We start from the raw sequence: 41,162 nt of genomic DNA, 5'->3' as shown, positions 1-41,162 counted from the left end.
GACAGTGTTCTCCGAAAAGTATGGCGTCAAATACCCAAAGGGTGTTGCTTGCCTGACCAAAGACCAAAACGCGATGCTCGCATTCTTCGACTTCCCGGCGGAACCATTGGGGCCACCTGCGCACGTCAAACCCCATTGAAAGCGTCTTCGCGACTGTTCGGCACAGAACAGGTCGCACCAAAGGCGCGCTGTCACAAAAGACCGAAAAGCTGATGGTCTTTACCCTCATTCAGGCTGCATCGAAAAAATGGCTGCGCCTCAAGGGCAGAAATCAGTTGCCAAAAGTCATCGAAGGAATCAAATTCAATAACGGTCTCGAAGTGACCAACGACGCCGAAAACCGCGCCGCCTGATGATGCGCGTCACCCAAATTCAACCATAGCTCGGCAGTGATCCACGTCCGACACCTGACCGCATTCGCAACCTGAGAGATCTGCTTGACGCAGGATGAGGTGTATATCGTGAGATCAAGTCATTTCAACGCGCTCCGAAAGTCCCTCATCATATGGTGAGGGAAAGGCGGTCCTGCTGATGTCATGGAGGTCCTGCTCGTATTTCTCGAGATCGGAGATTCTCCAACGCGTGCAGTTCGGGCCAACCTTGAGAGGTGCTGGAAAATGCTTGACCTTCTTGCGCCAACGCCAGATCGAGGCTTTGGACGTTCCATAACGTTCTCCGACCTGATCGACGGTCAAAAATTGGGGTTTTGCTTCTTGTTCAGGCTGCAATTTGAGGCTCCTATCTCAGTTAACTTTTTGATGCTTAGTCATACTGAGGAGCTTCGATAGTGTCGCACGGGAAGACCGAATATTTTTTGGGAGCAAGCAACGGTGCGCTGAACGCTCTGAGGAATATTCTCCTACGGATGCGATTATGTAGCCTAGAAAACATCATGCAAAATGTGCAGAATTCTCTGTCGGAAATAAACTGTTTATTTTTAAAAGTTTAAATGGTGCCCAGGGGCGGAATCGAACCACCGACACGAGGATTTTCAATTTTCCTTTGATGCTATGCAGAGTAGAGCACGCCGTTGCTTTCTGAACGATTTACCCAATGACATCAGACTGCTGGGTCCCGCATATCATTTCAGGACGAAGCGAAGTATATCGTTTCAACCCATGATTTCTTGCACCCATACGGCACCCCGCTGACCCCTTCACTAGTTTAATTTGTTGAAGAACGCATGGCCTTGGGCATAGTTCGACCGAAGTACATATTGGAGCATCAGACATGTTCACTGACTATCGGGCATATTGGAATTTCTCCAATAGAGTAAGGAATTCCAACCGCTATACACTTGATGATTCCAGTCTCGAGTTTGTGAGGGTATTTCGTGAAAGCGTCCATGAACGAGAGGAGACAATCCGTGGTGGATCAAAACTTGTTAGGGCCGTTCGAGACTATCAGGAAACTTATGGTGAATATGGAGAAGTCACAAACATCACCGGTGCAAGCGAAGAAAGGATTCTCCCCAAAAGGCAGTTCGCGTTTGATGGGCGCGCCAATCCAAGCGGCGTAGTTACCTTGTATTTGGCTTCCTCAAAGAAGACCGCAGTGTCTGAAGTCAGGCCTTGGGTTGGGGAAACGATCTCTATTGCATGGCTTGCTATCGTAAGAGACCTCCGCATCGTCAACCTCTCCATTGGCCACGGCAAAAACATATTTTCTGAACTGACCATGAGCGAGTTGACGGGAGACGCACCGATCTCACATGAAAAAGCGAACAGGTGCGTTTGGAACGATATCGATAGTGCGTTTTCCAAACCAACCACACGAACAGACACAGGTGCAGAGTACGCCCCGACACAGATTTTGGCCGAAGCAGTTAAATGCGAAGGCTTCGACGGCATTGTTTACAAAAGCTCATTTGGAGGAGAGCACGGCTACAACGTCGCTCTGTTCAACGTGGATGATGCAAAGGTCGAAAGGTGCAACGCGTTTTCAATCGACGACATTGAGATCAGCTTTAGCCAAGCAGGAAATCCGTGGGCAAAAAGGCAGGTGTGAGGTTTTTACGCCAATTTTTCTCTACGTCTTCGAGACTTACGTTTCGACTCAGGCGTTTTTTTGTACCATATGCGGAAAGCCCACTTGATGCGCTCGACGGATTTGACGTCACCCAGAGAGTCAAGAAAAGTCAGATCTTCACTACATTCAGTTTCGACCATCTTTTCAAGTTTCGCGACCACATCCTTCGGTAGAAAGTTGGCTATCGTTTCGTACTGCGCCTCGGTGCGGTGTTTCGGAATGGTCAATAAGATCAGCGATACGAACACTTGCCTGTCTGGGTTGGTGGCTAGAGTCTTTGTGGCTTGCATCAAGCGGTCCTCAGGTGCGACCAACGCTGTCAGCATGCAAAGCCAGATGCAGACTTCGGGGCCAACCGAAGCAAGCTTGTCGTCGTCGACCAGATCCAAATTTCCACTGTCGAAGCTGTCAGACTCGAAAAATAAGGCACGTGCAACCAACTCTTGAAATGTCGGTCGGCCTTCACCAATCGCAATTTTTACAAGCTTCGCCTGACGTGCCACTGCTCCATGCCGTGCCATGGTACGAAGCAATTGCAAACGAACATCATAGTTCTTTGTTGCTCGTAGGGACTTCACTAGCTCTTGATACACTTCGTCTGAAAGAGACGGTTGTTCGCGAAGCAACTCGATTGCGCTTTCTGCAATTGGAAAGGAAACGTTTTCCTCGTAATGCTGGTGATGATCTGGCGTCCACGTGTCATATGAGAGCTGGATGAGCGTTGGAATATGAGAGCGATCTTGCTTTTCCGTGAGCATTTCGACAAGACGTCTTCGCACCAGGCTGCTTGCGTCACGATGAGTTTCGAGAAGGAGAGCGGGCAACGCATCGGTTGACGAAGCAAAGACCGCATTCATTGCCTCTATACGAACTCTGGCAAAGTCGTGCTGCAATCCAAGGTCGACCAAACTGTTGGCTGCAATCGTCGTGGCCAGCTGCATCGCTTGGGTTGCGATGTCGATGTTTCCTTCGTCCACCTCTAGCGTTGCAGAAAGTATGTTCGTCAATCTGCCTTCAACGTTTTGTCCACATTGGGTCAAAGTCCGAGAAACAGCTAGGTTGAGGCTGTGATGTGTGTCTTCGGGGATTGATGCCAGCAATTCACGGCATGGTGCCGAAATGCCGATACCGTTGTCTTCGAGCAATGCTGAAATGGCGTCTTTTTTGTTTTGCTCAAGCTCGCTTGTGAGCTTGCTGAAGTCTAAGTCCGAAACCTCGCCCTCTCTTTTTTCATCGTCCAAACAAGTTTGCACATCGAGGGCCAATTCAAGTAGCCGTTGTGGCTTCAAATCCGATGATGCTGAGAATGCCCCTTCTATCAACAAAGGCGCGTGCCTTAGGGCAGCACGAGAAGCACTCACACGCGCATCGTCGTTTTCAGAACCGGTGATAACTCGTTCTTGCAACAAGCTCTCTAGAGCTGGGTCATAGTGTTTCTCGAGAAGCTCCCAGAAATCGCTTTCGTATCGACCGCACTTGGTAAGTTCATAGAGGGCTAATAACTCTGCTGCACAAGGAGGATGGTCGCTTTTCTGCGCTACGTGGACCCATTCCCAGATAAACCCCCGAATGTTTTGGTGATCCTTCAAAAGCGACCATTCATCACGCTCTCGAAGTAACACTATGTAGGCGCGTAGTATCTCACTCGCAGTGTAACCGTCCTCACCCATGCTTTCCCAATAGTGGTCAATCGCTTCATCATCGTAGTCGCGATTGAAAAGCGGGAGCAGCTTTTCCCTGTTTTGACTAGTTCGCTGCTCGTCGAAAAACTGCGCCGCTTCGGTGAAGACTTGAGCGAACGCCTCAGCGTCTACCAGCGCACCATCAATCAGGACATCTGCGTTGGGATTGTAGCCATGGCCGATAATTTTTTGGAGCGCTCGCAAAAATGATGGGGTCAAATTTAATGATAGCTTTCCGATTGCTTCGTGGAAGCTTCCTTGAAATGAACCATTTCTGAAAGGTGCAATCCTAGTAATAAAGGCGTCGCAAATGGCATGCGTATGAGGTTCTCCAGACACCCACTCATACCAGTCATCCGACTTCTTGGGTTCTTTCCATGAAGTCATGTTGAACCATTGCTTGTCGATGGGGCTCTCCTCGAGCCAACGAGCAAGCTCAGCTACAGCACATTTCTGAGACCCAGCTTTGGCCGCAGTAGAGAGGTCATCGCCAAATGTGCTATCTAGGGCGGCGAGACGGATCGTGAGCCAATCATCAATGCGCTGCTGGGTCGGGGGCGTTATTTTGGAATTTGTCAACTTGGTTGAACGAAGCGCGGCAACAATCTGGGCTGCCGTTTCTGTGCCCCAATCCGTTTGACTATGTTCGTCGATCCCGACCAATGCATTGAGAAGGAAACTCAGAGTACGTGAGGCCGCAATCGGCTTGTTCAGCATTGCTTGTTCGAGGCCAGCTTCCACGCGAGGGTGCGCAACAGTAAATTCTGTCTTGTCTTGGCGAAAGTTCCCCCCTGCAACTAGAAAGCTCGCGAGGCCAGATAGTCGATCTTCCAATTTTGGGACCGTCTGACTGAGATAATACTCGATTTCCCCAAGGGCATTAAACGTCAGTTTTTTTCTCACCTTCAGCAATGCCCAGAGTACTGCGGCCCCTTCCCAAATCTCTTGTCCGTCAATAGCAAGAACTAGTGCGCTTTCGATGGACTGCTTTCGCGCATCATCAATGCACCGATGCATGTAGGTGGCTTCACTTTCGTTTTCGTCAGGCCCGAGGCCCAATGCACCGAAGAAGCGATCCAGTTCGAGCGGGAGAGTTAGGTTTTTGATAACTGTTGATCGATACTTGAGTGCCGATACCTGTTCCGATCTAGGTAACCCCCCAAGCCTCAAGTCGAATAGCCTGCCTCTTTCGTTGGCTCGGTAATGCCCTGCAAGAAGTTCACCCACAAAACGCTGATCAAGCGACGTCAAGTTTGCGCTTTTTATCACGTCGCTGCGGCTGGTAATCACGAACATTCGGTCAGGTGACGCAGACCCAAGGAATTCATTTAGGGCGTCATTCCAAGGTAGGCTGCCTGGCTCGGCCCGGTACCTTCCCCAAGGGTCTTCGATTTCAAAGACAACTGACCCTATGGTTTTGTCATCTCTAAGACGTTCTGGACCACCTTCAATTTTTACATGTGTAATTCCCGCATTTTCTTCACGAAGTGTCGCGATTAAAGCCTTCGCAGCTGTGGTTTTGCCCGTTCCTGACGGTCCTGTGAGGACAATCGCATTCCTTTCTTTCAGTTGGGCCAGAAGGTCGTCCCAATTGGCAGGGTGCACAAACTGACTAAGGTCTTTTGAGACACCATCATAACCCCCATGTGCTTCGACGATGCCAATGATCTCTTGCCGCGTCCAAACACCGGCCTGAGCACCTTTCATGCGTATTAATGCGCCCTCTTCCAACTGTTTAATGCATGCTTGGACGCCACTGCGCGGCACACGGAACCGCTCTGTTAGCCGGTCGACTATGCGATGCTCCACCTTTTCCTGATCGAGACTGTTCCAGACGGCGACGCGACCATCGGCTCCATTGGGTAAAGCGCCCCTGAGCGTCGGGGGCATCGGCTTCAGTTGGCTCCACTGCGTCGGGCCACTTACTGACAGTTTTCGGGCGACGCCATCGAGGTCCGCTGATGTCACGAGCAAGTAGTGTGCATCAGCGTCTTTTAGCATTTCTTTCGCCGGTTTCCGCCTTTTGCCGTGAGCAAGCAAAGATTTTATTTCATTGATTTTCCAAGGCCCGGTGCTTCGTAGTTTGCACTGCACAATCAATTTTTTTGTTCTCACCTTGAAGCCTTGCGTCAGTGCGCAGACTTCACCAGTCAATTCTGTGTAGAGATCTTCTTCGCTCGCAGGTTCAAGAGTGATTTGATCCGTTTGCTGCTTGTTCGCCAAAAGGTCTAACGCGAAAAGAACGGATACTTTTAGCTGATACCAATACCCATCAAGTGAAGATTGCGCGCTGGTCGTTGTTTCTGTTTCTGTTTCTGTTTCTGTTTCTGGTTCGCAATTCGACATGGAGGAACTCTCTTTGAGGGCACGTGCAAGTTGACCGATCTTGCTGGTATCAGCAATGACATCATCACACCCAGCTGTCGTACTTGGCCGGTTTTCTGTGCGACCACAGAGCAGCCAAAGCGAGGCCCGCCTCTCTACCTAACGCACGCATTCTGCCAAACTCTATCTCAGTTTGTTGCTGTTCCTACCAAACCATACCCTGACACGCGGATTCTGGGTGTCTTACGATGTCTGCATGAAACAGATGCTGACAACCAAATCGCTCGACGCGATGCCCCCCGCGACCATCAAACGGTACGAGGTCCGCGACCAGAAAGTAAACGGCCTGCATGTGCGTGTGTCGACCACAGGTGCCAAGGTGTTCTACACGTTGGTCCGACCGAACGGTTCGCGCAGACGCGTTAAAATCGGCCCCTATCCTGTGGTCTCCCTAGCCGACGCCAGACGCCGCGCGATGGAAATCGCCCGTGATGTCGAGTTGGGCGAGTTCGAAAAGGCCCCTGAGGTTTCAGAGGTATCGACCGAAACACTGGGTGAGATGATCCCCAAGTTCATCGAGCTTCATGCCAAGCCCAACACCAAGGACTGGAAGCGCACCGAAAGTGTTCTGCACAAGTTCGATGGTTTGAAGGATCGGCCCATCGACCAGATCAAGCGGCAGGATGTCAGCAAAGTGCTGGACGGCATCATCGCCAACGGCACGCCGACACGGGCAAATCGGGCGCTCTCAGCGATCAAAAAGCTCATGAACTGGTGCATCATGCGCGGCGACATCGAAACGTCGCCTGTGGCTCTCCTCAGACCGCCTACGCGTGAGGTTCAGCGTGATCGCGTGCTGAGCGATGCCGAAATTCGCGCGATATGGCAGCACAGCGATGCGGAGGGCTACCCATTCGGCCCCTTCCTCAAGCTCCTACTGATAACCGGGCAGCGCCGGAGCGAAGTCGCGGGGATGCGGTGGTCCGAACTCAACCTTGATGAGGGTATCTGGGAACTCCCAGCCAACCGTGTGAAAAACGCTCGCCTACACATAGTACCGTTGCCCGATCAGGCCTTGGACATCCTCCGTGGACTGCACAGGTTCCTCGACAGCGACTTCGTGTTCACGACGACTGGGCGTTCTGCGATATCTGGGTTCGGACGCCTAAAGGAACGCCTCGATACCGCTCTGCCAGAGGGAACGCTTGACTGGCGCTTCCACGACTTCCGTCGCACGGCCTCGACAGGCATGGCGAAGCTTGGCGTGATGCCCCATGTGATCGACGCCGTGACCAACCACAAATCAGGAGTCGTCTCAGGCGTCGGCGCAACCTACAATCGCTACACGTATTTCAACGAGAAGCGTGAGGCGCTGGCACAGTGGGCAGCGCACATCGGCGAAATTTTGAGAGGGTGACGACTTGCCAGTAAACGATTTCGACAAGAGCCCATTCGTCGGCCTCCGTGAAGCTTTTGAAATCGTGGGAAAGGCTTCGCTGGGAGACGCTTGGCACAAAAGCGTTTTTGAGAAGGATGCCCCAAATCACAAGGTCGTGCTAACACGTTTACGCAACATTCTCAGGTCTGGCGATGTCGCCGCGCATTGGCACACGTCTGACCACGAGGTTTCTGGCCAACTTCAGCCCGTCGAGGTCGATCACGAATACTTTTCGATCCGTCTGCATGAAGACACCAAGTTCCATGCTGGCGTCAACGAGCCCGTGCTATGCAGAGTCCACGCTAAACAACTCCAAAGCTGCTTGCTTGATCTGGATGACTCTCAGCCAAGCTTCACATCTGCCGCTGAGAAAAAATGCCATGAGTGGTTCGTCGATTTGATTTCCAAGACTGAACAAGCGCGGCTGAGTGTCAACGAAACCGAAAAGGTGGCCAGAGAAAAGTTTCAGAACGTTTCAGGTGCTGGCATCAAGCGCGCGCGCCTTGCTGCCGTCAAGCAGACCGGGAAGCACGATATTTTCCGCTCGGGCCGACCCAAAATAAATCAATGACCTAACTGGTTTTCGCCGTCTATTTCGCGATCTGCGCCACTGCTATTTCACTCTCAGACGTCACTTAGAGAATGCGCATTCTCCTTCCCCCAACCGAGAAGGAGCCACAAATGGCAAAGTTCGCCACAAGCACCAACAAGATTCTCTTGTCGAGAGATGATCTGAAAGAACTAGGAATTTGGCAGTCGAATTCCACACTGATCCGACTTGAACAAGCTGGCCGTTTTCCCGTGCGCATTCGCCTTTCGGGTGCTTGCGTGTGCTGGGATCGCGAAGAGGTTTTGTCTTGGATTGAAGCTCGCAAGGCTGAACGCGCCTCGTGGACTTATGCGGATGCGAGGTAAGCCCTTATGGAACCTACCCACACGCGTACGTATTGCTCACGTTGCCTGAGAGTTTTGGGCATCAAGAATAGTCCGGAACACCTGAAGCGCCTTGAGGCTAGAGGCATATTTCCCCCTCGGATTGGCCCGTCCACATGGGACGCTGACGCAGTCGACCGGTGGTATTTGCTCACTACAGGTATGCATCCTCCTATCCTCATCTGCAGAAGCTGACACCAGCGACGGTGGGGCGGTAATCGCCCCTCCACCCCCGAACACAACGCAGACGAACGTGCCGCGCATTTTGCACGCGCCATAGAGCTGCGTGCACAGAAAGAGAAGAATATGACAACTCCCATAGATGACTACTTGACGCCCACGCTTTGGCAAGACGGGTGGCCGGACCGCTCGACCATGAAGGAGCAGGATGAGTTCCTGTTCGCGATCTGGGGACCACAGGTGCAGGATTACACTGAGACCTTTGGCTCCCTTTGCTTTCGCAAGAAGGGGTCGTCCAGAATGGTTCAAGAGTTCGTCCAACTTGCCGATGACATGAACTTTGTCGGCATCTTGCGAAAATACAACCGGCACAACTGGGATCAGTTTTTCAGCCCCAACACCTTCATCGAGAAAAACCGCCTCCTCAGCAGCGTGTCTCAAACGTGTTGGTGGGGGTGGTGTGACGTTGATGCTGCTGACCCCTTTTCATTCAGGCCTGCCCCCTCAGTCGTTTGGCAGACATCGCCGGGACACACGCAGGCTCTATGGTTCTGGGATAACCCCCACACGCCCGATGAGGCTGCGGCATTTTCGATGGCTCTCACGAAGCGGCACGGGGGAGACAGCGGCGGCAGTGCGGCCAACAAACTTCTTAGGTTGCCCGGCTCATTCAACCACAAGCCCAAATATGCCAAGCCGTTCATTCCGCTCTTAAAATGCGACCTCACGCCGATAAAGGCGCGGCCAAAACTTCTTCGCGGCCAAAAAAGAAAGAAAACAGCCAAAGTCGAGGAGCGCGGGCTAAACCCGTATGCACATGACAGAATGGACGTATGGAGACGATACCGTCGAAAGCTGGATGCGTCGGCAAGCTCGTTGATCAGGCACAACTCAGTTCGTGCCTCTGATCGGTCAGGTCGAGTTTTCGCGATGGCGGCTGGCCTCTTCGAGGCCGGTGCATCGTTGGACGAAATTGCCAGCGTCATTTGGACCAGTCCATATTTTCGTGAGAAGCACGGCGACAACGTGAAGCGCCTAGAGCGCGAGATTTACACGATCATCGCGAAGGTGGAGGACGCCGAATGACTTCTAAGAAAAAAGAACTCTTCATCGATCTGGACACCATTGACCCAAAAGAGGTGGTCTGGCTCTGGGAGCCGTTCATCCCGTTCAGCATGATCACCATCATGGAGGGCGACCCCGGCGTGGGTAAATCCTTCCTCGCCATGCAACTCGCGGTTCAGGTCAGCATCGGCGGCGAACTCCCAGATGGACAAAAGGTCGGGCGTGGTCGCGTGCTTTACCTGAGCGCCGAGGATGATGCAGCCTACACGATCCGGCCGCGCATCGATGCGATGGGGGGCGACCCGTCGCGAATTCGCGTGCAGGGTGATTTCCTGTCGCTCGACGAGAAGGGGCTGAATGCCCTAATGCGCGAAGTGAAGCGCAAGCCACCGGACCTTCTGATCCTTGACCCCTTGTTCGCCTACATTCCGGCAGGGCAGGATATCTACAAGCCCAATGTGATCCGGCAGCTTTTGTCTTTCCTAAAAGACATAGCGGAGGCTGGTGAAACGGCCGTGGTGATCATTCGGCACCTGACGAAGGCCAAGCACAGCAAGGCCATATATCAGGGGGGTGGTTCCATGGATGTGATCGGCGCGGCGAGATCGGCGTTTCTGGTGTGCGAACACCCCAACGACAGTTCGACCAAGCTGATTGTGCACATCAAGCACAATATTGCCGTTCGCGGGCAAACGCAGAGCTATGAAATCGTCGGAGAAGATGGCGGCTGGGCATCCCTCAATTGGCTGGGGCCGTCAGACATCACGATTGACGACTTGATTTCTTCCGAAGGCGCTCCGCGAATGTCGGCGCTGGACGAAGCGACCCAGTTTCTGCGCGTGTTTCTCAAGAACGGGTCAGAGCCATCTACCAAGGTCGAAAAGGAGGCTGCCACACGGGACATCTCCCCCAAGACCTTGGAGCGGGCTTACAAAGCTTTGGGCGTTTTGTCGAAGAAGAAGGGAAAGAGCTGGTTTCGCGCATTACCCGACGAAGAATGACCACAGGTAGGATATGAAGTGCGCCAAGAACGCCAACATCGCCATCGATGATTTTGGCGCATTTCACTCTTCAAGTTCGCCCCGATGACGCGTGACGCCCTTGACGTTCTTGACGTTCTTGAAATCGGCTAGGGGCCGAAAACCTCGGAAGTATGCATGACCCCTTGTCAGCCCAAAGGGCCTGCGCCAATAAAAAAAGCGCCTTCCCCCATGCCCAGTGGTCACATCTTGCCTTGGCCTCGTCGGGATCGCGCAGACACACCCGAGACCGACACGCGGACTATTGATCAGGCTGTTGGAGGTGAGGCGGAACCAAATATCTGAGTCTTTTCAAGTGGCTCGTGTTGGCGACCGTCTGCAATCACTGATTTGGGTGCCGTGGGGGTGGGTTTACTCATCGGCTGGAGTGTCCACGGCGTCATTCTTGCACCCATCCCTTGCGATGGTAGTGGCGCAGCACGATGGCGCGATTGAACAGGGGGAAGCCGACCCACAGGCCGTTCGCCGTGATCAGCGACAAGATGGCCCACAGGAATATGCCCTTGAACGCATAGTAGAATGGGCCGAACAGCAGGCACCAAAGGCGATGCCAATTGCCGAGGATTGTTTTCTCCTGTCCGTTGAAGCTCCAAGTTGCGCGAATGACCATTTCGATCTCCTTTCACTGATTGCAGTCGCAACAGCGCAATAAGATTGGGCGTGGGCAGTCGTCAGGGTATTTCCCGGTGCGGAAGCCGTCTGCGCAGCGTGCAGGGGCCAGCGTCAAGCTTGGTATGGCGTCGGGCTGGATATGTCGCGAATGCCGGTCAAACGTCCTGCTGGCTCAATACAACGCGGCCACGCGCGCCTATCGCTGCATATGCCGGAGCTTGGTTAGGGTTCCTTGAAAGCGCTGCGAGGGTCCCATACATCGACAAAAGCAGCTTCTCCGGCTCTGGTCGAAGACCAAACATCAGGGCGTGTCGGGAACAACGGTGTTGGCTGCAACCGCCTGACATAAGGCCGACGGCTAACCTGTATCCGCATCCTGTTGAGGAGGTCACCTCCGCCCTCAGGAGCGGATCCATGAGGAGAAGTACTGAACGCATTTTGCTTTGGGCAGTAGCTGTCGCCGGAAACATTGACAGCGTCTGGAGCCTTACGGAGAGGATCATTCAGATCCTTTCTGCCTTAATGTAAATGCACCAAAGGTCGCCGGGCTTCTTTCATGAGGTCCGGCGATTTTTGTTGGATGGCTAGAGGCAATGTCTGGCTGTCAACAACCAAGCCCCGAACTCCGTGATTGAGAACCTTTGATGGCACGGCCACGGGAGCGCTTGGCCGGGCCTAGGGTTGTCCCTGACATGGCTGCTCATCTCGTCTTATCGATCTGCATCAGCAACTTAGGAGATCGAAAATGGCTGACATCATCACCCTGAAGACGCTCTGTGAAGAACTGAAGATTGACCCGCGCGAGGCCCGCGAACGCCTGCGCGCAGCGGCCAGCGACGCCAAGGCGAGCCCCGAACTGGCGAAAGCGAGGAAGCCGCGCACCCCGTGGCAATGGGTGAAGGGGTCAGCTGCCGAGAAGGAGGCACGCAAAACCCTCAGCGCTATGAAGTAACTGACGACTTGCACAACATGTGGTATCTGCGCATTGTCAGACTGAACGAAATCAACCTGCGCAGGTACTACTTGTCAGTTTTTCAATTAAATGAAATTTACACTCCTCCGAACGGCCAGCCTACCGTAGATGTCGTATTTATGCATGGTTTAGGAGATGCTTTCGAAAGCTGTTGGGAAAACCCATCCGGTAGTTCTGGCGATGTCTGGCCCGTGTGGTTGTCAGAGGCCTTTCCGGGAATTTCGATTTGGGGTTTGGACTACCCGACATCAAAATATAGCGCACTTCTGAACGGACCCGACCTTTCTCTCCTTACTGTGGCGGCGAGCCTGTCCGAACTATTGCGTGCAAAGAAGATTGGCAGAAGGCCACTGGTTCTAGTTTGTCACAGCCTCGGTGGTGTGATCGCTAAGGCGATGCTCCGCGCTTGCGAAAGCTCAACCACCCCCCCAAAGAAAGCAATCTTCGACAACTGCAAGGGGGTAGTCTTCCTTGCTAGTCCACACTCTGGATCGCCATTGGCGTCAATCTTGTCACTGATCCCTGGTGTCGCGTCAAAACAGACGAAGGAACTTGAGAAGGCCGGCGCCTTGTTGGTGGACTTGAACACATGGTACAAAAATAAAGCGCCCACGGCAGGAGTAAGATCCTGCGCTTTCTATGAAACGATGAACACTAACGGCGCTATGGTCGTCGATGCAGGCTCTGCCAACCCGGGCGTTCCGGATTGTGACCCCATCCCAATTGATGCAAACCATCGCGACATTTGCAAATTTGGTCATAAGGATGAATTTGGCTACTTGTGCATCAGAAATTTTCTTGAGGAGCTCTTTGATTTGGAGAGTTTGGACGTTGATGGCCAAGTCTCTGTCGATGACCTTGAATACTACATAGGTACCGTGAAGGGTGATCGGCTTTCGCTAGCTGAAAAGCTCGAAAAGGGTGGAAAGTGCGATCAAGAAATTGACGAGGCCGAGGCTGAGAAAGAACGAATCCATAAAATGGTAAGGCGAAATGCTATTTCCGGCAGCGCTCGCCAAAAATACCGGCAGTTTCTGAGCGAAGTTCTCACGCTTTTCCGGGTACACATAGCGCCTCTCATTCGTTCGGGTGCAGACGAAGTCATGGTGAACACGGCCATTCACTCGAAGGTACTAGCGCCGCTCAGTGAAAAGCAGGCATCGAATGACTTGTTCAATATCGCTGACATTCACAGCGCAATCTACTATTTGACCGGCAACTGTCACATAAATTGGACCAAGCCAAATGATTAGAATTTGGCATCCAATGAGAGATCCTCACCATTGCAGTTTTCGAATGATGGCGTTGCGCTTGGCGACTACGAGGCAATTATCTGTTCCGAGAGCATCTCTTCTCGATACGTTCCTACTGTTCCCAGAGTACTTGCATGAAATTCAGTACAAAGGCTTTGGGTCACTTCGGTCATCGCTACGAGACCTTGAGATTCCGAAGCCGAGTGATAGTTTTGTTAGTCTTCCAGATATTCGAACGGTGTTTCGCGAGTTGCAAGTATTCCAAAAAGCAGCGCTACGCCAATTGGTGGCAAAGAACATACTATCAGCGGACGCATTCAAGGAGGGGAAGCTCACGTTGTCTTCAAAAGGTATTCCCGACGAGTTGAAACAAGTTTTGCAAGCGTTTGTATCCGAAAACTCGCGCCAACTCTGGTTTATCACTGACGAGCTGAGTGAAATACCCTTGGATGGCCCAACCGGTTTGCTCCGGCGCGCAAATTTGGAGTTGGGAGGGAGGTTTAGATAATGTCGTCTATCCTCAAACTTAATCGCTTGATTGTAATGAAAGGCGGTCAGCGAGCCTATGATCAGAAGTTTCACGCTGGCTTGAACATCATTCACGGGTCTAATGGATCGGGCAAATCGTCGATCTTAGATTTCATATTCTTTGCCTTGGGCGGAAACTTGACCAAGTGGAAACCCGTGGCCCAAAGGTGTGACACCGTATTCGCTGAGGTTTCAGCCAACGGAACCAAACTCTCCCTTCGAAGAGACGTATCAACCGACAGCAATCGGCCCATGTTCGTCTATTTCGGAGAATTGCAGGATGGTCTTGAAGCCGCAGCAGACGGTTGGCAGAGGTATCCCTACGCACGGAACGATCATTCCAAGACGTTCAGTCAGGTCTTGTTCAAGGCCCTTGGTCTTCCGGAGATACCGGGAGACGAGGGTTCGAACATCACGATGCATCAGATTCTAAGACTGATGTACGTAGATCAGAACACACCATTCCAACGCATTTTCCGAAGCGAAGACTTTGATCCCCGTGACACCAGGGAAGCTGTATCCGAGCTGCTTTGTGGGATCGGTAATAACGAGCTTTACTCGAAGCGCATTGCTTTTCGGGAGAGCAGAAAGACAGAAAGTGACCTCAGCACAAAGCTCACAAATTTACTGCGAGCCACGGCGCATCTAGGCGAGAATTTTAATGATGGCGCATTTGAAGTCGAGAGGAAAAATCTATCACAGCGAAGAGAGATGCTACAAAAGGAGATTGAAGACCTCCATAGTGCAGACGTTGACAGTTCGCAAATGGCAAGATCGGCTGAGATTGAGCGTAGAAAGCTCTATGAGAACATCACCAAAGTGCGTGATAGGTTGGTGGGTGTAGAGCGTGAAATTGCGTCTTTGGAATTCGAAATCTCGGATAGCAATCATTTTGTTGGGCACCTTGAGCAACTCCTAAAAGAATTCGATAGAACCGCAGCAACATACATGGCGATTGGAGAAGTTCCCTTTGAGCTTTGCCCTGCGTGCCTACAACCGCTGACCGATACGTCCGACCACCAATGCCACCTATGCAAAGAAGAGCTTCCAAAAGAGGAAAAAGACACGAAGCTTTTTGAACTCAGAATGGACATCGAAGGACAAATCTCTGAGAGCTTACGCCTACAAGAAAGGCGTATGGACAAGTTAAACACTCTCAAAAAGGAAGCTACCCGCCTAAAGACAAGTATGTCGCGCCAGATGAAGCAATTCGATGAAGTCAGAAATGCTTCCATCGACGGGCGAACCGCGCTGATTTCAGAAAAGAGCCGGGAAGTTGGAAGGACAGATTCCCGATTGGATGAGTTGAGCAAGCTGTCTGACCTCAGGCAACAGATCAACGAGGTCAAAGAAGCAAAAGAGGCCGCATCTAACGCGGTAGAAAAGCTAAGAAACGAAATTGAGGCACTGGGGCTGGCTCGAGACAAGCGCCGGCGGCAGGTGAAGACCCGAATTTCTGAACAAACAAAGCGCGTTCTGGAGATGGACCTCGAAGAACACAATGATTTTGAAGAGCTCGAAAATTTTGACTTCAGCTTCGAGGACGACTGGTTTGCGATCAACGGTGATCCAAACATCACGACAAGCGCGAGTGGTATGGTTGTAGTAAAAAATAGCCTTTTCATAGGCTTGCTCCTGTCGTCACTACAGGATCAGCAAATGAGATATCCGAGAATGCTCTTGCTCGACAACGTGGAAGACAAGGGTATGGTCGGCGACCGAGTTCGAAACTTCCAAAAGGTCATTGCGGATCTCATGGATGACGAAAGCCAACCACACCAGATCATTTTAACGACCTCGACGCTCAATCCCGAACTGGAGCGCGAGGACTACATCGTTGGACCTGAGTACACCAAAGAAAATAGAACTCTCAATATTCAGACTGGCGCCTTCCGGTCCTGACCTACGGAGCAGGGAACGTTTGCCCTTCGCTTGGTCTTGCCTGATGCCTTCTCATAACCACATCCGAGCGCCATTCCGCAGTGACAGCTTATGGACATCCCCCAATGTGTCGCAGACACCCAATCAGCACCCAGCAGCGTGGTAAGCAAACGGGAAGTCACCCGAGCACAGTTCGAGACATTGAATTTGTTTGTTTAAATGGTGCCCAGGGGCGGAATCGAACCACCGACACGAGGATTTTCAATCCACTGCTCTACCCCTGAGCTACCCGGGCACCGGAGAACGACATGTCGTTCGGGTAGCGGGTTTCTAGTCGGAGGGGGCGGGACTGTCCAGAGGGAAAGTGAAGTTTCTAAAGCGTCTCTTTAAAAAACTGACTCTCGGATTTTGCTCTCTGTGCGTGCCACGGGGATCAGCGACTCAGACCGCACCATATCCCTGCCTTAGCGCAAAGATGGCAGGCATTAGTGAGGCTTTTTGGCCTCATCCGCCTCAGAGCTCCGCAGCATCTCTTCCAAGGCTTCGGCAATTTCTTCCGGGTCTTCTTCGCGTCCTGAGGGCACGGCATATGTGCCATTCATCCAGCGGCCAAGGTCGATATCGGCGCAGCGTTTGGAACAAAAGGGGCGGTATTTGGCGACCGCCTCGGCTTTGCAGACCGGGCAGCTCATGAAAGCACCTGTGTCAGCGGCACGCGGGTGCGCTTTTTTTGGATTTCGAAATGGCCCAGCGGCGTCCATCCGGCCAAAACCGTGTCATTGCCATCGGATTTGAACGCGGCTTTGAGCGCCTGCTCGAACGGAAGGCGGTCTTTTTTGGCCATCGGGGCCAAATCAATGGTGATTTGCCCGGCCAGCCCGCGCAGACGAAGCTGTCGCGGCAGGTCGCGCGCAAGGGCGATATTGGCTTTCGTGCCCGCCGCCGGAGAAAAATCGCCGCCGGTGTTCACGTCAATCGCGACCAGCGCACGGGTCGGTTCGATATAGGCCGACGCGCCGGATTTGAGCGGCACGCGCGGGTCAAGCGCCGCGTCGATCAATTCGTGCACGCCGTGGTTGTTGAACGCCTGTTCACTGTCGTCAAACACATCAACCTCGGGCCAATCACGCCAGGCGACCTCCCAGGCATCCGGGCCATCGACCAGCAATTCGGGAGCGCCGGGCAGATCGGCCAGAACGGCTTCGGCCAGCGCCCGCATGGCGGCGATGTCGTCGGCCACGGACTCGTCCGTCGCGCCTTCACAGGCGGAGCGCAGGATCAGGCCGAGCGTCTCATCCGCACCGTCCATGCCCTCAAAGGCCAGTTCATGCAGGCGGATCAGCGCGTCGTCATCCGCAATCTGACGCGAGATGTTCAGGCCGGGGGCCTCTGGGGTGATGATCGCATATTTCGATTTGAACAACAGCCGGGTCAGCACTGGCACGGCCTTGCCGGGTTCTGCAATGTGGCTGACCTGAACCAACATCGGCGCGCCGGGTTTGAGGCCCTTGTTGCCGCGCAGATAGGCCTGTTCGCCATTCGGCAGGTCCAACAACGCGCCGCCCATGCCCTTTAAAGACCGCCCGCCTTTGGCGCGAAAAATTGCACCGGGGGCAGGGGGGGCATCTTCGCCCGCATCGACAATCAGGTCTTCCAACCGACCGTCCACAATCCATGCGGCGGCCTTTTGTCCGTTGATCTCGCCAAGCGCAATCACACTGCCAATCATCGCGGGTCTCCATAAACGGGATAGCCCGCCGTCATCAAAAGGGTTGCGGTTTCCGCCACGGGCAGGCCCATCACGGCCGAATAGCTGCCTTGAATCCACGGGATAAACGCGCCCGCAGGCCCCTGAATGGCATAGCCGCCCGCTTTGCCGCGCCAATCACCACTATTGAGGTAGCTGTTCAACTCGACATCGGACAGGCGCTTCATTTTCACGGTGGTGACCACATCGGCCTCCCACACGCGATCGCCATAGGCCACAGCCACAGCGGTGATCACCTTGTGGCGTCGCCCGGACATGGCCAAAAGAAATTCGGCGCATTGTTTCTCATCAACGGGTTTGCCCATGATCCGCCGCCCAAGGGCCACGGTGGTGTCGGCGCAAAGCACGATCTCGTCCTCGGCACGCGGCACCGCCATTGCCTTTTCCCGGGCCATGCGCGCGCAATAGGGGCGCGGCAATTCGGCCTTGTGTGGGTCTTCGTCAATGTCGGGGGAGCGCACGTCAAAGGGGACAAGCCCCAGCTGCGCCAGAAGCTCTTTCCGGCGCGGGCTGGCTGAACCGAGGATCAGTTTCATAGGGGACCCGTTGAACCCGCGTTCAACGGAAACGGTAATTGATCCGACCTTTGGTCAGATCGTAGGGGGTCATTTCGACCTGAACTTTGTCGCCTGCGAGAACGCGGATGCGGTTCTTGCGCATTTTGCCTGCCGTGTGAGCGATGATCGTATGGCCGTTTTCCAGCTCGACCAGGAATGTCGCGTTCGGCAGGAGTTCCTTAACGACACCGGGAAATTCGAGCATTTCTTCCTTGGCCATGTTCACTCCATAGTTGTTCCACCCGTCAGTATACGGGCGACGCAGTAAATGCGCCTTTAACCGCCGCTTTTCAAGGTGGATTTCGCGTTATTTCAGCACAAGGGGGGCACAATCCCACGTCAAAGCGATGGATTCGCTCTCTGGCCAGTGTTCTGGGACACTGACATGTGTCACTTTGCGCCCCGCACCGAGTCGGTGCTCCAGCCCGTCCAAAATGGCAAACCCCGGTGCATTGCGCGGACCATGGGCCAAAACGCCATCATCGGGTGCGCCGACATCGGGGGCACAAAACACCCGCGCCTGACCCAGATTGACGTCGATCACCTCGCAGTGTTTGATTTCACCGACCAAAGGTGCCATCGCCACCAGACATTGTCCCTCAAGCGCACGGGCACGGCAACCGATTTCAACCCGGCTTGCTCCCTGTTCGGTGTCGGTACAGGACGGGACCAAAAGGATCTCTGCCCCCGCCTCGACATATCTGTGCGCCAAGAGCGGGAATTCACTGTCATAACAAATCAACACGGCGATTTTGCCAAAGCGTGTGTCGATCACCGGACCGGGGCGACCTGCGGCCATGTTGAGGGCGCGTTCATAGGGGGTGGGCATGTGTTTTTCGATGAAAACTTCGCCTTCGGGGGCGCAAAACAGCGCGCGATTGACAAAGCTGTCGTGTGAGGCGGCAAAGCCCGATCCACCCAAAATTGTCGTCCCGGTCTCTGCGACCAACGCCCTGATACCGTCGCAATAGTGCGCGAAATGATCCGCCCCCCGGCGCATCCAGCCCCGTGCGTTCAATGACACATCGCCGTAAAACGCCGCTTCCAACGCGGCATATTCGGGGAAGATCACCAATGTGTCGCGGTCTGCCTTGATCTCTTTCAGAGCCGCGCGATACCGCGCCAGCCAAAGGTCCGGGGTGTCATGCCATGCGGGCGCCCAAGTCGCAGCGATCAATCTCATAGGGCTTTTCCCCAAAATTGTAGCCGCTTTTGTGTCGATTGCGCCTGATCCACATCTTTCCAGTCAAACTGCGCCACGACGCCGGGCAGGGGCGCATAGCCGCGTCCACGCCAAAACGCATCATGGCTGCGCGCGCCTTTGGGACGTAGCGGGTGATCGTCTGGGCGGATCACCGAGCAAAAGGCCGAAGTGGCAAAGCCCAGATCGCGGGCATGGGATTCTCGCGCATCAAAGAATCTGTGCCCCGCACCTTGGCCACGGTAGGCGTCCAAAAGCACAGATTCGGCGCAATAAAACACCTGATCCAAGGGCAGATCGGTGGGTGCAAAGGCATTTGCGAAATCATCGGCGTGATCCATCAAAGGCGACCCGGTGGAGGCCCCGACCAGACGATCGCCGTCAAACGCCGCAACCAAAATGGCGCGCGGATTGCCGACATAGCTGGCCATGTAGCTGCGCTCATAGGCCAGAGAGCCGTCATAAAGATAGGGCCAGTCGCGAAACACCGTGATCCGCAGCCGCGCCAAATCGTCCAAAGCCGCCGTCACATCCGGTCCGCGCAGGGTGCGGTAAGTGAGGCTCATGACACTTGCTCGACCCAATCGGCGGCGTTGTAATAGACGGAAATTCGGGCGATTTTACCGTTTTTGAGGCTGAAGAACGCGCCCGCAGGCAGCTCATAGGTCTGACCATGCGCCTCCGGGCAGCCCTCTGCGGTTTTGAGATATGTGCCCAAAACCCGGAATTCTGCGGCGGCGCGTGTGCCATCCTCAGAGGCAAAGAGCACCATGTCGGTGAGACGCTCGCAATAGGCGGTGTCCATCACGTCAAGAAATGCCGCAAAGGCCGCTTTGCCCGTCTCCGTGCCCCCTTGGTTGATGTGATGAGCCACATCGTCGGTGAGGCAATCAAGCATTCCGGCGTGATCCTGCGTGGCGAAAGCGGCGTAATAGCGGGTCAACAGCGCAAGGGTGGCGTCTTGTGCGGCAGTCATGGGAGAGGTCCTTTAGGAGGTTTGGGCTGGGCCAAATCGGGCCAGCATCCGAGCGATGATTTGATCGCGGGCTTGGCGGTAGGCGTCAAGTTTGGCCTCGCGGGTTTCGCCGATGCCCGTGGGGTCCATGATCGGCCAATATTCGACGTCCAGGTGGTAAAACCGGGTCAGTTCAAGCGCTTGTCTTTGGGAGGCGGGAGAGAGCGCGATCACCAGATCATAGGAGGAAATGTCATCGCCCCAGTCTTTGAGGTCATCAAAGGAGCGCGCCCGATGGCGGTGCAATTCGACCCCGATTTCATCACAGACCGCAACGGAAAACCCGTCAACCTCAAGATCGGAATGCACCCCCGCCGATTGAACATAGACGGCACCGGGATAAAATTTCTTCATCAAGCCCTCCGCCATAGGCGAACGGACCGCGTTGTGATCGCAACAGAACAAAACCGAATGAGGGAGGTCTGTCACCATGCTGCCTATCCCCAGTGCAAAACGCAAATCAGGGTGAACAGGCGTCGCGCCGTGTCGATATCGACCTCGGCCTTGCCCTCAAGTCGCTCTTGCAACACCCGCGCGCCTTCGTTGTGAATGCCGCGCCGGGCCATGTCGATGGCCTCGATTTGGCTGGGGGGCATTTTCTTGACTGCGTCGAAATAGCTTTCGCAAATCTGGAAATAATCTTTGACCACCTGCCGAAACGGGCCAAGCGAGAGGTGAAATTCGGCCGCCTTATCGCCGCTCTGTGAGGTCAGATCAAACACCAGACGGCGTTCGCGAATGGCCAAAAGCAAGTTGAACGGGCCTGTGGGCACCGTCCGGTCTTCGCGGGCGGGCAGGGCAAAGCTGTTGTCTTCCAACAAATCGAAAATCGCGACTTTGCGTTCTTGTTCGATCTCGGGTGTCGGTGGGGCGAGCCCGGCCTCGTCGATCTCCACAGATAAAAGTTTACTCATTGCCACCCTCATTCAACCGATCAAGCCGCGCTTGCACCGACAATCCGTGTGCCTCAAGGCTCTCAGACGTTGCCAACCGCACCGCCGCCGGGCCAATCGCCGCCAAAGCCGCCGGGGACATCTTGGCCAAGGTTGTGCGTTTGAGAAAGTCCAAAACAGATAAGCCCGACGAAAACCGCGCCGAACGCGCCGTGGGCAGGACGTGATTTGGCCCGCCAACATAGTCGCCGATGGCCTCAGGCGTGAATGCGCCCAAGAAAATCGCACCCGCATGGGTGACTTTGGCGGACAAAGCATCCGGGTCTTCGACGCAGAGTTCGAGGTGTTCGGGGGCAAAGCGGTCGGAGAGCTGAGCTGCCTCATCCAAATCGCGCGTGGTGATCACCACGCCAAAATCCTCCCATGATTTGCCCGCAATTTTGCGCCGCGCCAGAGTCTCAAGCCGCTTTTCAACGGCGTCAGTGACGGACTGGGCGAATTTGGCATCATCAGTGATCAGGATCGCTTGCGCGCTTTCATCATGTTCGGCCTGTGACAGCAGATCGACCGCGATCCAGTCGGGGTCGTTGTGTTTGTCGGCGATGACAAGGATCTCGGACGGTCCGGCGATCATGTCGATGCCGACCTTGCCAAACACCCGGCGTTTGGCGGCGGCGACAAAGGCATTGCCCGGTCCGGTGATTTTGTCGACGGGCGGGATGGTTTTGGTGCCATAGGCCAGCGCTGCAATCGCCTGTGCGCCGCCAATGCGGTAAATCTCGTCAACACCGGCGATGCGCGCGGCCATCAGGACCAAAGGATTCACCACGCCATCCGGGGTTGGCACGGTGATGCACAGACGTGGCACGCCCGCGACCTTGGCAGGGATCGCGTTCATCAAGACCGAAGACGGGTAAGAGGCCACGCCGCCCGGCACGTAAAGCCCCGCCGCTGACACGGCCGACCAGCGCCAGCCCAAAGTGGCCCCGTCCGGGTCGGTCCAAAGCGCATTGTCGGGCATTTGACGGACGTGATAGGCGCGGATGCGCTCGGCGGCGAGTTCCAAAGCGGTCTTGTCCGCAGGGGAGACCTGCGCACAATAGCGCGCGATCTCATCGTCAGAAAAGCGCATTGTCTCTGGCGTCAGATCGAGTCGATCAAACTTGGCCGTCAGCTCCAACACCGCCGCATCGCCGCGCGCGCGCACATCGGCAATGATCCCGGCCACGATGTCATCCACATCGGGGCTGTCCTCGCGCTTCATCGTCAAAACGGCGGCAAAGCGGGTCTCAAAGTCGGGGTCCGTGGTGGACAGGAACTGGGGCATGTCGGTCTCCTTCGAAACACGGCATACCCCGGCTTGCTCGGCGGCTCAAGCGGCTCTGGCAGAGCCAGCGTGTGTTGCAGGGCGGCCTATGCGCAAGTGGCTGCCCCGCGCTCACTGTCAATAGCGGTAGGTGTCTTTCACAAAGTAGAGCTCGAACTCCGCTTTGCCTTTCGGGGAAGGCACATCGGTGACAATGCAATTGGCCGGATCTCCGACATGCTCAACCTTTTGTTTCTGATTTTTCAGTTTGGAGAAGAAAGTCAAATTTCTGGCGATCACCTCGCCGTTGAGTTTGATCCGAGCGTCCTTCATGGCCATTTCCGTCAGTTCATAGGCAAGACTTCCGCCTGAGCTGGAATAGCCACCGCAAATGGCGATGAGACCATCATTGTTGTAAACTTCCCAACGCACCAACGTCGTGCCGCGTGGGTCCCATGTGATGGTGTACATGCCGAAATCTTTGTCGATGGCGACCGAACCGCCGCTACCAGCAGACTGAGCGGGGAGTGTTGTTGCCATGAGAGAAAGCGCACAGCTGCAGGCCAAAAGAAACTGTTTCATGAAAGATCTTTCTATAGTTGGTATGAAATAAGGGTCGCTAAACCGGTTTTAAAATGCGTGATCGTCGTAATTGAGATCAGCTGTCGTGGGTCGGAACCTTATGTGAGGGTGCGATATAGGGGCGTGTGACGTCTTTAAGTGTGACGTCAATCGTTTCGATGTCCAGCGCAATTTGACCGTCGCCGGCGAGTGTGACCTCAACGCAACCCGTGCCGTCCGGGCCGGCGATAAAGGCGATGTTCAGGAGCGACAGAACCATGTCTTTGTCCGTCGTCGAGATGCCAGAGGACCGCGCCGTCATCACATCGTCAAACACCAAAACAGCTTGGACTCGTTCCACCGGGCGACCGCGTTTGGCGGCCGTCTCGACGTCTTCCCAGCGAAAGCGGTTGATCAACATGGCAAAGCGGCGCTGGGTCGCGTCATAGGAAATCTCGCCCATCGGCACGATGGCATCCTGTGCCAGCGCTGAAATCACGGTCAGGTCTTCTGCATCTAGGGCCTTGAGATAAATCGGCTCTTCGCCGCCGTCTTCAAACCGGGCGTCTTCGACCATGGGATTTCCTTTACGCTTTGATCCGCTCGATATGAGCACCAATGCCGGACAGTTTTTTCTCAACGAATTCATAGCCACGGTCCAAGTGATAGACCCGGCTGACCACGGTTTCGCCCTCGGCGGCCAGACCCGCCAAGATCAGAGAAACCGAGGCGCGCAGGTCGGTCGCCATCACTTGTGCGCCTTTGAGGCGTTCAACCCCGTGCACCGTGGCATGACCGCCGTGGACCTCGATCTGTGCGCCCATACGGATCAATTCGGGGGCGTGCATAAAGCGGTTTTCAAAGATGGTTTCTTCCAACACCGATGTGCCCGTTGCGGTGCACAACAGTGCCATCATTTGCGCCTGAAGGTCGGTCGGAAAGCCGGGGAAGGGTTCGGTTGTCACATTGACGGCCTTGACCCGGTCGCCTGTGCGTTTGACGGTCAGGCCGCGTGGGGTTTCTGTCACCTCGATGCCTGCTTCGTTCAATTTGGTGACAAAGCTTTCGACCAAGGACAGTTTGCCACCCAAACAGGTCACTTCACCACCACAGATCGCGGGTGCCAACATAAACGTGCCCAATTCGATCCGGTCGGTCACCACCGGATGGGTCGCACCATGCAAACGATCCACACCCTGAATTTCGATCCGGTCCGTGCCTTCGCCTTCAATCTGCGCGCCCATTTTTTTCAGACAGGCAACAAGATCGACGATCTCCGGTTCACGCGCGGCATTTTCCAACACGGATGTGCCCTTGGCCAAAGTGGCGGCCATGACGAAATTCTCGGTCGCGCCCACGGAGGGAAAGCGCATTTTATGCACCGCGCCCTTTAAGCCGCCTCGGGTTTTGGCATGGAGATAGCCGTCTTTTAATTCGATCTCTGCGCCAAGCGCTTCAAGTGCCGTGGTGTGCAAATCCATCGGGCGCGCACCAATCGCGCAGCCGCCGGGGAGCGACACAATCGCATGACCCAGACGCGCCAAGAGTGGGCCCAGAACCAAATTGGAGGCGCGCATTTTGCGTACGATTTCGTAATCCGCCACCGGGTTGGGTGTGGCGTGCGACGACATGGTCAACACCTTGCCCTCTTGCAGGCCGCTGATTTCGACCCCTAGGGAGGTCAAAAGCGCGGTCATGGTTTTGATGTCCGACAGGCGCGGCGCATTGGTCAGCGTCAGCGGCTCCTCAGACAAAAGAGTGGCGGGCATGAGGGTCAGACAGGCGTTTTTCGCCCCCGCAATCTCAATATCCCCAGTCACCGGCCCATTGCCGCGCACCAAAATCGAATCCATGCCGCCTCACTCGTCTTTATTGTCCGTACCCTCGGAAGTGCTGCGCGCGCGGCTTTGGGCCTTGCGCCGGGCAAGGTTCGCCTTCAGCGCCGCCTTGAGGCGCTCTTCGCGGCCTTTGGGCGCGGGTTTGCCGCTTTTCCGGGTGGGATCGGATTTGTTTTCCATGGGGTTTCATGTAGCCAAAGCGCGCTGTCACGTCCAGCCTTTGCACGCCCTTGCGTCCTTTGTGGTCTGTTTCCCGCGCACGCCGTTTTGCATGCGGCATCAGAAACTTCGCCCAAGGTCAAATTTTTCACGAAATTGCGCTTGCGCCGCCGCGCGATCACGTCTAATTAGCCGCCCACGGTGAGGGGCTTTTGCCCAGCCGATCGGCGCTGCTGTAGCTCAGAGGTAGAGCACTCCCTTGGTAAGGGAGAGGTCGAGAGTTCAATTCTCTCCAGCAGCACCATTTTCAAAAGATTGTCTGAGTTGAGTGAGATCGCTTTGGTTCAAAAGGCCTCTTCGCATACAGATCAACCAGGATGTGCGTTTAAGCGCTGATTGGTTCTATTGATGGACTGTAGGCGATGTGCGAGGAACTGCGGGCTTTGTCCGGCATAAGGGGCCTTGCTGACAACGTAGACTTGGCCCAAAACGGATGTTTGGGCGACCTTGCGGTGAGGTGACATCAACATTTGTCAGTGTGTGGTTCGAGGCACCGTGACGCAGCTTCTAACTGTGACGCAACAAACTGTGGCGCAACTCTAAGGGTGTTGAGCCAGCCTTAAAGGCGCTCACGTAATTATTCTCTGAAACAGCGATTCAGGCGGTGGCGAGATCTTTGTGGTGGTCGCAGTCCTGATTTGATGTCGCTGGCGCGCGGGCATAGAGAACGGCCGCGGCGCAAAGCAATGTGAGCGATCCGACCACGGCATAGGTGATCAGTGCTGCCCAAATGGGCATCCCAAACGCCAAGCCCAGCCCCGTCATGAGGGCTGCAACTAAGGATGAGAAAAGGATAAGTCCAACAACCATGGGTTTGCCTTTCATGAGGCCCTTTTGTTCGGGCTTTGATCGCAATGAGATCACGCTAATCAGCGATCTGGGCACAATCATGGCGTATAAAGGGTTGAAATTCGGTTAACTCGATATGATTTGACTCAAATTTTTAGGGTTTTCAGGCGTTTCGTGCCGTCGCCCTGTGAATAACACGCAAAAAAGCCCGGCACTGGCCGGGCTTTTGAGGTTTGGAGTTTACTCGGCCCATTCCCACGGGTTGGTGAAGCGCCCCAAGACTTGTGACACCGTTGCCTCCTCGGATTTGGCTTTCGGATCAACCTGCGCCACAAGGCCACGCTTTTTGTCATCGACCACATGGATCACCCGAGCCGAAAGTCCTGCCGCCTCAAGCGCGCCATTGTAAATCCGCGTGATTGCACGTTTGCGCAGGTCCGGTTTGAATACTTTGCCAACAGCGGTTTTCGGCAACTCGTCCAGAATTTCGATGTGTTTCGGGATCGCGGCGCGTTCGTGGATATGGACCTTGGCATAGGCCATCAAGGCCTCGGGCGTCACATTCGCACCATCGACCAGTTCGACATAGGCACAAGGAATTTCGCCCGCATGTGCGTCGGGTTGGCCAATCGCGCCAACAAAGCCGACCGCCTCATGCCCGGCCAAGGCTTCTTCGATTTCGGCGGGGTCAATGTTGTGGCCGCCGCGGATGATCAAATCCTTGGCACGCCCGGTGATCCAGATATAGCCATCGGCATCGATCCGGCCCAAATCGCCCGTGCGCAGATAGACGTCATGGTGGAACAGGTCGTGGTTCTTGTCTTGCTCTGTATAGGTCGACCCGGGGAACACGCCGGGGCTGTCGATACAAATCTCGCCCACCTCGTCGACATCGCATTCCACCGGGCCTTCGGCGGTATGGCGCAGGATTTTGACATCTGTGTGCGGGAAAGGAATGCCGACAGAGCCGATTTTCTTTCTCCCGCCGATCGGGTTTACGGCCACAAGACAGGTTGCTTCGGTCAGGCCATAGCCCTCGATGATCTCGACACCCGCCGCCGCTTCAAACCGTTTGTACAGTTCAACCGGCAAAGGCGCGGAACCTGAAAAGGCGATTTTGACGGTGGAAATATCGGCATCGACTTTGCGCTGCATCATCGCCGAAATCGCGGTCGGGACGGTGATGATAAACGAGATTTTCCAGCGTTCGCAGAGTTTCCAGAAATTGTCGAACACGCCTTCGCCGCGATAGCCCGCAGGGGTTGGATAGACCCCATGCGCGCCAGATGTGATCTGGGACATCACGATCACCTGACAGGCGAAGACGTGAAACAGGGGCAGGGGGCACATGATGTTGTCTTGTTCGGTGAACAACAAACGGCTGCCGAGCCAACCATTGTAGATCATGCCCGAGTATTTGTGTTGCGCGACTTTTGGCATCCCTGTGGTGCCGCCGGTGTGGAAATAGGCCGCCACGCGGTCGGCTTTGCTGTCCTCAAAGGTCAACCGATCGGCTGGATATTTGGCCAACTCCGCAGTGAAATCCAAGAGATCGGCGTGATGCGCCACGGCGGTTGGATTTTTGGGGCGAATAAAGGGGACGATCCATTTTTTCGGCGGCGTGAGATAATGCAAAAGATCGACTTCAAGCACCGTGTTCACATTGGGGGCATGGCGCACCGCCTCGGCCACTTTTTGGGCCACGTCGGTCTTTGGAAAGGCCTTGAGCGTCACCACAATTTTGGCGTTGGTTTCGCGCAAAATCGCGGCGATCTGTTCCGGTTCCAACAACGGGTTGATCGGGTTCACGATCCCGGCCACCATCCCGCCCAAAAAGGTGACGACGGTTTCGTTGGCGTTGGGTAGAATATACGCCACAACATCGGTTTCGCCGATGCCAAGGGCGCGGAACATATTGGCGGCCTGAACCATCTTTTGCTGGGTTTCGCGCCAACTCATCGTCTCCGCCTTGTCTTTTGGACCGGAGGTGATTTGATAGGAAAACGCGGGACGGTCGGCGAATTTCTCGGCCGTTTTCGTCACCCGCTCATAGATGGTCACGGGCTCGCCACGGGCCTCCCATTCCATCTCGGCCTCAATTGCATTGCGCGCCTCAAGCGAACTAAAGTCCTGCGGCATCGTCTCCTCCCCTTCTCCTCCGGGTCCAAGCCCGGATGTCTTCCTCGACGGCCATGATGCGGGGAAACAGGAGCGTGCGCAAGACGCCGCCCATGGCCTGCAACGCAGCGTCATCGTTTATTCATCAGACCTTGCGCAGGCTCGACGCAACGTCAGTTTGTGGCCGTGCCCGGTGTGAACGCTGGACGGCAAGGATGTGCGCGACTAGGTTGCCTGCACTCAAAGCGCCACAGGGGAGAGGTATGATGCAACAGGTTGTGATCAGTGGGACCGGGGTGTTTACGCCGCCCTATGCCATTTCGAACGACGAACTCGTCGCCTCCTTTAACGCCTATGTTGAGCTTTATAATGCCGAAAACGCCGATGCCATTGCGGCGGGAACGGTGGAGGCCAAGGCGCCGTCTTCGTCGGCGTTCATCACCGCCGCTTCGGGCATCGAATCCCGCTACGTGATGGACAAAGAGGGGGTTTTGGACCCGACCCGGATGTGCCCGCGCTATGCGCCGCGCGCGGATGACGCGCTGTCCATGATGGCGGAAATGGCATTGGACGCGGCGACCAAAGCGCTCGATATGGCGGGGGTTGCCGCCGCTGACATCGACCTGATCATCTGTGCCGCCTCCAACATGGAACGGGCCTATCCGGCAATGGGCGTTGAAATTCAACAGGTTTTGGGTGCGGGCGGCTTTGCCTTTGACATGAATGTTGCCTGTTCTTCGGCCACGTTTGGGATACAGGCGGCGTCCGATATGATCCGCGCGGGCTCTGTGAAACGGGCACTGGTGATCAGCCCTGAAATCACCTCCGGGCATTTGGAATGGCGGGATCGCGATTGTCATTTCATCTTTGGCGATGTTGCCACTGCCGTGGTGCTTGAGGCTGCGGAGGTGGCGCAAAAGCCGCTGTTCAAACTTCTCTCGACCCGCTGTGCAACGCAGTTCTCCAACAACATTCGCAACAACATGGGTTTTTTGCGCCGGGCGCATGATCAAATGGACGACCGCCGCGACATGCAGTTCATGCAAAACGGCCGCAAAGTGTTCAAAGAGGTGCTGCCTTTGGTGTCACACCATATTGCGCAGCATATGGAGGAGGAGGGCCTTGATGCGACCGCGCTCAAGCGCCTTTGGTTGCATCAGGCCAATAAGGCGATGAATGATTACATTGGCAAAAAGGTTCTGGGCCGGGTGCCGGAGCCGGGCGAGCAACCCAATATTTTGCAAGACTATGCCAACACCTCATCGGCGGGGTCGATCATTGCCTTTGCCAAACATTCGGATGGCATGGCGGCTGGCGATCTGGGGCTGATCTGTTCGTTTGGCGCGGGCTATTCTGTTGGCTCTGTGGTGGTGGAAAAGGTCTAAGACCGTTTTCGGTTCTCCTCCTGCTCTGCCGTCTGGTCTTTGGTTGCTTTGGGTTTGGTGAGGCGAAACCCCTCGGCCCAAAGTTCGCAAATCATCAAAGTGGCCTCTTCGAAACAGCGTGATGACAGGTCTTGCAGGTCGGGTTCGTGCCACCCCGCCAGGTCGGCGGCGATGGTGGTCAGGGCAAAGACGGCTTGCAGCGGGTCAGGTGGATTTGGACCAGATAAAAGCCCGCGCACCACAGTGCCCGGGTTTTGGCGGTCAAACACCAGTTGCTGAATGATTGTTTCCTCCAGCTTGTCCTGATCTTCACTCGTACCCACTGCCTGTGGCCCGATTCCTCGTAAATACCTGATAAGATTAACAGCAGGGTGTGACACGGGCCAAGACATTGTTTCCAACATAGAAACAATGTGCAGCCCAAAATGCAAAATTAGGCACATTAATCTCGTGTGACAGCGATAAGGGCCGCGGGGATGTGCCTGGGCTTATTACGATGAGGCATGAAAGGCACCCAAAGGGGCACCTTTCATGACGCTCAAAGTCGATATGCTCAAAGCCGGTGTGAGCGCGCGGCTTAGGCCTGCGGAATGATCAACATCTGGCCCGGATAGATTTTGTCCGGGTGCGACAGCATCGGTTTGTTGGCTTCAAAGATTTCGGTGTAACGGCTGCCGTTGCCAAGGGTTGTGGCGGCGATGGCCCAAAGCGTGTCGCCCTTTTTCACTTCGTGAAACACCGGATCGGCACCCGCAATCGTGTCTTCGACCGAGGCGATGCCTTCGATGTTGCCCGCGGCCATGATGATTTTCTCTTTGGCTTCCTGAGACAGAGCGGTGCCGCCCAAGACAACCTTGTCGCCATCCACGGCCACGTCGATGCCATCAGCCTGAAGGCCAAGTGCCGCGATTTCTGCCAACAGGTCATCCGCGTTCGGCTTGTCTTCTTCTTTCTTAAAGACCTTCTTGCCGGCGCCTTTTACAAAATTCCAGATCCCCATACCCAACTCCTATGTTTCAGGTGGTTTCACCAAGTATCAGCGCTTCGTGACAAAATGAAAACGGGAAATCTGCGTGTTATTCCCCGTTGGTGAATTGCAACTTGGCCAAGCGCGCATAAAGCCCGCCTTCGGCCACCAAAGCCTCATGGGTGCCGGTGGCAACGATCTGACCATCTTCGAACACCAAAATGCGGCTGGCCTTTTTCACTGTCGCCAAACGGTGCGCCACGATCAAGGTGGTGCGGGTGCGGGCCATGTCTTCGACCGCTTTTTGCACCGCTTGTTCACTCTCGGAATCAAGCGCAGAGGTGGCTTCGTCCAACAACAGGATCGGCGCATCGCGCAGGATGGCGCGGGCGATGGCGACGCGTTGCTTTTGCCCGCCCGACAACATGATACCGCGCTCGCCCAGATAACTGTCGTAGCCTTCGGGCAGTTTGGCGATGAAATCGTCCGCGGCTGCGGCTTTGGCGGCGGTGATGACTTGTTCCATCGTGGCGTCAGGACGGCCAAAGCGGATGTTGTCTGCGGCAGAGGCGGCAAAGATCACCGGGTCTTGTGGTACAAGTGCGAGATGTTGGCGAAAGTCAGAGCGCAGCATCTCATTGATCGGCAGGCCGTCGATGGAGATCACGCCCTGTTGCGGATCATAAAACCGTTGAAGTAGCTGAATAATGGTCGATTTCCCGGCTCCCGACGGACCCACGAGTGCCACGGTTTCTCCCGGTTTGATGTCAAAGGAGACACCATCCAAAGCGGGGCTGTTGGGGCGAGACGGATAAAAGAACCGCACCTTGTCAAAGGAAATCGCGCCTTTGGCCGGGGTCGGGAAGGGTTTCGGATCGACCGGATCGTGCACCGGATCGTTGGAGGAGAGCAGTTCGATCAGCCGCTCGGTCGCGCCCGCCGCGCGCTGCAATTCGCCCCAAATTTCAGACAAGGCCCCGGAGGCCCCGGCGACCATGATGGCGTAGATCACGAATTGCACCAGCTCGCCGATGGACATGACATCATTGCGCACATCGCGCGCGCCGATCCATAGCACGCCGACCACGCCGGAAAAGATCAGCGCAATGACGATCACGGTCATCACGGCGCGGGTTTTGATCCGTGTGTGGGCGGCGGTGAAGCTTTTCTCTGTAACCTCATCAAAACGGGCGGCCTGTGGGGCTTCGGCGGTGAAGGATTGCACCGTTTGTGCCGACAGCAGCGCCTCAGATGCGGTGCCTGACGAAGACGCGATCCAGTCCTGGTTTTCGCGCGACAGCACCCGCAAGCGGCGACCCAGGACGATGATTGGGATGATCACAACGGGGACGATCAACAGGACAAGCCCGGTGAGTTTGGCCGAAGTGAACAGCATCAGGGCCAAGCCGCCGATCATGATCAAAGCGTTGCGCAGCGCGACAGAGATCGACGAGCCGATGACCGAGAGGATCAAAGTGGTGTCGGTGGTGATCCTTGAGAGCACCTCGCCGGTCATGATCTTTTCATAAAACGCCGGTGACATGCGGATCATCCGGTCAAACACGGATTTGCGGATGTCGGCAACCACGCGTTCACCCAAACGGGTGACAAGATAATAGCGCATCCCGGTGCCCAGGGCCAAAAGCCCGGCGATCATCAAGGCCGCGCCAAAATATTTGTCCAAAAGCAATCCTCCCGCCTCTTGGAAGCCATCGACCACACGGCGCACGGCGACGGGCAGGATCAGGGAAATACAGGCGGTGAGCACGAGGGCAGCGAAGGCAGCGCTCATCAGGCGCTTATAGGGTTTGATAAAGGGCCAAAGCTCGGCGAGCGCGCCAACCCGTTTCGATTTTTCGCGCTCTGCGGCGTCCGTAAGGGTGCGGTCAGCGGCCATGCTTTATCCTTTTGTCCCGTGACTGTCGTGGGGGTCGTTTTGACAGATAGACCTCCGCGTCGGGCCACGCAACCGCTGCAACACGTGGAAAAGGGCGACGATAGTGTGAGGTTCGACAAGGACGATGATGTGAGGGCCGACAATGGTGTGAGATATGCGGAGTTTGCGGATATATCGGACAAAAGCCGATACATCAGCCGGGCTATCGGGTTGCATCACAAGGTGTGATGTGTTCGTTTAGGGCCACGCTCCGCCGCCTCGTGCCTCGGGGCCTCTATATATGAGTGTGTCACGAGAGTGTTTTGTACACATTATATATAGGGGCGTGCTCTGGGTGCTCTTTAATGGGTTACGAACGGCAAGCGCGGAGAAATCGCCCAATTCGGGGTGGTGGCCGGTCCGAGGGACGCGTTCGTTCGCGTCTGGCCGGGGAACACACACGAAGTAAGCGGGGGTCCCCCTTATGACTAAAACTAAATTTTTTGCGGCCAGTGTATTGGCACTCGGCACCATGGCTGGCGGCGCTTTCGCGGCTGAGGACTGTGGTGATCTCAAAGTGGCAGAGTTCAACTGGGCGTCTGGCGAGCTGATGGCCAACGTGGATGCCATCATCCTTGAAGAAGGCTTTGGCTGTGACGTTGAACTGGTCAATGGCGGCACCAACACGTTGTTTGCCTCGATGAATGAAAAAGGCGAACCGCAGATCGCGCCCGAGCTTTGGACCAATGCGGTGCGCGAGCCTTTGGCGAAAGCGGTCGAAGACGGTCGCATGATCAAACTGCTTGATGGCCCGATCACGGGTCTGGGCGAGGGCTGGTGGGTGACACCGTCTTTTGCCGCCGAACACCCGGAACTCGATACGGTTGAAAAGCTGATCGAACACCCGGAGCTTTTCCCCTACTCTGAGGACAAAAGCAAAGGTGCCTTTATGGGCTGCCCGGCGGGGTGGGGCTGTCAGCCCGCCAATGCCAATATGTTCCGTGCCTTTGACATGGAAGAAAAAGGCTGGGTTCTGGTCGATCCGGGCTCTGCCGCAGGCCTCGAAGGCTCCATCGCGAAAGGGGCCGAGCGTGAACAGCCGTGGTTCGGTTACTACTGGAACCCGACCGCTGTGATCGGCAAATACAAGCTGGTGCCTTTGGCGTTTGAAACCGAATGGGCCGGATCTGAGAACTGGGACGGATGTATCGTGAAATCCGAATCCGAGTGTATGGATCCGAAACCGTCGAGCTGGACCAAATCCGAAGTGTCGACGGTTGTCACCGCCGATGTGTCGGACATTGCGCCGGAGAGCGTTCTCACCTATCTCAAATCCCGCGTTTTCCCCGGTGAGGTGATGAACGAGATGTTGGTTTACATGACCGACAACCAAGCGATTGGTGAAGATGCCGCTTATGAGTTCCTCGCCAAGCATGAAGAGGTGTGGACCCAGTGGGTGACCCCTGAGGTTGCCGAAAAGGTCAAGGACGCGCTTTAAGCCCGCGTTTTAAGGATTCCGAGGGCCTGCAACTTGGTTGCGGGCCCTTCTTCCATATATAAGGAACACACATATGCTGGAGTTTTTAACAGAATTCCCCTCTCTTGGCCGACAGGATTTGTCGTCATTCAAGCAGGGGATTGATGAAGGATTTCGCACCTTTTCGCGCGCCAATGGCGAGGCGATCGAGGCCTTCTTCAATCCCCTTCTTCAATTCCTCATCTGGTTTGAGGATGTTTTAACCGGCGCGCCATGGCCGCTGGTCATTTTTGTGATCGCAGCACTGACATGGTTTGGTGCGCGCAGTTGGAAAATCACCACGGGTGCTGTCATCTCGCTTTTGCTCATCGGCATCTTTGGGATGTGGGAAGACACCATGTCCACTTTGGCGATGATCACGGTGGCCACATCTTTATGCGTGGCGTTGGGCATTCCCATCGGCGTTTTGATGTCGCGCAGTGACAGGGCGCAATCGCTTGTCACCCCGATCCTTGATGTGATGCAGACGATCCCGTCTTTCGTTTATCTCATTCCGGTGGTCATGCTTTTGGGGATCGGCAAGGTGCCGGGGCTGATCGCCGTGTGCATCTATGCCATTCCGCCCATCGTGCGTTTGACCAATCTGGGCATTCGTTTGGTGGACCGCGATGTGATGGAGGCGGCGGAGGCCTTTGGCGCGTCCAGCCGCGAGAAACTCTTTGGCGTACAAATCCCCTTGGCGCTGCCAAATATTTTTGCCGGGGTGAACCAGACGATCATGATGGCGCTGTCCATGGTGGTGATCGCGTCGATGATTGGCGTGCGTGGCCTTGGCACACAGGTGCTGCGTGCCATTGGCAACCAATATCTTGCCTTGGGCCTGATGAATGGCCTCGCCATTGTCGCTTTGGCGATTATTTTCGACCGCGTCAGCCAGACTTACGGCAAGCGCTTGCAAGCATATCGGGAGACGGGGCATGGCTGAGGTTCATATGACAGAGACGGTGCCGTGTGCGGATGCGGGTGAAGACGCCCCGAAGGTCCGCATCAAAGGACTGTACAAAATCTTTGGGGAAACGCCCGAAGCTGTGTTGGAGCATGTCCACGGCGGGATGAGTAAGCCCGAACTGATGGACCTCCACAACCACGCGTTGGGACTTAATGACATCAACCTCGATATCCCGGCGCGTAAAATTCAAGTGATCATGGGCCTGTCGGGATCGGGGAAATCCACCTTGATCCGTCACCTCAATCGGCTGATCGAACCGACCTCCGGGGAGATTTGGGTCGATGGCGAGAATGTTCTGGCCATGGACGACAAACAGTTGCGCGATCTGCGTCGGTTTAAAATGTCGATGGTGTTTCAGAAATTCGGCCTCTTGCCGCACCGCACCGTGTTGGAAAACGCGATGTATGGGCTGGAGATCCAAGGCGTGCAAGCCAAAGAAGCAGAGGAACGGGCGCGCAAATGGTTGGATCGGGTCGGTTTGGCCGGATTTGAGGATCAATACCCCTCACAGCTCTCCGGCGGCCAGCAACAGCGCGTGGGCCTGGCCCGTGCCTTGGCGACCGATGCGGAAATCCTGCTGATGGACGAAGCCTTCTCGGCGCTTGATCCTCTGATCCGCACCGATATGCAATCGATCCTGTTGGAGCTGCAAGAGGAGTTGCATAAGACCATCATCTTTATCACCCATGATTTGGATGAGGCGCTCAACATCGGCGACCGGATCGCGATCCTGCGGGATGGCGAGATCATTCAATCCGGCGATCCGCAAGCGATCATCATGACCCCGGCCGATGATTACATCACGGATTTCATCAAGGACGTGAACCGCGCCAAGGTCGTGCGCATTCGTTCGATCATGAAAGCCCCGGCGAACTCTCAAGGCAAACCTGTGTTGACCACGGATTCTATCGAAGACGCGCTGCCGAAGCTGCACAGATCGCCAAGCAAATGTTGTCCGGTGCAACGACCCGATGGTTCGGTCTGTGGCAATGTGACGATTGATGCAGCGATTGAGGCGCTCAAAGCCCCCGAGAGCGAAGGCGATGACGTGCGCTACGCCTGAGCGCGCACATATATATGTATAGGGAGACGGGCGGGGGAGACCTCGCCCTTTTTCATGCGACCACATGTGATGGTCTTTGGGGACAGGATGGTTTGGCGTCCTTTGGTAAAGGCACTCTTAAAATATCCAGGCCGGTTTGATGAAAAAGCCGGGGGCAATTTTATGAGGAAATTGGTGAAACGCCCTTACGCTTGGTTCAGTCATGACTGTGAGCGAGGTTCTGCATGAGGCATATCAATCCCCCTTTCCCTCTCTCACCGCTTTGCAGGGCGCTGGCCTTTGCTGTCCTGACAAGCGGCGTTGGGCCGACCATTGCCAGCGCAACGGAGGCCGTCCGTCCGATGCCCCATGGCAGCCAAGAGGATGCGCGTAACGACAGCGGTGACGCCAATAACAGCGAGGTGGTGATCTTTCAGAAGAATGTCATCGCCACCTGTGACGCGGAGGCCGAAGAGGCGGACCTCTGCTTGGCGCCAACGGTTGAGGCTTTCCCGGTTCCTGTGAACAACCAGATCATCGAATGAATCGCGCATCGCTTTCGTTTTGACGACTCGGCGAGTCGCATCAGATGGCCCGCGAGTCGGGTGACTCGCCCGATTCACCCGCTGATTCACAAAATCACTCGCCTTACGTCGGGGCATGTTGGCCAAGTTTGCATCTATGGGGCGAGTGATTTGCCGATTCACCCCTTTGATACCCTGAGAAGACCCGGTGATTCACCTGCGTATCGCCCCAAAAAGCCAAAATCAGCCTTCGCAGATGCAAAAAAATTATGCTGCATCGCCCATAAAATAAGGGGTTTCAGAGAAAATATCGGATCTTCTGTCATAAAACTGAAAAAAGGGGTTGCGGGTGTCGGGTAGTAACACTAAAACCCACTTCACCGGCAGCGACGCAGTCACTGACGGGGCGCTGGACGGGGCGGACGGAACGGGGTCGTGAGAGTGACTTAGGGAAGTTTGTTTTGGAAGGTTGACGATAACATTGAGGTTTGATCTGGGCGGGCGCGCTGAAGAGGTTTGGCGCACTGGTCTGGTTTTTGTCTCTGGCTCTTTGAAAATTTGGTTGAACGAAGAGATATGTGGGCGGTTTGGTCTTATCGACTGACGAAGCTCAGCATATCGCGCTCTTAGGGAATGGGTTTTACTCGCTACCGATTATAGAGTGTCAGCTTCACTGTTTGTCGGCTTTTTGTTAACTTTGTTAACTGAAGCACACAAACAGAAGTCCCTACTTTGCAAAAGGTAGGGCGATGTGCAGAGGTTCGAACGTCAAGGTTATGCAGTAATGCATTTCAACTTGAGAGTTTGATCCTGGCTCAGAACGAACGCTGGCGGCACGCCTAACACATGCAAGTCGAGCGGGATCTTCGGATCTAGCGGCGGACGGGTTAGTAACGCGTGGGAACGTACCCAGATCTACGGAATAGCCTCGGGAAACTGAGAGTAATACCGTATACGCCCTTCGGGGGAAAGATTTATCGGATTTGGATCGGCCCGCGTAAGATTAGATAGTTGGTGGGGTAATGGCCTACCAAGTCTACGATCTTTAGCTGGTTTGAGAGGATGATCAGCAACACTGGGACTGAGACACGGCCCAGACTCCTACGGGAGGCAGCAGTGGGGAATCTTAGACAATGGGCGCAAGCCTGATCTAGCGATGCCGCGTGAGTGATGAAGGCCTTAGGGTCGTAAAGCTCTTTCGCCTGTGAAGATAATGACGGTAGCAGGTAAAGAAACCCCGGCTAACTCCGTGCCAGCAGCCGCGGTAATACGGAGGGGGTTAGCGTTGTTCGGAATTACTGGGCGTAAAGCGCACGTAGGCGGACTAGTCAGTCAGAGGTGAAATCCCAGGGCTCAACCCTGGAACTGCCTTTGATACTGCTAGTCTTGAGTTCGAGAGAGGTAAGTGGAATTCCGAGTGTAGAGGTGAAATTCGTAGATATTCGGAGGAACACCAGTGGCGAAGGCGGCTTACTGGCTCGATACTGACGCTGAGGTGCGAAAGTGTGGGGAGCAAACAGGATTAGATACCCTGGTAGTCCACACCGTAAACGATGAATGCCAGACGTCGGGTAGCATGCTATTCGGTGTCACACCTAACGGATTAAGCATTCCGCCTGGGGAGTACGGTCGCAAGATTAAAACTCAAAGGAATTGACGGGGGCCCGCACAAGCGGTGGAGCATGTGGTTTAATTCGAAGCAACGCGCAGAACCTTACCAACCCTTGACATCCTGATCGCGGATCGTAGAGATACTTTCCTTCAGTTCGGCTGGATCAGTGACAGGTGCTGCATGGCTGTCGTCAGCTCGTGTCGTGAGATGTTCGGTTAAGTCCGGCAACGAGCGCAACCCACATCCTTAGTTACCAGCGGTTTGGCCGGGGACTCTAGGGAAACTGCCCGTGATAAGCGGGAGGAAGGTGTGGATGACGTCAAGTCCTCATGGCCCTTACGGGTTGGGCTACACACGTGCTACAATGGCAGTGACAATGGGTTAATCCCAAAAAGCTGTCTCAGTTCGGATTGGGGTCTGCAACTCGGCCCCATGAAGTCGGAATCGCTAGTAATCGCGTAACAGCATGACGCGGTGAATACGTTCCCGGGCCTTGTACACACCGCCCGTCACACCATGGGAGTTGGGTCTACCCGACGGCCGTGCGCCAACCTTTCGAGGAGGCAGCGGACCACGGTAGGCTCAGCGACTGGGGTGAAGTCGTAACAAGGTAGCCGTAGGGGAACCTGCGGCTGGATCACCTCCTTTCTAAGGATGTATCTAGTTAGAAGAACTTGTTCTTCTCGTGATACACTTAGCAGCTACATGTCCTTACTTAGCCGAATAGGCGGTGGGACAGTAAAATGTAGCATAAGATCAACGTAATAGTTGATCAAACTCGGACCAGGCCGTCCTCATATCTCTTCGTAACACTAGAATTTACAGGCCACTACCGGTCTGTCTTGGGTCGGTAGCTCAGGTGGTTAGAGCGCACGCCTGATAAGCGTGAGGTCGGAGGTTCAAGTCCTCCTCGACCCACCATCACTTTGTGATAACGGGGCCTTAGCTCAGCTGGGAGAGCATCTGCTTTGCAAGCAGAGGGTCATCGGTTCGATCCCGATAGGCTCCACCATCACTCTGCACTTTCTGAAAGAAAGTGTCAGTCACGAGAATGGCCATAGTTCGACCTTAGCAGTCTGAATGTATCAGCAAGCACTTTTAGAGTGTTTGCTCGTCCATTTGGACAGCGGTGACTTCGCAAGAAGTTGCCAATTGACATCGTATAGAGAGATTAAAATGCAACACTGTTGATCACCACGCGTAAGTGGATGATCTCAGATGGACTTGCACCTTCGGGTGCAAGAGGCGTTTTAAAGATTGTTTCCTCGATCTTTAATGACGTATCCCTTCTGAAATCGCAGTGTTGTCCAAGTCAAAATACACTAACCGGTTCAAGATCGCACGGTCTTGAACCAAGACGCATCCGCTTCATACGGTGGATGTGATCTATGTCAGACCTCAGAGGTCTGGCGGGAAAATGTATGCTTTTGGTTTGGAAAGCGCGCCGTCACATCTTACCAGCTTGTGTCGGCCTGCAAGATGGCGTGATCCTTCGGGATCACAGTTTTGCTCTTTCTGGATCAAATCAAGCGCGAAAAGGGCGTTTGGTGAATGCCTAGGCAGTAAGAGGCGATGAAGGACGTGATACTCTGCGATAAGTCATGGGGAGCTGAGAATAGGCTTTGATCCATGAATTTCCGAATGGGGGAACCCACCTGACAGTTTGATATAATTGCCTGACCACTTTCGAGTGAGACGGCAGCTTATATCCGGCTGAACCAGGTACTTATAGACTGAATACATAGGTTTATAAGAGCAAACCCGGGGAACTGAAACATCTAAGTACCCGGAGGAAAGGACATCAATAGAGACTTCCCTAGTAGCGGCGAGCGAACGGGAACCAGCCGAGCCTGATAAGTGACTAGAACATGTTGGAAACCATGGCCATAGCGGGTGACAGCCCCGTATAGGAAGCTTTGAGGGACGTATTAAGTAGGGCGGAACACGTGAAATTCTGTCTGAAGATCGGGGGACCACCCCCGAAGGCTAAGTACTCCTTACTGACCGATAGTGAACCAGTACCGTGAGGGAAAGGTGAAAAGCACCCCGACGAGGGGAGTGAAACAGTTTCTGAAACCGGACGCCTACAAGCAGTCGGAGGGGCCTTGAGCCCTGACGGCGTACCTTTTGTATAATGGGTCATCGACTTGGTCTCACGAGCAAGCTTAAGCCGTTAGGTGTAGGCGCAGCGAAAGCGAGTCTTAATAGGGCGCATGAGTTCGTGGGATCAGACCCGAAACCGAGTGATCTAGGCATGACCAGGATGAAGGTAAGGTAACACTTACTGGAGGTCCGAACCCACACCTGTTGAAAAAGGTCGGGATGAGTTGTGCCTAGGGGTGAAAGGCCAATCAAACTCGGAGATAGCTGGTTCTCTGCGAAATCTATTTAGGTAGAGCGTCATCCGAATACCCCGGGGGGTAGAGCACTGGATGGGTAATGGGGCCCCACAGGCTTACTGATCCTAACCAAACTCCGAATACCCGGGAGTACTAGATGGCAGACACACAGCGGATGCTAACGTCCGTTGTGAAGAGGGAAACAACCCTGACCTCCAGCTAAGGCCCCTAATTCATGGCTAAGTGGGAAAGCAGGTGGGACGACCAAAACAACCAGGAGGTTGGCTTAGAAGCAGCCATCCTTTAAAGATAGCGTAACAGCTCACTGGTCTAGATAAGTTGTCCTGCGGCGAAGATGTAACGGGGCTCAAGCCATGAGCCGAAGCTGAGGATGCCGTAAGGCATGGTAGCAGAGCGTAGTGTGACATAGTCTCATGTGTCTTTCGATCCTTCGGGATCATTGGACACAAGAGGCTTTCTGTGAAGCGGGCGCGTGAGCGATCCCGTGGAGAGATCACTAGTGAGAATGATGACATGAGTAGCGACAAACAGGGTGAGAGACCCTGTCGCCGAAAGTCCAAGGGTTCCTGCTTAAAGCTAATCTGAGCAGGGTGAGCCGACCCCTAAGGCGAGGCCGAAAGGCGTAGTCGATGGGAACCAGGTTAATATTCCTGGGCCAGTAAGAAGTGACGGATCTCGAGGGTAGTTCATCCTTATCGGATTGAATG

Annotated in this window: 37 protein-coding genes, 4 tRNA genes, 2 rRNA genes and 1 pseudogene; 21 read left to right on the top strand and 23 right to left on the bottom strand. The window is 54.8% G+C overall.

Going from position 1 to position 41,162, the window contains the following annotated elements:
* Positions 1-353: pseudogene (locus BLT54_RS21250) on the top strand (transposase); the annotation flags it as partial.
* Positions 354-467: 114 nt separating this feature from the next.
* Here BLT54_RS21250 and BLT54_RS21245 read toward each other — a convergent pair.
* Positions 468-728: a helix-turn-helix transcriptional regulator gene (locus BLT54_RS21245; protein ID WP_074647435.1), complete on the bottom strand. Its 261-nt coding sequence runs from the start codon at positions 726-728 to the stop codon at positions 468-470.
* A gap of 502 nt (positions 729-1,230) precedes the next feature.
* Here BLT54_RS21245 and BLT54_RS21240 point away from each other — a divergent pair.
* A complete protein-coding gene (locus BLT54_RS21240; protein ID WP_074647434.1) occupies positions 1,231-2,007 on the top strand; it encodes an RES family NAD+ phosphorylase in 777 nt (258 codons plus the stop codon).
* 5 nt (positions 2,008-2,012) lie between these two features.
* On the opposite strand, the gene BLT54_RS21235 is transcribed toward BLT54_RS21240, so the two are convergent.
* Positions 2,013-6,056 (bottom strand): nSTAND3 domain-containing NTPase, encoded by a 4,044-nt coding sequence (locus tag BLT54_RS21235; RefSeq protein WP_074647433.1) that lies wholly within the window; start codon positions 6,054-6,056, stop codon positions 2,013-2,015.
* A gap of 235 nt (positions 6,057-6,291) precedes the next feature.
* On the opposite strand from BLT54_RS21235, the gene BLT54_RS21230 reads away from it, so the two are divergent.
* The 5 genes from BLT54_RS21230 to BLT54_RS21210 all read left to right on the top strand — a co-directional run bounded on the left by BLT54_RS21230 (position 6,292) and on the right by BLT54_RS21210 (position 10,652).
* A complete protein-coding gene (locus tag BLT54_RS21230; protein WP_074647432.1) occupies positions 6,292-7,452 on the top strand; it encodes a tyrosine-type recombinase/integrase in 1,161 nt (386 codons plus the stop codon).
* Between the two features lie 4 nt (positions 7,453-7,456).
* Positions 7,457-8,044 carry a hypothetical protein gene (locus tag BLT54_RS21225; protein ID WP_074647431.1) on the top strand — a complete coding sequence of 196 codons (588 nt, stop codon included), beginning with the start codon at positions 7,457-7,459 and terminating at the stop codon, positions 8,042-8,044.
* 110 nt (positions 8,045-8,154) lie between these two features.
* On the top strand, positions 8,155-8,388 hold the full coding sequence (locus BLT54_RS21220) for a helix-turn-helix transcriptional regulator (protein ID WP_074647430.1): 234 nt from the start codon (positions 8,155-8,157) through the stop codon (positions 8,386-8,388).
* 324 nt (positions 8,389-8,712) lie between these two features.
* On the top strand, positions 8,713-9,672 hold the full coding sequence (locus BLT54_RS21215) for a DNA-primase RepB domain-containing protein (protein WP_074647429.1): 960 nt from the start codon (positions 8,713-8,715) through the stop codon (positions 9,670-9,672).
* Positions 9,669-10,652 (top strand): AAA family ATPase, encoded by a 984-nt coding sequence (locus BLT54_RS21210; protein ID WP_074647428.1) that lies wholly within the window; start codon positions 9,669-9,671, stop codon positions 10,650-10,652. The genes BLT54_RS21215 and BLT54_RS21210 overlap by 4 nt, the downstream gene beginning before the upstream one ends.
* 418 nt (positions 10,653-11,070) lie before the next feature.
* Here the strand turns inward: BLT54_RS21210 and BLT54_RS21205 are convergent, their stop codons facing one another.
* Positions 11,071-11,301: a hypothetical protein gene (locus tag BLT54_RS21205; protein ID WP_074647427.1), complete on the bottom strand. Its 231-nt coding sequence runs from the start codon at positions 11,299-11,301 to the stop codon at positions 11,071-11,073.
* A 747-nt stretch (positions 11,302-12,048) separates the two neighbouring features.
* On the opposite strand from BLT54_RS21205, the gene BLT54_RS21195 reads away from it, so the two are divergent.
* From BLT54_RS21195 to BLT54_RS21180, 4 genes are read left to right on the top strand one after another with little or no spacing between them, the layout of a single operon-like run.
* Positions 12,049-12,255 carry a hypothetical protein gene (locus BLT54_RS21195; RefSeq protein ID WP_074647425.1) on the top strand — a complete coding sequence of 69 codons (207 nt, stop codon included), beginning with the start codon at positions 12,049-12,051 and terminating at the stop codon, positions 12,253-12,255.
* 17 nt (positions 12,256-12,272) lie between these two features.
* Positions 12,273-13,529: an ABC-three component system protein gene (locus tag BLT54_RS21190; RefSeq protein WP_074647424.1), complete on the top strand. Its 1,257-nt coding sequence runs from the start codon at positions 12,273-12,275 to the stop codon at positions 13,527-13,529.
* Entirely contained in the window at positions 13,522-14,037 is a 516-nt protein-coding gene (locus BLT54_RS23180) for an ABC-three component system middle component 5 (protein WP_425429343.1), read from the top strand. The genes BLT54_RS21190 and BLT54_RS23180 overlap by 8 nt, the downstream gene beginning before the upstream one ends.
* Entirely contained in the window at positions 14,037-15,959 is a 1,923-nt protein-coding gene (locus tag BLT54_RS21180) for an AAA family ATPase (protein ID WP_074647422.1), read from the top strand. Before BLT54_RS23180 ends, BLT54_RS21180 begins: the two co-directional genes overlap by 1 nt.
* Positions 15,960-16,158: 199 nt before the next feature.
* Here the strand turns inward: BLT54_RS21180 and BLT54_RS21175 are convergent.
* The 15 genes from BLT54_RS21175 to BLT54_RS22715 form a co-directional block, all read right to left on the bottom strand.
* Positions 16,159-16,233, bottom strand: a tRNA-Phe gene (locus BLT54_RS21175).
* Between the two features lie 190 nt (positions 16,234-16,423).
* Positions 16,424-16,630 carry a DNA gyrase inhibitor YacG gene (locus BLT54_RS21170; protein ID WP_074647421.1) on the bottom strand — a complete coding sequence of 69 codons (207 nt, stop codon included), beginning with the start codon at positions 16,628-16,630 and terminating at the stop codon, positions 16,424-16,426.
* Entirely contained in the window at positions 16,627-17,667 is a 1,041-nt protein-coding gene (locus BLT54_RS21165; RefSeq protein ID WP_074647420.1) for a ribonuclease E/G, read from the bottom strand. The genes BLT54_RS21170 and BLT54_RS21165 overlap by 4 nt, the downstream gene beginning before the upstream one ends.
* A complete protein-coding gene (locus BLT54_RS21160) occupies positions 17,664-18,242 on the bottom strand; it encodes a Maf family protein (protein WP_074647419.1) in 579 nt (192 codons plus the stop codon). Before BLT54_RS21160 ends, BLT54_RS21165 begins: the two co-directional genes overlap by 4 nt.
* Positions 18,243-18,264: 22 nt before the next feature.
* On the bottom strand, positions 18,265-18,483 hold the full coding sequence (gene infA / locus BLT54_RS21155; RefSeq protein WP_009573923.1) for a translation initiation factor IF-1: 219 nt from the start codon (positions 18,481-18,483) through the stop codon (positions 18,265-18,267).
* Between the two features lie 87 nt (positions 18,484-18,570).
* On the bottom strand, positions 18,571-19,446 hold the full coding sequence (locus BLT54_RS21150) for a nitrilase-related carbon-nitrogen hydrolase (protein WP_074647418.1): 876 nt from the start codon (positions 19,444-19,446) through the stop codon (positions 18,571-18,573).
* The gene (locus BLT54_RS21145; protein ID WP_074647417.1) at positions 19,443-20,030 is read right to left on the bottom strand and encodes a GNAT family N-acetyltransferase; all 588 of its coding nucleotides are present in this window, start codon (positions 20,028-20,030) and stop codon (positions 19,443-19,445) included. Before BLT54_RS21145 ends, BLT54_RS21150 begins: the two co-directional genes overlap by 4 nt.
* Positions 20,027-20,440: a ketosteroid isomerase-related protein gene (locus tag BLT54_RS21140; RefSeq protein ID WP_074647416.1), complete on the bottom strand. Its 414-nt coding sequence runs from the start codon at positions 20,438-20,440 to the stop codon at positions 20,027-20,029. Before BLT54_RS21140 ends, BLT54_RS21145 begins: the two co-directional genes overlap by 4 nt.
* Positions 20,441-20,452: 12 nt before the next feature.
* Entirely contained in the window at positions 20,453-20,911 is a 459-nt protein-coding gene (locus BLT54_RS21135) for an arsenate-mycothiol transferase ArsC (RefSeq protein WP_176832948.1), read from the bottom strand.
* Positions 20,912-20,916: 5 nt separating this feature from the next.
* Positions 20,917-21,393: a UPF0262 family protein gene (locus tag BLT54_RS21130; protein WP_074647415.1), complete on the bottom strand. Its 477-nt coding sequence runs from the start codon at positions 21,391-21,393 to the stop codon at positions 20,917-20,919.
* Positions 21,386-22,699, bottom strand: coding sequence for a histidinol dehydrogenase (gene hisD, locus BLT54_RS21125; RefSeq protein ID WP_074647414.1), 1,314 nt, complete (start codon positions 22,697-22,699; stop codon positions 21,386-21,388). Before hisD ends, BLT54_RS21130 begins: the two co-directional genes overlap by 8 nt.
* Positions 22,700-22,816: 117 nt before the next feature.
* Positions 22,817-23,260 (bottom strand): hypothetical protein, encoded by a 444-nt coding sequence (locus BLT54_RS21120; RefSeq protein ID WP_074647413.1) that lies wholly within the window; start codon positions 23,258-23,260, stop codon positions 22,817-22,819.
* A 76-nt stretch (positions 23,261-23,336) separates the two neighbouring features.
* Complete coding sequence (locus tag BLT54_RS21115) at positions 23,337-23,816, bottom strand: DUF2948 family protein (protein ID WP_074647412.1); 480 nt, start codon at positions 23,814-23,816, stop codon at positions 23,337-23,339.
* 10 nt (positions 23,817-23,826) lie between these two features.
* A complete protein-coding gene (murA, locus tag BLT54_RS21110) occupies positions 23,827-25,092 on the bottom strand; it encodes a UDP-N-acetylglucosamine 1-carboxyvinyltransferase (RefSeq protein ID WP_074647411.1) in 1,266 nt (421 codons plus the stop codon).
* Positions 25,093-25,098: 6 nt separating this feature from the next.
* Positions 25,099-25,257, bottom strand: a complete 159-nt coding sequence (locus BLT54_RS22715) for a hypothetical protein (RefSeq protein ID WP_176832947.1) — start codon at positions 25,255-25,257, stop codon at positions 25,099-25,101.
* 208 nt (positions 25,258-25,465) lie between these two features.
* Here BLT54_RS22715 and BLT54_RS21105 point away from each other — a divergent pair.
* A tRNA-Thr gene (locus tag BLT54_RS21105) sits at positions 25,466-25,540 on the top strand.
* 353 nt (positions 25,541-25,893) lie between these two features.
* Here BLT54_RS21105 and BLT54_RS22710 read toward each other — a convergent pair.
* A complete protein-coding gene (locus BLT54_RS22710) occupies positions 25,894-26,034 on the bottom strand; it encodes a hypothetical protein (protein ID WP_176832946.1) in 141 nt (46 codons plus the stop codon).
* 291 nt (positions 26,035-26,325) lie between these two features.
* Positions 26,326-28,224 (bottom strand): acyl-CoA synthetase, encoded by a 1,899-nt coding sequence (locus BLT54_RS21095; RefSeq protein ID WP_074647409.1) that lies wholly within the window; start codon positions 28,222-28,224, stop codon positions 26,326-26,328.
* Positions 28,225-28,469: 245 nt separating this feature from the next.
* Here BLT54_RS21095 and BLT54_RS21090 point away from each other — a divergent pair, with 245 nt between their 5' ends.
* The gene (locus BLT54_RS21090) at positions 28,470-29,588 is read left to right on the top strand and encodes a beta-ketoacyl-ACP synthase III (protein WP_074647438.1); all 1,119 of its coding nucleotides are present in this window, start codon (positions 28,470-28,472) and stop codon (positions 29,586-29,588) included.
* Here BLT54_RS21090 and BLT54_RS21085 read toward each other — a convergent pair.
* The 3 genes from BLT54_RS21085 to BLT54_RS21075 form a co-directional block, all read right to left on the bottom strand.
* Positions 29,585-29,911, bottom strand: a complete 327-nt coding sequence (locus BLT54_RS21085; RefSeq protein ID WP_074647408.1) for a hypothetical protein — start codon at positions 29,909-29,911, stop codon at positions 29,585-29,587. The two genes, BLT54_RS21090 and BLT54_RS21085, sit on opposite strands and share 4 nt — an antisense overlap.
* Positions 29,912-30,165: 254 nt before the next feature.
* On the bottom strand, positions 30,166-30,588 hold the full coding sequence (gene lysM, locus BLT54_RS21080) for a peptidoglycan-binding protein LysM (protein WP_009573908.1): 423 nt from the start codon (positions 30,586-30,588) through the stop codon (positions 30,166-30,168).
* Between the two features lie 76 nt (positions 30,589-30,664).
* Entirely contained in the window at positions 30,665-32,452 is a 1,788-nt protein-coding gene (locus BLT54_RS21075; protein ID WP_074647407.1) for an ABC transporter transmembrane domain-containing protein, read from the bottom strand.
* A gap of 463 nt (positions 32,453-32,915) precedes the next feature.
* On the opposite strand from BLT54_RS21075, the gene BLT54_RS21070 reads away from it, so the two are divergent.
* The 8 genes from BLT54_RS21070 to BLT54_RS21035 all read left to right on the top strand — a co-directional run.
* Positions 32,916-33,929 (top strand): glycine betaine ABC transporter substrate-binding protein, encoded by a 1,014-nt coding sequence (locus tag BLT54_RS21070; protein WP_074647406.1) that lies wholly within the window; start codon positions 32,916-32,918, stop codon positions 33,927-33,929.
* Between the two features lie 73 nt (positions 33,930-34,002).
* Positions 34,003-34,893: an ABC transporter permease gene (locus BLT54_RS21065; protein ID WP_143026916.1), complete on the top strand. Its 891-nt coding sequence runs from the start codon at positions 34,003-34,005 to the stop codon at positions 34,891-34,893.
* Complete coding sequence (locus BLT54_RS21060; RefSeq protein WP_083351935.1) at positions 34,886-35,980, top strand: quaternary amine ABC transporter ATP-binding protein; 1,095 nt, start codon at positions 34,886-34,888, stop codon at positions 35,978-35,980. Before BLT54_RS21065 ends, BLT54_RS21060 begins: the two co-directional genes overlap by 8 nt.
* 224 nt (positions 35,981-36,204) lie before the next feature.
* Positions 36,205-36,504, top strand: coding sequence for a hypothetical protein (locus tag BLT54_RS22425; RefSeq protein ID WP_143026915.1), 300 nt, complete (start codon positions 36,205-36,207; stop codon positions 36,502-36,504).
* A gap of 771 nt (positions 36,505-37,275) precedes the next feature.
* Positions 37,276-38,743: ribosomal RNA gene (locus tag BLT54_RS21050) — 16S ribosomal RNA — on the top strand.
* 196 nt (positions 38,744-38,939) lie between these two features.
* A tRNA-Ile gene (locus BLT54_RS21045) sits at positions 38,940-39,016 on the top strand.
* A gap of 15 nt (positions 39,017-39,031) precedes the next feature.
* Positions 39,032-39,107 (top strand) — tRNA-Ala (locus BLT54_RS21040).
* Between the two features lie 511 nt (positions 39,108-39,618).
* Positions 39,619-41,162: ribosomal RNA gene (locus BLT54_RS21035) — 23S ribosomal RNA — on the top strand; the annotation flags it as partial.

The organism is Celeribacter baekdonensis (genome assembly GCF_900102315.1).
Lineage (GTDB): Bacteria > Pseudomonadota > Alphaproteobacteria > Rhodobacterales > Rhodobacteraceae > Celeribacter > Celeribacter baekdonensis.
This window is presented reverse-complemented; position numbering and strand designations above follow the sequence as displayed.

Coding starts and splice junctions, on each gene's coding strand:
- BLT54_RS21190 (WP_074647424.1), top strand. CDS start 12,273: ATGTGGTATCTGCGCATTGTCAGACTGAACGAAATCAACCTGCGCAGG.
- BLT54_RS21065 (WP_143026916.1), top strand. CDS start 34,003: ATGCTGGAGTTTTTAACAGAATTCCCCTCTCTTGGCCGACAGGATTTG.
- BLT54_RS21140 (WP_074647416.1), bottom strand. CDS start 20,440: ATGACTGCCGCACAAGACGCCACCCTTGCGCTGTTGACCCGCTATTAC.
- hisD (WP_074647414.1), bottom strand. CDS start 22,699: ATGCCCCAGTTCCTGTCCACCACGGACCCCGACTTTGAGACCCGCTTT.
- BLT54_RS22715 (WP_176832947.1), bottom strand. CDS start 25,257: ATGGAAAACAAATCCGATCCCACCCGGAAAAGCGGCAAACCCGCGCCC.
- BLT54_RS21170 (WP_074647421.1), bottom strand. CDS start 16,630: ATGAGCTGCCCGGTCTGCAAAGCCGAGGCGGTCGCCAAATACCGCCCC.
- BLT54_RS22710 (WP_176832946.1), bottom strand. CDS start 26,034: ATGCCCATTTGGGCAGCACTGATCACCTATGCCGTGGTCGGATCGCTC.
- BLT54_RS21235 (WP_074647433.1), bottom strand. CDS start 6,056: ATGTCGAATTGCGAACCAGAAACAGAAACAGAAACAGAAACAGAAACA.
- BLT54_RS21160 (WP_074647419.1), bottom strand. CDS start 18,242: ATGAAACTGATCCTCGGTTCAGCCAGCCCGCGCCGGAAAGAGCTTCTG.
- BLT54_RS21195 (WP_074647425.1), top strand. CDS start 12,049: ATGGCTGACATCATCACCCTGAAGACGCTCTGTGAAGAACTGAAGATT.
- BLT54_RS21180 (WP_074647422.1), top strand. CDS start 14,037: ATGTCGTCTATCCTCAAACTTAATCGCTTGATTGTAATGAAAGGCGGT.
- BLT54_RS21215 (WP_074647429.1), top strand. CDS start 8,713: ATGACAACTCCCATAGATGACTACTTGACGCCCACGCTTTGGCAAGAC.
- BLT54_RS21095 (WP_074647409.1), bottom strand. CDS start 28,224: ATGCCGCAGGACTTTAGTTCGCTTGAGGCGCGCAATGCAATTGAGGCC.
- BLT54_RS21220 (WP_074647430.1), top strand. CDS start 8,155: ATGGCAAAGTTCGCCACAAGCACCAACAAGATTCTCTTGTCGAGAGAT.
- BLT54_RS21130 (WP_074647415.1), bottom strand. CDS start 21,393: ATGAGTAAACTTTTATCTGTGGAGATCGACGAGGCCGGGCTCGCCCCA.
- BLT54_RS23180 (WP_425429343.1), top strand. CDS start 13,522: ATGATTAGAATTTGGCATCCAATGAGAGATCCTCACCATTGCAGTTTT.
- BLT54_RS21150 (WP_074647418.1), bottom strand. CDS start 19,446: ATGAGATTGATCGCTGCGACTTGGGCGCCCGCATGGCATGACACCCCG.
- BLT54_RS21060 (WP_083351935.1), top strand. CDS start 34,886: ATGGCTGAGGTTCATATGACAGAGACGGTGCCGTGTGCGGATGCGGGT.
- murA (WP_074647411.1), bottom strand. CDS start 25,092: ATGGATTCGATTTTGGTGCGCGGCAATGGGCCGGTGACTGGGGATATT.
- infA (WP_009573923.1), bottom strand. CDS start 18,483: ATGGCCAAGGAAGAAATGCTCGAATTTCCCGGTGTCGTTAAGGAACTC.
- lysM (WP_009573908.1), bottom strand. CDS start 30,588: ATGGGGATCTGGAATTTTGTAAAAGGCGCCGGCAAGAAGGTCTTTAAG.
- BLT54_RS21205 (WP_074647427.1), bottom strand. CDS start 11,301: ATGGTCATTCGCGCAACTTGGAGCTTCAACGGACAGGAGAAAACAATC.
- BLT54_RS21165 (WP_074647420.1), bottom strand. CDS start 17,667: ATGATTGGCAGTGTGATTGCGCTTGGCGAGATCAACGGACAAAAGGCC.
- BLT54_RS22425 (WP_143026915.1), top strand. CDS start 36,205: ATGAGGCATATCAATCCCCCTTTCCCTCTCTCACCGCTTTGCAGGGCG.
- BLT54_RS21135 (WP_176832948.1), bottom strand. CDS start 20,911: ATGGTGACAGACCTCCCTCATTCGGTTTTGTTCTGTTGCGATCACAAC.
- BLT54_RS21230 (WP_074647432.1), top strand. CDS start 6,292: ATGAAACAGATGCTGACAACCAAATCGCTCGACGCGATGCCCCCCGCG.
- BLT54_RS21210 (WP_074647428.1), top strand. CDS start 9,669: ATGACTTCTAAGAAAAAAGAACTCTTCATCGATCTGGACACCATTGAC.
- BLT54_RS21120 (WP_074647413.1), bottom strand. CDS start 23,260: ATGAAACAGTTTCTTTTGGCCTGCAGCTGTGCGCTTTCTCTCATGGCA.
- BLT54_RS21075 (WP_074647407.1), bottom strand. CDS start 32,452: ATGGCCGCTGACCGCACCCTTACGGACGCCGCAGAGCGCGAAAAATCG.
- BLT54_RS21070 (WP_074647406.1), top strand. CDS start 32,916: ATGACTAAAACTAAATTTTTTGCGGCCAGTGTATTGGCACTCGGCACC.
- BLT54_RS21145 (WP_074647417.1), bottom strand. CDS start 20,030: ATGAGCCTCACTTACCGCACCCTGCGCGGACCGGATGTGACGGCGGCT.
- BLT54_RS21240 (WP_074647434.1), top strand. CDS start 1,231: ATGTTCACTGACTATCGGGCATATTGGAATTTCTCCAATAGAGTAAGG.
- BLT54_RS21090 (WP_074647438.1), top strand. CDS start 28,470: ATGCAACAGGTTGTGATCAGTGGGACCGGGGTGTTTACGCCGCCCTAT.
- BLT54_RS21115 (WP_074647412.1), bottom strand. CDS start 23,816: ATGGTCGAAGACGCCCGGTTTGAAGACGGCGGCGAAGAGCCGATTTAT.